Source organism: Azospirillum sp. A23 (genome assembly GCF_042938965.1).
In the GTDB taxonomy this organism is placed as follows: Bacteria; Pseudomonadota; Alphaproteobacteria; order Azospirillales; family Azospirillaceae; genus Azospirillum; species Azospirillum melinis.
Genome location: NZ_CP170667.1, coordinates 111468 through 167603, shown reverse-complemented (window position 1 = coordinate 167603; position 56136 = coordinate 111468). Strand labels below are relative to the sequence as shown.

The following is a 56136-nucleotide window of genomic DNA, read 5'->3' as shown; positions in this document are numbered from 1 at the left end:
GAAGCTGTAGACCCACTTGGATTCACCCTGGCTCGCCATTGCGGATTTCCTCTCGCCCCATGGTCGTCCGGCATGTGGGTGCTCCCCTTGTCTCCAACGACCGTTCCACCCTGCGGAAATCCGCCGGGCGAAACCCCGTGGTCAGTTTGCTTGACCGCACATGCCGCTGAGTGGACCTTCTATCGCCCCAAACGTTGGGACACAAGACAGTCGCGTGGTCTAGAACAGGATGACCTGCGCTTCACCGGCAAAGGAGCGTTGCGGCTATATCGTATTGCCCGCATCCCCATTACTCCGGCGGATCCGCATAATACCGATTCGAACGGTGAATTGCGCCCGAAGTACCCCGTAAATCCAAAGAAAAACGGGACCATTTCCCCTGCAAATGTTTCAGATGCTGAAGCAGGCGGCGGCCGGACATTCGACCCAGTGCTTACCCTCCCCCGCCAGCCAGTTCACGAGCGCCGCCGACGGCATCGGCCGGGCGAAAAGATAACCCTGGCCGATGGCGCAGCCTTCCGCCTCCAGCATGCGGTGCTGGGCCTCACGCTCCACCCCCTCCGCGACGACGGTCAGGCCCAGCGCCTCGCCGATCTGGATGATGGCGCGGACCAGGGGGCGGTTGGCGGCGTCGATGTCCAGCTCCTTGACGAAGCTGCGGTCGATCTTCAGTTCGCCGACCGGGAAGCGCTTCAGATAGCTCAAGGATGAATAGCCGGTGCCGAAATCGTCGATGGAGAGGGTGACGCCCAGCGCGTGCAAGGCATCCAGCGCGTCATGGACGCCGATCTCCTCCGTCATCATCAGCCGTTCGGTGATCTCCAACGTCAGATCGTTGGCCGGGATGCCGTTGGTGGCCAGCGCGGCGCGGACCTGATCCGGCAGGTCGCCGCGGGCGAAGCGGACGGCGGAGACGTTCACCGCCAGCCCGGGCACCGGCACCCCCGCCGCGCGCCAGCGGCCGAGCTGCGCCACCGACGTCTGCAACACCCAGCTGTCCAGCCGGTCGATCAGCCCGCACTCCTCGGCCAGCGGCACGAACTCCACCGGCGACACCGCTCCCCAGCGCGGGTGGGTCCAGCGGATCAGCGCCTCCACCCGGTGCAGGCAGTTCGGCTTCAACCGCAACTGGGGCTGGTAATACAGCTCGAACGGTGCCTCGTCCTCCGGACAGCCCGCCTCCTGCCGGTCCAGCGCCTCGCGCAGCGCCGCCTCCATCTCCAGCCGGCGCACCGCCTGTTCGTTCATGTCGCGGCGGAAAAAGTGGCAGCGGTTGCGGCCCGCCTGCTTGGCCCGGTACATCGCCGCGTCGGCCTGGCGCAGCAGCGTATCGAAATCCATGCCGTCGTCGGGATGCACGGCGATGCCGATGCTGGCGGTCGGGGTCAGCGTCAGATCGGCCACCGTCACCGGCACCGCCAGGGCGGTGAGCACCCGCTCGGCCAGCAGCGAGGCATGCGCCGCGTCACAGCCCGGCAGCAACGCCACGAACTCGTCGCCGCCCAGCCGAGCCAGCGTGTCGCCCTCGATGAACAGCTGCTTCAGCCGGGTCGCCACCTCCACCAGCAGCCGGTCGCCGACTGCATGCCCCAGCGAGTCGTTGATGGTCTTGAAGCGGTCGATGTCCAGGAACATCAGCGTCACCGGCTGCCGGGTGCGCCCGGCCAGCGCCAGCGCCGCGGTGGCGCGGTCGGCCAGAAGCTGACGGTTGGGCAGCCCGGTCAGCGTGTCGAAGTAGGCCAGCCGGTTGATCTCCGCCCGCGCCCGGTCATGTTCGATGGCGAGCGCGCATAGATGCACGCAGGCTTCCACCAGCCGGCGGTGAAAAGCGGCAACGGGGCGCGGATGGTGGTAATAGAGCGCGAAGCTGCCCAGCATGCGGGCGTCCCGCCCCTTGATCGGGTTGGACCAGCAGGCGGCCAACCCATGGGCCAGCGCGAGGTCGCGACGCTTGGCCCAGCGCGGATCACCGGCGATATCGATGGACATCACCGCCTCGCCCGCGCTCATCGCGCTGCCGCAGCAGCCGACGTCCGGCTCGATGGAAAGCCCGTCGATGTTGGCAGTGTAGCCGGCGGGCAGCGATGGGGCGGCGGCGACCCGCATGCGGTTCTCGTCGTCCCGCAGCATCACCGAACAGGCGACCTCCGGCGCACAGGCCTCAACCTGCCGACAGAGGAAATCCAGGACCTGCTTCAGCGACCGGCCGGTCGCCACCAGTTCCAAAACATTCTGCTGCAGGCGGGCCACCGCCTCGGCCCGCTCACGCTCGTCGAAGTTGCGCATCTCGCACAGAAGCAGCTCATCGCCCCCGTCGGTCAGATGCTGCCAAAACAGATCGACCGGGACCGGATCATGGCGCAGGATCCGCAAGGCGCCGGCACCGGGCGGCGGATGATCCCCCCGCGCACCGTCCCACACCGCTTGCCAGTCACGTCCGCCGAGATCGAGCAGGCTGGGCAACGAGCGCCCGACCAGCGTCTCCAAAGGGAGGCCGGCCAGCCGGGCAAAGCCGGGGTTGGCACCGACGATGGCGCCGTCGGCCGATGTCCAGACCAAGGCAGCGTTCCATTGCGCGGCGGTTGCCCGCAACAGGCGATCGGACGGCAGACGGTCGTCCAGCGCGGTCGCGGCCGAATCCATGACCCCTGATCCCTCCGGACATGCTTCGGGAACGCCGCGTCGGCGCCCCCGGGAGAGTCAGCTAACATGAACACACGCGGCACGGTCAAGGCTCGTCACACTTCGGCCAACCTGTTGCAGCCACACGAGAACGGTTCTAATCCACCATCGCTGAAACCGTTCGTGCAGAACAAAAAGGGAGGAAGTGGTTTCCCACTCCCTCCCTATCGTCATTGGCCTTCAGATGGCGCCCCCGGCGGGAGCGCCGTCCTCAGGATCAGCTGCAGCCGGTGGTCGACCCGCAGCTGTCGCACTTCAGGCAGGTGCCGTTGCGGACCAGGGTCATGTTGCCGCACTCGCCGCAGGGATCGCCCTCATAGCCGCGGGCGCGGGCCTCGCGGATGCGGTCGAAGCGCTGGTCGCTGGTGCTGCCGCCATAGGCCGTACCGGTGGCCGCGGTGGCGGCGACATGGCCCTGTGCAGTGGCGGCGGCGACCGCCGGGCTGGCCGACATGGCCGCCTGGGCGGAAACCTGCGTACCCGCCGACGCGGTGACGCTCACGGCCGCCGTGTCGGTGCCGGTGGCGGCGAAGGCCGCCGCGGCGCTGGCGCGCTGGGTCTGGCCGCCATGCAGGACGCGCAGGTTGTTGCGGACATAGCCGGTCGACGCGATGCGGCGGACGATGTCGGACGGCTGCACCTGGGTATCCGGCAGGTCACCCTGCTTGTCGCCGCTGCCGACCGTCGACGGCACCAGATCCTCCGGCGTGGCGTGCGCCAGATCGGTGCGGTTCAGGTAGGAGATGGCGATCTCGCGGAAGATGTAGTCGATGATCGACGTCGCCATCTTGATGGTGTCGTTGCCGGTCACCATGCCCGACGGCTCGAAGCGCGTGAAGGTGAATGCCTCCACGAACTCCTCGAGCGGCACGCCATACTGCAGGCCGATCGACACCGCGATGGCGAAGTTGTTCATCAGCGAGCGGAAGGCGGCACCTTCCTTGTGCATGTCGATGAAGATCTCGCCCAGGCGGCCGTCCTCATACTCGCCGGTGCGCAGATACACCTTGTGGCCGCCGACATTGGCCTTCTGGGTGTAACCCTTGCGGCGGTGCGGCAGACGCTCGCGCGAGCTGCTCTTCCGCTCGACCACCCGCTCGATCACCTTCTCGACGATGCGCTCGGTGATCATCTGGGCGCGAACGGCGGCCGGCGCCTCGATCACCGCCTCGACCGCCTCGCCATCCTCCTCGTCGTCGAGCAGGGCGGCCTGCAGCGGCTGGCTCAGCTTGGAGCCGTCGCGGTAGAGCGCGTTCGCCTTCAGGCCCAGGCGCCAGGACATCAGGTAGGCGTCCTTGCACTCGTCGACCGTCGCCGTGTTCGGCATGTTGATGGTCTTGGAGATGGCGCCGGAGATGAAGGGCTGCGCCGCCGCCATCATCGTGATGTGCGATTCCCAGGACAGGAAGCGCTTGCCGATGCGGCCGCAGGGGTTGGCGCAGTCGAACACCGACAGATGCTCGTCCTTCAGGAAGGGAGCACCCTCCAAGGTCATGGCGCCGCAGCAGAAGGTGTTGGCCAGCTCGATCTGCGACTTGCTGAAGCCGATGTGGCTCAGCAGGTCGAAGCCCGGGGCGTCCAGCGTCTCGGCCGGGATGCCCAGCGTCTGGATGCAGAAGTCGGCGCCGATGGTCCAGCGGTTGAAGACGAACTTGATGTCGAAGGCGGTGGCGAGGTTGCCTTCCAGCCGCTCCAGCAGCTCGTCGGTGAAGCCCTTGGCCTTCAACGCCTCGTGGTTCACGCCCGGGGCGTTCTTCAGCGTGCCGTGGCCGACGGCGTAGAGCGCGATCTGCTCGATCTGGTCCGGGGTGTAGCCGAGCGTTTTCAGCGCCTCCGGCACCAGACGGTTGACGATCTTGAAGTAGCCGCCACCGGCCAGCTTCTTGAACTTCACCAGGGCGAAGTCGGGCTCGATGCCGGTGGTATCGCAGTCCATCACCAGACCGATGGTGCCGGTCGGGGCGACCACGGTGGCTTGGGCATTGCGATAGCCGTGGGCCTCGCCCAGTTCCAGCGCCTCGTCCCACACGCGGACGGCGGCGAGCGCCAGTTCCTGGTCCGGGCAGAGGTCGGCGACGAAGGGCACCGGCTCGACCGCCAGCCCCTCATAGCCGTTCATCTCGCCGTTGGCGGCGCGGCGATGGTTGCGGATGACCCGCAGCATGTGGTCGCGGTTGGCCTCGAAGCCCGGGAAGGTGCCCAGTTCCTGCGCCATCTCGGCCGAGGTGGCATAGGCGACGCCGGTCATGACGGCGGAGATGCCGGCGCAGTAGGCGCGGCCCTCGTCCGAGTCGTAGGACAGGCCGGACGCCATCAGCAGGCCGCCGAGGTTGGCGAAGCCGAGGCCCAGCGTGCGGAACTCGTAGGAGAGCTGGGCGATTTCCTTCGACGGGAACTGCGCCATCAGCACGGAGATTTCCAGCACGATGGTCCACAGCCGACAGGCGTGCTCGAACGCCTCGACGTCGAAGGAACCGTCCTTCAGACGGAACGACATCAGGTTCAGCGACGCCAGATTGCAGGCGGTGTCGTCGAGGAACATGTATTCCGAGCACGGGTTCGAGGCGTTGATGCGCCCCGAAGCCGGGCAGGTGTGCCACTCGTTAATGGTGCTGTCGAACTGCACGCCCGGATCGGCACAGGCCCAGGCGGCGTAGCCGACCTTGTCCCACAGGTCGCGGGCACGGACGGTCTTCACCACCTTACCGTTGGTGCGGCCGATCAGGTTCCAGTCGGCATCGTCCAGCACCGCCTGCACGAACTCGTTGGAGATGCGCACGGAGTTGTTGGAGTTCTGGCCGGAAACCGTCAGGTAGGCTTCCGAATCCCAGTCGGTGTTGTAGGTCTTGAACTCGATCGAGGTGAAACCCTGGCCGGCGAACTGGATCACGCGCTGGATGTAGTTCTCCGACACCTGATCCTTGCGGGCGGCGAGGATCGCCTTCTTGAGCTCCTTGTTCTCCTTCGGATCGAGGCCCGACTGGGCGGCGGCCATCACCGAGGTCAGGTGCTTCTGGCAGATCTTGGAGCCGGTCACGAGCGCTGCGACCTTCTGCTCCTCGTTCACCTTCCAGTCGATGTAGCCTTCGATGTCCGGGTGGTCCATGTCCACCGTGACCATCTTGGCCGCACGGCGGGTGGTGCCGCCCGACTTGATGGCGCCGGCAGCGCGGTCACCGATCTTCAGGAAGCTCATCAGGCCCGACGACTTGCCGCCGCCGGCCAGCTTCTCGCCTTCGCCGCGGAGCTTGGAGAAGTTGGAGCCGGTGCCCGAGCCATACTTGAACAGGCGGGCCTCACGCACCCACAGGTCCATGATGCCGCCCTCATTCACCAGATCGTCGGCGACGGACTGGATGAAGCAGGCGTGCGGCTGCGGATGCTCGTAGGCCGAGGCGGACGAAGTCAGCAGGCCGGTCTTGAAATCGACGTAGAAATGGCCCTGGCTCGGGCCGTCGATGCCGTAGGCCCAGTGCAGGCCGGTGTTGAACCACTGCGGGCTGTTCGGGGCCGCCATCTGGGCGGCCAGCATGAAGCGCATCTCGTCGAAGAAGGTGTGCGCGTCGGCCTCGGTGTCGAAATAGCCGCCCTTCCAGCCCCAATAGGTCCAGGTGCCGGCCAGACGGTCGAAGACCTGCTTGGCCGAATGCTCCCCGACGAAACGCTTTTCCTTCGGCAGGGCGGCCAGCTTCTCCTGGTCCGCCTCCTTGCGCCACAGCCAGGACGGGACGGTGTTCTCCTCCACGGCGCGGAGCGCTGCGGGGACGCCGGCCTTGCGAAAATACTTCTGGGCCAGGATGTCGCTGGCGACCTGCGAGAAGTTGTCCGGCACCTCGATGCCGGTCTGCTGGAAGACGATCGTCCCATCCGGGTTGCGGATCTCGCTGGTCGCCTGGCGGAAACCGAGGCTGGCGTAGGCGTCCTGGCCTTCGTGCGTGAAACGACGCTCAATCCGCATGATGAGACTGTCCCTTGCTTGGAGCCCGCCGCGGCGCGCTCAAATGGAAATATGGTGCGACCCGTCCCGTCGAAGCGGCCGGCGGTCTTCATCCGCCGTCCGGCCCGGCAACGCAGATGGCGCCGTACAAACAGGGGGCTCGATGCCCGGCTGTCCGCCGTCGCCGCTGTGCTGCCGACCGGGGCCGCCGCTGGAGGCCGGCCGGGTCACGTGAGCGGCATCCTAGCCAGCGCGACCGGGGCAGGCAAGCCCCACTCTGCTAGATATTGTGGTTGACATCGACGAACCCCTCAAAACCTTGATCTTGTGGTGTTCAACCCGTCACTGGGGATCCTGTTCCCGCCTGCCAAGCAATTTTTTTGGGGGCGGTGGCGGACCGCATCGCGGTCGTGAGGCACAAACTGTAGGCACTCAAATCACCGCCGATGCCGGATCGGACGGCGCCACGCCCCGATTAGAGCGCAAAACGCCGCCGATCACCAGTGCTTCGTTACGGTGAAAATCAACATCTTGTTGCCTGTGCCCCATTGCACACACCACCGATTCGCTACGCCTCGACTCGCGGCAAATTGGCGGAATCCAAGGGGCGACTCGAAAAAGCGGGCCGGAGGAGCCCCCGAGTCGCCGCCGGTCGGCCTGTGGATCGACACGGAAGAGGGGTAAGGACGGCCTCCCCGCAACTATTTCAAGCGTCCCCGGTTAAGGCGGGTGGAGCCAAGATGGCTCCCGCGCGATCCCATGGATCCTTGGGGGAGGAGAAGCGCCCATGCTGAAAATCACCCACAAGATGTGGTTCGCATTGCCGGCACTGACACTGCTTGTCGGCATAGCGACTCCGCCGGGTGCGGCTGCCCAGAGCGTCATCATCAACGGTTCGACTCCGGCTGTTGGTGCGGCGGTGGAACGCAAGACCGGCCCCAGCGTCGACCAGCTGATGGACCGCAGCGTCCTCGGTGCCGACGGGTCGAAGATCGGCACCGTCACCGACGTGATCCTCAACGACAAGGGCGAGGCCCAATACATCGTCATCCATTCCGGCGGCATTCTGGGCTTCGGCGGCAAGAACATCGCGGCCGACCTGACCCTGGCCGACCTGCGGACCGGCACCGAGGCGATCCATCTGCGCGAGGTGACAGCCGCCAGCGTGCGCGACATGCCCGAATTCCGCTACGACGACAGCATCACGTCGCTGACCCGAAGCCCGGAGCCACGGCGGCATTAGCAAAATGGAGCAATGAAAAAGGCCGCGCCCCAACCGGGACGCGGCCTTTCTCCTACCCTTCCGGGAGATCGCTAAGCCCCCTCCCCTGCGGCGACGCAGGAGAGGACGGCGTCAGGCGATCACTCGTCGTTCTGCTGCTTGCGCTTCAGAGCGGCGCCCAGGATGTCGCCCAGCGAGGCGCCCGAGTCGGACGAACCGAACTCGGCCATCGCCTGCTTCTCTTCCTCCATCTCGCGGGCCTTGATGGACAGCGAGATGCGGCGGGAAGCGCGGTCGATCTGGGTGACCTTGGCATCGACCTTCTCGCCGACGGCGAAACGGTCCGGGCGCTGTTCCGAACGGTCGCGGGACAGGTCCGACTTGCGGATGAAGCCGGTGTAGCCCTCGCCGACGGTCACTTCGATGCCGCCGTCCGTCACCTGCGTCACGGTGCAGGTCACGACTTCGTTCTTCTTCAGGCCGGCAGTGGCCGACTCGAACGGGTCGCTGGCCAGCTGCTTGATGCCGAGGCTGATGCGCTCCTTCTCGACGTCGACGTCGAGAACCTTGACCTTGACGCGGTCGCCTTTCTTGTACTCGGCGATCGCCTCTTCACCCGACTTGTTCCAGTCGAGATCGGACATGTGGACCATGCCGTCGATGTCGCCCGGGAGGCCGACGAACAGACCGAACTCGGTGATGTTCTTGACTTCGCCTTCCAGCTCGGTGCCAGGACCGAACTTGTCGGTGAAGGTCTCCCACGGGTTGTCCAGGCACTGCTTCAGGCCGAGGCTGATGCGGCGCTTCTGCGGATCGACGTCCAGGACCATGACCTCGACTTCCTGCGAAGTCGACACGATCTTGCCCGGATGGACGTTCTTCTTGGTCCAGGACATTTCCGAAACGTGGACCAGGCCCTCGATCCCCGGCTCCAGCTCCACGAAGGCGCCGTAGTCGGTGATGTTGGTGACGCGGCCCTTGAACTTCGCGCCGACCGGATACTTGGCCTCGACGCCTTCCCACGGGTCGGCTTCGAGCTGCTTCATGCCCAGGCTGATGCGCTGGGTTTCCGGGTTGAAGCGGATGACCTGGACCGTGACGGTCTGGCCGATCTGCAAGGCTTCCGACGGATGGTTGATGCGGCGCCACGCGATGTCGGTGACGTGCAGCAGGCCATCGACGCCGCCCAGGTCGACGAACGCACCGTAGTCGGTGATGTTCTTGACGACGCCCTGGAGGATCTGGCCTTCCTTGAGGTTGGCCACCAGCTCCGAACGGGCCTCCGCACGGCTCTCTTCGAGCACGGCGCGGCGCGACACGACGATGTTGCCGCGCGAGCGGTCCATCTTCAGGATCTGGAACGGCTGCGGGGTGCCCAGCAGCGGGGAGATGTCGCGGACCGGACGGATGTCGACCTGCGAGCCCGGCAGGAAGGCGACGGCGCCCGACAGGTCGACCGTGAAGCCACCCTTGACGCGGCCGAAGATGACGCCGGTGACGCGGGTCTGGTCGTTGAACGACTTCTCCAGCAGGGCCCAGGCTTCTTCGCGCTTCGCCTTCTCACGGCTCAGCATCGCCTCGCCGTTCTTGTCTTCCATCCGCTCGAGGTAGACCTCGACGGTGTCGCCCGCCTTCAGCTCGGGCGGCTGGCCGGCAACGGCGAATTCCTTCAGCGCGACGCGGCCTTCCGACTTCAGACCGACGTCGATGGTGACCATGTCGTTCTCGACGGCGACGACGCGTCCCTTGACGACCGTACCTTCGAGCGACTCGGCCGCGCCCAGCGACTCTTCAAGCAGAGACGCGAAGCTTTCCTTTTCGACCGTGCGGGCCAGTGACTGTGCCATTGAAACTCCTAAAGGTGGCGCGAAAGCGGCCCCGTTCCGGTCCCTCCCGCGGCAAAACGGGTGGGACCTCGACCGAACCGCCGCGCCGGGCACCACGCCCGGCGACTTGGTTGATGGTTTTCCTTGGAGGGAGTCGGACCCGTTCGCGCCGCCACCGGCGGCCCGTCAACGGAAGTCGGAAGCGGCGGCGTTACGCCGTGGGCTTCAGACCGGTTTTCGAACCGATGTGGGCGACCGCCATCGAGAACACCTGATCGGCATCGAGAGCGGACGTATCAAGCACAAAAGCGTCGGCAGCCGGACGGAGCGGGGCCACCGCTCTCTGGCTGTCGCGCGCATCACGAGCCTTCATGTCCTCCAGGACATCGGAGGATATAGCCGGAATCCCCCGTCTCTGCAACTCCTTGAGTCGCCGTTCGGCCCGGACCTCCACCGAAGCGGTAATGAACAGTTTGGCCTGGGCATCGGGACAGACCACCGTGCCGATGTCGCGCCCGTCCAGAACCGCCCCCGGCGCGCCGCCCGGCGGGTGGGTCGCGAAGCGCCGCTGGAAGTCGAGCAGCGCCGCCCGCACCTCCGGCACCGCCGCCACCTTGCTGGCCGCCTGCGCCGCCTCGTCGGTGCGCAGGGCCACCTCCCGCAGGATCGGGTGTTCGGGGTGCAGGTCATAGGCCGCATGCGCCGCCGCCGCATTGTCGGCCGGATCGCCGCCGGCCCGCAGCACCGACACGCCGACCGCGCGGTACAGCACGCCGGTGTCGAGGTGGGCGAAGCCGAAGGCATCGGCGATGCGCTGCGACAGGGTACCCTTGCCGCTGGCGGCCGGGCCGTCGATGGCGACGACCACGGTCCCGGCCGGAGCGCCTTGGTTGGAAAGCGGCTGCGTCATGGCCTCACGCCTCCACGATCGCGGCGCCGAGCCCGTTCATCAGCCCGACGAAATCGGGGAAGCTGGTGTCGATGAAGGCGCCGTCGTCGACCGACACCGGCTGTTCGGTCGCCATGCCCAGAACCAGGAAGCTCATGGCGATGCGGTGGTCCATGGCGGTGAGGACGGTGGCGCCGCCCTTCGGCGGCTTGCCGGTGCCATGGACCGTCAGGCTGTCGTCGGCGCCGACCTCCACCGACACGCCGCAACGGGTCAGCCCCTCCGCCACCATGGCGAGGCGGTCGCTCTCCTTCACCCGCAGTTCCTTCAGCCCCAGCATCACCGTGGTGCCCTCGGCACAGGCGGCGGCGGCGGCCAGGACCGGGTATTCGTCGATCATGCTCGGCGCGCGGTCGGCCGGCACCACGACGCCCTTCAAGGCGCTGTGTTTCACCCGCAGGTCGGCCACCGGCTCACCCGCCTGGTCGCGGCGGTTCTCGAAGGCGATGTCGGCGCCCATTTCCACCAGCGTGTCGTAGAGGCCGGTGCGGCGCGGGTTCATGCCGACGTCGTTCAGCAGCAGTTCGGAGCCCGGCCGCAACAGGGCGGCGACCGCCGGGAAGGCGGCGCTGCTGGGATCGGCCGGCACATGGATGCTGCGGCCGGTCAGCTCCGGCTGGCCGATGACGGTGACGGCCAGCGCGCCGTCCTCCAGCCGCTCGGTGGTCACAGTGGCGCCGAAATGGCGCAGCATCAGCTCGGTGTGGTCGCGCGTCGGCTCCGCCTCGATCACCGTGGTGGCGCCGGCAGTGTTGAGGCCGGCCAGCAGGATCGCCGACTTGACCTGGGCGGAGGCCACCGGCAGGCGGTAGGTGATCGGAACCAGCTCGCCGCTGCCGACCACAGTCAACGGCAGGCGTCCGCCGGAGCGGCCGACGAAGCGGGCGCCCATCTCCTCCAGCGGCTTGGTGACGCGGGCCATCGGCCGCTTGTTCAGCGAGGCGTCGCCGGTGAAGACGCAGGTGATCGGATGGCCGGCGACCAGCCCCATCAGCAGGCGGGCGGCGGTGCCGCTGTTGCCCATGTCCAGCACCTGCGCCGGTTCCTGCAACGCACCCAGCCCGACGCCGCGCACGCGCCAGACGCCGCCCCCCTGGCCATCGTCGCTCCGCTCCGCCTCGGCCCCCAGCAGACGCATGGCGGCCGCGGTGTGCAGCACATCCTCGCCTTCCAGCAGGCCGTGGATCACCGTCTCGCCCACGGCGATGGCGCCCAGCATCAACGACCGGTGCGAGATCGACTTGTCGCCGGGCACGCGGATGCTGCCCCGGATCGCGCCGGTGGTGGTGGAGCGCAGCGGCCTTGCGTGCGTCATGGGACGGGTCCTTCGGATCGGAACGGGAAGCGGTTGTGGCCGCCGTTCCTATCACAGCCCCCGCCCCGATGCGAGAGGGGCCAAATCGCCGCCCGCATCAGTGTCCCGGCCGCCCCCCGGCAGCCTCCGCCTTGCGCAAATGAAAAGAGGCCGCCCGAAAGCGGCCCCGAGTTCAAGGAGGAAACCAAATGGAGGAGTTGCACGGTGTGCAGGTCCGTTCTAGCGAGTTATGGTTAACGTCGTGTAAAGGCAACCCCTGCCCGGGCGGGATACCACTTTCCCGCCGGTGCTGCGACGCCGCGGCGGCCGGCTCGTCTCATCTTTTTTTTGACAAGCGCCGCAGGGCGTGGCAAAGGGCGCCTCTTGAGAACCCCCCTGATTTTTGTGACGGAGGACGTGGCGTGGCCAAACCCGAATGGGGCGTCAAGCGCATCTGCCCGAGCTGTGGCGCTCGTTACTATGACATGCGCAAGGACCCGCCGGTCTGCCCGAGCTGTGGCGCGCAGTTCGATCCCGAGGCTCTGCTGAAGTCCCGCAAGGCCCGTCCGGCCCCGGTCGACGACACCAAGAAGGCGGCTGTCGTGGCCGAGGACGAGGAAGAGGTCGAGACCGAGGCCGAGACTCCGGAACTGGAGGATGCCGAGGACGAAATGTCGGTCGACGACATCGAGGAAGCCGACGACACCGCCGAGGACGAGGACGATGTCCTGATCGAGGACACGTCCGAACTCGGCGAGGACGACATGGACGAAGTCGTCGACGTCGAGGGCGAGGACGAGGAGGAGCGCTGACCGGCGCCCTTCCCGGTGGCGGCGGGACGGGCGGCGGGGTGGTGAAAAAAGCGCGAAAGGACGAATTTTCCGCTTGCATCACTCCGCTGCCTGACTATTATCCCGCTCCACCAAGGCCGGACGGAAACGACCGGCCCCCAGAGTTAAGGGGCCATAGCTCAGCTGGGAGAGCGCTACAATGGCATTGTAGAGGTCAGGAGTTCGATCCTCCTTGGCTCCACCAAATCGATCAAGGGCTCGGTGAGCAATCGCCGGGCCCTTGGTGCGTTTGCACCGGGCATCGGATAAAACGCCGGTTCGGTGCATGGTTGCGGAACTCCATCCGGTCGCATGGAAATGCCGCCGCGCTGCGGATGGTACGACGGCATCTACAGTTGCCGGGACCAGCTACTTCAGCCAGCGATCAAACACGGCCTGATACTGGCCGGTGGCGACGGTTTGGTGCAGCCACTGGTCGACCCACAGCTTCAGCACGATGTCGCGCGGCAGCAGGAAGGCCTTCTCCGAGAAGTCGAAGGGCTGGTCCGGATGGACGGCGCACAGTTCGGGATGCAGCTTCTGCTGTAGCCGCGTCTCCACCGCGTCGGTGATCATCAGGTCGGCCTTGCCGGCGACGATCTGGTCGAAGATGGTGACGTTGTCCGGATGGACCTCGATCTGCGCCGTGCGGATGTTGGCGCGGGCGAATTTCTCGTTGGTGCCGCCGGGGTTGACGATCAGGCGGACGCCGGGCTTGTCGATGTCGGCGACGGTCTGGAAGCGGTCCTTGTTCTCGCAGCGGGTGATCGGCGTCTTGCCGTCGCGCATCAGCGGATCGGAGAACAGCGCCTTCTTCTGCCGCTCCAGCGTGACGGAGACGCCGCCGACCGCGATGTCGTACTTGTCCGCCAGCAGATCGGGCAGCAGGTTGCTCCAGCTGGTCTTCACGAACTCCACCTTCGCGCCCAGCGCCTTGCCCATCGCTTCGGCGAGGTCGATGTCCATGCCCTCGAACTTCTGGGTCTGCGGGTTCAGGTAGGTGAAGGGCTTGTAGTCGCCGGTGGTGCCGACGCGCAGGATACCGGCCGACAGAACGGCATCCAGGCGCGAACTTTCGGCCGGCTGTGAAGCGGCCGATGCCGACGGAGCGGTCTGCGCCAACGCACCGGCGGACGACAGGGCAGTGACGGCACAGACCAGCACCGCGCCGACGGCTGCGGCAAGGCTCCGGCCGCTGCGGCGCAGGGTATGGACAGGCATGAAGATCCTCCCGATGCTTTGTTTGCCGACCGGATGGTACGGTGCAGGGAGGATTGTGGCGAGAGGCTGCGGTCCGGACGGAGGAAGTTCAGATATGCAGCCGCCGAAGAGGTGGGGCAGCCCCAAAAGCAACCTCAAAACGGCGAAGGCCGCGAACCCGTTCCGGTTCGCGGCCTTCAAAATGGTGGGCGGTACTGGGATTGAACCAGTGACCCCTACGATGTCAACGTAGTGCTCTCCCGCTGAGCTAACCGCCCACTGTAGCGACCGGCGGAGAAGCGCTTGGCGTCTTTCCGTCCGGCGTGGGCGGGTGTATACCGACCTCCTTGCCGACACGCAAGCCCTTTCGCACCGCCCATCCGCTTTTTTTTATCCGCTGGCGGCAGGGCGGTGGCCAACCCCATCACAGGTCCCATCGCAGATGGTCCCGTGACAGAGGTTCCGTGACACCGGGGCCAGCGTCCATTACATCATTCGATCATGGACGCCTCCTTCGACGCGCAACGCGGCGCTGGTGCCGGTGCCGACCCGGCCGCCAACGCTCCGCTGCCCAACGCCCCGGCCTTCGAAATTCTGGCCCCGCAGAGCCAGAGGCTGCCGCTCGTGCTGGCGTCGCCGCACAGCGGCAACGCGTATTCCGCAGAGTTCCTCGCCTCATCCCGCCTGGATGCCCGAGCGCTGCGCAAGTCGGAGGATTGTTTCGTCGACGAGATCTTCGCCTTCGCCCCCGGCTTCGGAGTCCCGCTGATCCGCGCCCTGTTCCCGCGCGCCTATCTGGACGTCAACCGCGAGGCTTACGAGCTGGACCCGGAGATGTTCGCCGATCCTCTGCCGGCCTATGTCAACACCCGCTCTCCCCGGGTGGCGGCCGGGCTAGGCACCATTGCCCGCGTGGTCGCCAACGGCGAGGACATCTACAAGGGTAAGCTGCGCTTCGCCGAGGCGCTGGACCGCGTCAGCCGCTGCTACACCCCCTATCACAACGCGCTGCGCCAGCTGGTGGATGGCACCCGCGACGCCTTCGGCCATGTCCTGCTGATCGACTGCCATTCCATGCCGTCGGGCAGCGTCACCACCGGTGGGCGGGGAAGCGGGCGCGGCGGCACCCACCCCGACATCGTGCTGGGCGACTGTTTCGGCAACGCCTGCGCCCCGGCGGTGATCGACGCGGCGGAGGATTACCTGCGCGGGCTGGGCTATGCGGTCAGCCGCAACAATCCCTATGCCGGCGGCTATACCACCCGCCATTACGGCCGGCCGCGCCAGGGCATCCACACGCTTCAGATCGAAATCGCCCGCGACCTCTACATGGACGAGGCGGCGCTGACCCGCCTGCCCTATCTGGGCACCCTGGCCCGCCACATGACCGAACTGGTCGACACGCTGGGCCTGCTGCCGCCCGACGGGCTTGGTCCACGCTGACCCTCCGGTCCCATCAAACCGACCGTCAGGCCAAAAAAAGGGCCGCGGGCGGACCCGCGGCCTTTAGTCTAGGGAGGAAACGCCCAAGAAGTGCGTTACGCCAACGTCCACGCCGAGGCACGACCGTTGCCGCACTGCACAATATGAGCGCGTGGCTTCCCAGCTTCAAGCCCAAAAAAGAATTTCTCATTCATTACATCACGTTAATCGCGACAGGAGATACCGCGAACCGGATAGGGCCCCACAGATTTTGCCGCACTGCAGCATAACCTTTCGTGAAACAGCCTGCCCTAAAGGACAAAGGGTGTCGTACCTTCGGACCGCTATCGTGAGCGTGACGGCGGGGGTTCGGAACCAAGGCCGCCCTTTGTCGTTTCGCAGTGGTCCAATACCGGGTGTCCGCCACGGCGGCCCTGAAGGTGCGGACTGCGGAACGCCCTGCCGGCGGCCAATAAGGAGAAGAAGATCGTGAGCAGGCTCGTCGTCGTATCCAACCGGGTCGCCCTTATGGAAGAGGGCAAGCAGGCCGCAGGCGGTCTCGCCGTCGCCATCCTGGCAGCCTTGAAGAAGACCGGGGGCATCTGGTTCGGATGGAGCGGAACGGTCGTCGACGGCGAGTCCCAGGCGGAGCCGACCAAGACGGAGGCCGGCAAGCTGACCTACGCCACGCTGGATCTGGGCCGCCGCGATCATGAGGAATATTACAACGGTTTCGCCAACCAGACCCTATGGCCGCTGTTCCACTACCGCCTTGGTCTGATCTCGGTAAACCGGCGCACACGCGAGGGCTATTCCAGGGTCAACGCCTATTTCGCCGACAAGCTGGAGCCGCTCCTTCGCCCGGACGACATGGTCTGGGTCCACGACTATCACCTGATCCCCTTCGGCGACGAGTTGCGCCGCCGCGGCTGCTCGCAGCGCATGGGCTTCTTCCTGCACACGCCCTTCCCGCCGCCGGAACTGCTGACCGCCCTGCCCAACCACCGCGACCTGATCCGCGAACTATGCGCCTACGATCTGGTCGGCTTCCACACCGCCACCGACCTGCGCGGCTTCTGCGACTACATCCGAACCGAGACCGACGGCACGGTGGAGCAGCGCGGCGCCTACGGCACGGCGATGATCCGCGCCTTCGGCCGCACCCTGATGGCGAAGGTGTTCCCCATCAGCATCGACACTCCGGCGCTGGAAAGCCTGGCCCGCACCGCCGGCCGCTCGCGCCAGGCCGAACGGCTGCGCGAAAGCCTGGTGGGGCGCCGGCTGATCATCGGCGTCGACCGGCTCGATTATTCCAAGGGCCTGCCGCAGCGCTTCGCCGCCTTCGAACAGCTCCTGGAGAGCTACCCGGAACATTGTAACCGGGTCTCCTTCCTTCAGGTCGCCCCGCCAAGCCGGGAGGATGTGCCGGAATACATCGCCATCCGCCGCGAGCTGTCGGAAATGGCCGGCCGCATCAATGGCCGCTTCGCCGAGTTCGACTGGCAACCGATCCGCTATCTGAACCGCAGCTTCGGCCAGCGCGTTCTGGCCGGTTTCTACCGGTTGGCCAATGTCGGGCTGGTGACGCCGCTGCGCGACGGCATGAATCTCGTCGCGAAGGAGTATGTCGCCTGCCAGGACGCCGACAATCCGGGCGTGCTGGTGCTGTCCCAGTTCGCCGGTGCCGCCCACGAGATGGGCGAGGCGCTGATCGTCAACCCGTTCGACATCGAGGGCGTCGGCGATGCGCTGCAACGGGCCCTGACCATGCCGTTGGGCGAGCGCAAGGAACGCCACGCCGCCCTGATGCAGACCCTGCGCCGACAGGACATCAACTGGTGGCGCGAAAGCTATGTAGACGCATTGACCCGGGCACCGTATGACTTTCCGGTCACCTGAGCATCCGCTCGGCCCACCAACACCGCAGATCCGGATCCATGGCCGCCGACCTCTCCCCCGCCATTCCCGGCACCGCCGGTAACTCTACTCCCACTCCGGCCCCCATTCTGGTCGCCGACATCGGCGGCACCAATGCCCGCTTCGGCCTGATCGACGGCCGTATCGTCCGCGACACCCGCGTGCTGCGCTGTGCCGATTACGCCTCGATCGAGGATGCGGCCACCGCTTACCTGACGGCAGTCGGGCTGGCGGCGGTCGGTACCCCCGGCCGGCCGCGGCGCGGCGCCTTCGCGGTGGCCGGACCGGTCACCGGCGACCGCATCGCCATGACCAACCTGGTCTGGCAGTTCTCCGTCAACCGGGTGCGGGACGCGCTGGGGCTGGACGGGCTGGTCGTCATCAATGACTTCACTGCCGTCGCCCTGTCGGTGCCGCGTCTGGCCGAAGAGGACCGTCGCCAGATCGGCGAGGGCGCGCCGCAGGCGGGTGCCGTCGTCGGCGTGCTGGGGCCGGGCAGCGGGCTAGGCGTATCCGGTCTGGTGCCGGGCGCCAACAACCGCTGGACCGCCCTGTCGGGCGAGGGCGGCCATGTGACCATGGCGCCGATCAGCGACCGCGAGAGCGCCGCGCTCGGCCAGCTGCGCAAGAGCTTCGAGCATGTCTCGGCCGAGCGGGTGCTGTCCGGTCCCGGCCTCGTCAACCTCTACGGCGCGCTGTCGATCCTGGACGGGCGGGAACCGGCCGCCCTCACGCCTGCGCAGGTGGCCGACAACGCCCTGAACGGCAGCGAGGCCCATTGCATAGAGGCGGTGGAGATGTTCTGCGCCATGCTGGGCACCGTCGCCGGCAACCTCGCTTTGACGCTCGGCGCGCGCGGCGGCATCTACATCGCCGGCGGCATCGTGCCGAAGCTGGGCACGCTGTTCACCCACTCCCGCTTCCGCAAGCGATTCATGGAGAAGGGCCGGATGCGCGACTTCCTGGCGCCGATCCCCACCTACGTCATCACCCACGAACTGCCCGCCTTCCTGGGCCTCGCCGAGGCCGCCGGGGCGGAGTAACTCTGAAACAGCGGGGAGCCGCCCTGGGACGCTATGCCGGGAAGCCACTGGAGGGGTGCGGCCGATTGCGCATCCCATCGGTGGTTCCCCCTATTGCCCGACTTGTCGCTTGAACCGGCGGGTTGGCCTCCACATGGTTGTTCCCCTCTCTTTCGGATTTGCATCGGAACACCATGCCTGCCGACCTTCGTGTCCGTTTTCTGCACCCGTCGGGCGCCATCGGCCCCGGCAAGATCGCCCTGCTGGAAGCCATCGACCGCACCGGCTCGATCTCCGCCGCCGCGCGGTCGCTGGACATGACCTTCCGCCGCGCCTGGTTCCTGGTGGAGACGATGAACACCGCCTTCCGCGAACCGGTGATCCGCACAAGCGTCGGCGGGCGTGAGGGCGGCGGTGCCGGCCTGACCCCGCTGGGCCAGGAGGTGGTGGCCCGCTACCGCCAGACCCAGGAAGAGGCGCGCAAGGCCGCCGAGCCGCATCTGCGCTGGCTGGACGAGGTGCTGAAGGAGACGGAGATTGAGAGCGGAGTACAGGCTATAGATTCGAATACCGACGGCACGACATAGGCCCCGCCCCGATTCAGGTGACCATCGCCGCAAAGGGCAGCAGCCTTATGAATGAAGGGATTTCTTGAGAAAAAGACTGCACGAACCATTATAGAAAATTGCGAACCCGAAGCATAATTTTGAAAAGCAGAATAATGGAAAAATCCGTCAACATTTCATATCTTCCACGGCTTGACCATCTCCGTGCATTTGCAGCTCTTATCGTTTTATACTACCACTCGTTTCAGATCCTCCCCCAATCGGCGGGTGGAAACCTGATCGAAGGTTGGGTCCACACGAGAAATCCGTTGCTGGCGATGGTGGTGGAAGGACACACCGGCGTGGCGCTGTTCATGGTTTTATCCGGGTTCATCTTCACATGGGGCGCAAACGGCCGTGAAGTCGCTTATTTCGGCTTCCTGCGGAACCGTCTGCTGCGAATCTATCCTCTTTATGCCTGGCTTCTCCTTGTCGGTATCGCCATGACGCCGGATGCCGTCGATCCGGCCAAAATTCTAGAGATGGCGGTTCCATTCCTGAATGCCGGGAACAAGGCGACCTACGGGGTGGCAACCAGCCTGTTCTGGACGGTCGCCGTCGAGTTCCAGTTTTATCTGATCTTCCCCTTCCTGCTGTCGATCCTGAACAGGCAGGGATGCCGACAACTGGCGTTGATGATCCTGTGCGCATTCGTCTATCGGCTCATCGCCGACCAGTTCGGCGCGAATTCCCGCGCAATCGCCTATTGGACGATCGTCGGACGCATCGATCAGTTCCTGATCGGCATGATCGCGGCCGTGGCGCTGCGCCGCTGCAACGATACTCCACAGGGCGCCTTGTGGCTCGGCCGGGCCTTCCTGCCCGCAATCCTTCTGATGCTGACCATGATCACGGTTTTCCATCGGGCCGGAGGTTATCCGGTGATCGCCACCTGGAAGACAATCTGGCCCACCGTCGAGGCGGCCGGCTGGGCACTCGTCATTGTGACCTATCTGTCCGTCCGCATTTCCGGTTCCCCCGCCCTGTCGCGGATGACGGCTTATATCGGCTCGATCTCCTATTCCATCTATCTGACCAACTTCATCGTCATCACGCAGATCGGGAAATACGGAGACATTCTTAAGCTGATGCCGAATCCGCACATCAATGCGCTGCTGGTCTGCACGGCCGTGGTTCTGCCGGCGTCGATCGCTCTTTCCACCCTGACCTATTTCGCCATCGAACAACCGTTCATGAAGATGCGCCGGAAATATATGGTCGAACCGCAACGGCCATTGCGCATGGCCGCCTGATCCCGCCGTCCGCCCGACATGCCGATTTCGCGGCGCAACGTCCGCTTTTTCTTCCATGCGCGCCGTGCAGCCCTGGGCAACCGGAAGTCCGATGGTGCGGCGGGATAAGGCACCGTACATATGGCTCTGTTGCAGCTCGGCGCCAGCGTGACCGTACGGCAACAACCCGTTTTTCCCGACCTCATCCGGCATCCGGACGGGCCGCAGCCGCGGCGCCGCACCGCCGTGCCTTTGCCCGAGCCGATCCCCCCGCCATGCTGTCCCTCCCCCTGCCCGTCACGGCCGCCGACGTCTTCGGTGCCGCCGCCTTCGCCGGTTCGTGCCTGTGGCCGCTGATGAAGAAGCGCCGTGCCCTGCTGGCCGGGCAGGCCGCCACCAACCTGATGTTCATCACCCACTATGTGCTGCTGGGGGCGCACACCGCCGCGGCGCTTTGCCTGCTGGTGGTGGCGCAGGCGCTGGCGGCGCTGCCGGAAGGGCGCAGCCGCTGGCAGACCGCGATCTTCGCGGCAACGGTGCCGGGCATCGCCGCCATCGCGCTGTTCACCTGGTCCGGCCTGCCCTCGGCGTTGTCCAGCCTGGGCATCACCTTCTCCACGCTGGCCCGCTGGCAGTCGGACGCGGTGCGCATGCGCATTCTCCTGCTGGTGGCCGGCGGTTTCTGGGTCAGCCACAACGCGCTGGTGATGTCGCCCTTCGCCATGGCGTCGGACGCCTTCTGTGCCGCCGCCAACCTGCTGCGCCTGCGCGGCGCGCTGCGCAAGGACGAGGCTCCGGCAGCGGTGCCCGCCGCAAATGCCAATGCGCTGCCCTCGGGCGCTGCCGCCGCCTGAACCGGCTTCACTGGAACGGGCTAACGCCTCCGGACGGGTTCTCCCTGTCCGGAGGCGGTCGAATTGGGCACTGGCGCACCGGCAGCGTCGCGCCTAAAAGAGGCCTCGTGCACCGCAACGGCAGCGACGAAGGACGGCCCAATTCATGCTGAAGCGTCTTTACGACTGGACCATGGCAAAGGCCGCGTCGAAGGATTCGACCGCCTGGCTGGCCGGGGTGTCCTTTGCCGAAAGCTCCTTCTTCCCGCTGCCGCCGGACCTGCTGCTGGTGCCGATGGTCATCGCCAACCGCAAGGCGGCGTGGAAGCTGGCGACGATCTGCACGCTGGCCTCGGTGGTCGGCGGCATCGCCGGCTATATGATCGGCTATTTCCTCTACGAGACGATCGGCCGCTGGGTGATCGAGTTCTATCACCTGACCGACAAGTTCGAGCAGCTGCGCCACACCTTCGTCGAGTACGGGGCAGAAATCCTGATCATCAAGGGTATGACGCCGATCCCCTACAAGCTGCTGACCATCACAGCCGGCGTGGCGCATCTGCCGCTGTGGGTGTTCATCGGCGCCTCGATCATCTCGCGGTCGATCCGCTTCTATCTGGTCGCGGCTCTGCTGTATTTCTTCGGTCCGCCGATCCGCGCCTTCATCGAAAAGCGGCTGACCCTCGTCACCAGCGTGTTCGCGGTGGCGCTGATCGGCGGCTTCCTGGTGGTGAAGCTGCTGTAAGCCGCCACCTTCTTCCAGACAGACAGGACCTCCATGCCTCCGCGCGGGCGCCCGCCCCATCCCAGCCGCGCCCGTTCCCGGACCGCCGCCCCCGCCATCCCGTCCGCACCGTCAGCCCCGGAACCGACCGAATCGCGCAAGCTGTTCCGCGTGGCCGGGCTGGCCGCCGTCTCCGCCCTGTTCACCCATGAGCCGGAGCGGGTGGAGCGCCTGTTCTTCGACGAGCGGCTGAAACCGGCGGTCGGCGCCTTCTGCAAGGCGATGGCGGCCGCCCGCAAGCCCTACCGCATGGTGGAGGCGGAGGAGCTGGCGAAAGTCGCCGGCACGGTTCTGCACGGCGGCGTGGTGGCGCTGATGGCGCCGCGGACTCTGCCGCTGTTCGACACCGAGGCCGCGCGCCGGGCGACGGAGCCGCTGCTGATCCTGGACGGGGTCGGCAACCCGCACAATCTGGGCGCCATCCTGCGCACCGCCGCCTTCTTCGGCCTGCCCCGCGTCCTGATCTCCGACCATCCCGGCCAGGCATTGCCGTCAGAGGCAGCCTATCGCGTGGCGGAGGGCGGGTTCGAGTGGGTGGCGCTGGAGCGCGCCCCCGCCCTGCCGGCCGTGCTGAAGCGGCTGCGCGCCAGCCACCGGGTGTTCGGAACAGCACTGGACCAGACCCGGCCGGCCGTCGATGCCGGCGCCCTGACGGGATGGCGCGGCAAGCAGGGGGCGAAGCCGCCGGCGGTCGTGCTGGGCAACGAGGAGGACGGCATCCCGCCGGCTACGCTGGCAGCCTGCGAGGCGGTGCTGACCATCCCCGGCAGCGGCCGCGTCCAGTCGCTGAACGTCGCCGCCACCGCCGCCATCCTCATCCACGCGCTGGCCGCCGGGTAAGGGCTGCCTTCAGCCGAGCGCCGCGATCAGCACCACCGCCACCAGGGCGACGGACGCCAGCGGCAGCAGCTCGACGCCGTTGCGCGCCCAACTGGGGACGGCATTGTGGTGGCCCACATGGCCGTTCGCGATGTCGTCGGCCCAGCCATGGCGCGAGGGCACCGCGCCGGGGGCCGACACTGCAGGAGCGGCCGGGTTCGCCATGTCGACGACGCCGTCGCCACGATGATAGTCGCCGGTCTGCCGGGCCAGCGCCGGATTGGGCCGACCCTGCATCAGGCGGGAATCGTCCAGCTCGACCTCGACCCCGGCCGCCTCGACCCGCTCGATCACCGCGGCGGTTTCCTCCGGCGTCATCGTGTCGACGGGCAGGATGCCACCCAGCGCCTCGGCGCTCAGCCGGTTGCCGTTGCGGCGGCCATGGTCGATCAGGGATTGGATCAGGCGCTCGTCGGTGGTGCTGGCCATGATGGCTCTCCTTCTTAAAGATCCTCGCGCGATACAGGGTCAAACGCGCGAACCCCTCGGAAGGTTCACCGACTTGCCGCGGCCCGGCCTCGACCCGACATAAGAGGTTCCTCCAACGGATCGTCATGATGGGAGACCCGACCATGCTGGGGCATTTTCTGCGCAAGCCGGCGACGCTGCCGACGCCGGAGGAGGCGCTGCCCGGCCGCAGCCAACCGATCCCGGTTCCCGAGCAGCACCATGTCAACGGCCATCGCCTGACCGGCCCCTATCCGCCGGGGCTGGAGGTCATCGACCTCGGGCTCGGCTGCTTCTGGGGGGCGGAGCGCAAATTCTGGCAGGTTCCCGGCATCTGGGTGACCGCCGTCGGCTATCAGGGCGGCCACACCCCCAACCCGACCTATGAGGAGGTCTGCTCCGGCCGTACCGGCCATACCGAGGCGGTGCGCGTCGTCTACGACCCGGCGATGGTGAAGGCGGAGGATCTGCTGCGCGTCTTCTGGGAGTCGCACGATCCGACCCAGGGCATGCGCCAGGGCAACGACGTCGGCACCCAGTACCGCTCGGCCGTCTACACCCACAGCCCCGCCCAGAAGGCGGCGGCGGAAGCGACGCTGGCAGCCTATCAGGAGCGGCTGGCCCAGGCCGGCTACGGCCCGATCACCACCGAGATCCGCGAGGCTCCGCCCTTCTACTTCGCGGAAGGCTACCACCAGCAGTATCTCGCCAAGAATCCCAACGGCTACTGCGGCTTGGGCGGCACCGGCGTCACCTGTGCCGCGTGACGAAGGGCCGGTGACATCCGGATTGCGGCGCCCCTGCCGGGCTTAGCCCTTGCGGTTGCGCCACACCGGCCCTTGCGGGTATGGTTCGGGCGGCTCTTGAAAGCTCCAGCGGTGTCAGACCGAGGGAGCGCCGCCCGTCCAGCTGCGATTGTCATGACCAAGGAAAGAACCGAGCTGGCGACGCCGTATCTCAGCGGCCTGCTCGAATTCTGGCTCACCAAATCCGTCGCCGGCCGGCCGCCGGTCCCCAGCAGCATCGCCCCGGCCGACCTGCGGCCGTGGAAGGACAACATCGCCGTCTTCGAGGTGATCGGGGAGGAAGCCGGCACCTTCGTCTATTCCTATTACGGAAAGGCGCTGGCCACCGCTTTCGGCCAGTCGCGCCTGGGTGCGACGCTGGACGACCTGCCGCCGGAACAGCGGGCATTGCTTCAGCCGGAATACGAGACGGTGCGCCGCGAACGGCTGCCTGTCGCCCGTGTCCACACCGCGGTCTTCGGCGGGCGCACCCGCAGCTTCGAACGGCTGGTGCTGCCGATGTCGAGCGACGGGGTCAGCATCGACAAGCTGCTGGTCGCCGCCTACGAGATGACTCCGCGCGAGCTGGCGGCACGTCCTCCCCTGCAGTCCCTGGGGCCGGGCGGCTCCTCCTCCGGTCCAGTCCCCCTCACCGTTCAGAAGCCCGGAGCCTCGGCATGAGCCCGCGTATGCCGCATCTCGCCGCCCCGCCGACCCAGGCGGGCGTGGTGACCGCCGACGAGTTCAATCTGTGGTGCGCACTGAACGGCCGCCCGTTCAATCTCGTCCCCAACCCGCGCCCCGACGGCCGCGTGATGTGGGATGTCGAGGTTCTGCCCGGCACGCCGCGCGCCGGGACCGTCTACTCCACCAACCTGTCGGACGAGGCGCTGGCGGTGGTCGCCGGCTTCGCCTTCCTGTCGGGCGTCGAATGGGCCTATGAGGCGCGCGACCCGGCCGAGGCCGAGGCCCCCACAGCCCCGTGCGAAGCCGCCCCGGCGGCGGAGGCGGCAACCACCATCCCCGGCCCCGCCGCAGCCCCGGTGCTGCCCTGCGCGCCTGCCGCTCCGGCCGCGCCGGCGGAGTATCCCGCCGTCTATTCGCTGCCCACCGTCTCGCTGCTGCAGACCCCGCCGCCGCGCCCGGTGCAGCAGCATGACGAGTCGGTGCTGGCCCGCAACGCGCGGATGCTGGAAACCGTCCTGAAGAACTTCCGCGTCCGCGGCGAGATCATGGATGTCCGTCCCGGCCCGGTCGTCACCCTCTACGAGTTCGAGCCGGCGCCCGGCACCAAGTCGGCCACCGTCATCAACCTGACCGACGACATCGCCCGCTCGATGAGCGTGGTCACCGCCCGCATCGCCATCGTCCCCGGCCGCAGCGTCATCGGCGTCGAGCTGCCGAATCCGGTGCGCGAGATGGTCTACCTGCGCGAAAGCTTCGACCACGACGCCTTCCGCAACACCACGGCCCAGCTCGCCATCGCGCTCGGCAAGGACATCAGCGGCGAACCGGTGGTGGCCGACCTCGCCCGTATGCCGCATCTGCTGGTCGCCGGCACCACCGGCTCGGGCAAGTCGGTGGCGATCAACACGATGATCCTGTCGTTGCTCTACCGGCTGCCGCCGGAGCGCTGCCGCTTCATCATGGTCGATCCCAAGATGCTGGAGCTGTCGGTCTATGACGGCATCCCGCACCTGCTGACGCCGGTCGTCACCGATCCCAAGAAGGCGGTGGTCGCCCTGCGCTGGGCCGTGCGCGAGATGGAAAGCCGCTACGAAGCGATGTCCAAGCTCGGCGTGCGCAACATCGAGGGCTACAACGCCCGCATGGCCGAGATGATCGCCAATGGCGAGAAGATGCCGCGCCGTGCCCCGGCGCCGGGCGAGCCGGAGAACGTCTTCGACCTGACGCCGCAGGAACCGACGCCGCTGCCCTATATCGTCGTCATCGTCGACGAGATGGCCGACCTGATGCTGGTGGCCGGCAAGGAGATCGAGGCGGCGATCCAGCGTCTGGCCCAGATGGCGCGCGCCGCCGGCATCCACCTGATCATGGCGACCCAGCGTCCGTCGGTCGACGTCATCACCGGCACCATCAAGGCCAACTTCCCAACCCGCATCAGCTTCCAGGTCACCAGCAAGATCGACAGCCGCACCATCCTCGGCGAAGCCGGGGCCGAGCAGCTGCTGGGCCAAGGCGACATGCTGTACATGCAGGGCGGCGGCCGCATCACCCGCGTCCACGGTCCCTTCGTCTCCGATTCGGAGGTCGAGGAGATCGTCCAGTATGTGAAGGCCCAGGGCGCCCCCAACTACGTCACCGCCATCACCGAGGAGGAGGAGGAAGCCGCCGCGGTGGAGGATGAGGACGGCGGTTCGGTTGCGACCGGCGACGACCTCTACATGCAGGCCGTCAACCTCGTGGTTCGCGAGGGCAAGGTGTCGGTCAGCTTCATCCAGCGCCAGCTCCAGATCGGCTACAACCGCGCCGCCCGTCTGGTGGAGCGGATGGAGACCGAGCGCGTCGTCGGTCCCGCCAACCACCAGGGCAAGCGCGAAGTCCTGCTGTCCCACGCCGGCCTGTCGGCAAAGCGCGCCGGCGTGTGACCGACCCTCCACGCAAGCTCCTCTCCCTCCGGGGAGGGGAGGCCGGCGCCCGATGCGGGAAAAGAGGAAGCAAGAGGTTCCCATGGACTCGAAGCCCCATTTCGAAAGCCTCGCCCGCTACAACCGCTGGGCCAACCGCCGCCTTTACGAGGTCGCGGCGCAGCTTTCCGACGCTCAGTTCCGCGAGAACCGCGGCGCCTTCTTCGGCTCTGTCCGCGGCACGCTGAACCATATCCTGGTCGCCGACCGGGTGTGGCTGGAGCGGATCGAGGGAGAGGGGCCGAAGCCGTCGTCGCTCGATGAAATCCTCCATGACGACTTCGCCGGCCTGCGCACCGCCCGCGAGGCGGAGGACGAGCGGCTCCTGCGCGTCCTGGCAGCCACCCCGGCGGAGCGGTTCGAGTCGGTCCTCTCCTACCGCAGCATGGCCGGCACGCCGCATGAGCTGCCCTTCGCCCAGATCGTCACCCACATTTTCAACCACCAAACCCACCATCGCGGGCAGGCCCACACGCTGCTGAGCCAGTTCGGGCTGGACGCCCCGTCGATCGACTTCGTCTATTTCCTGCTGGAGGCGAAATGAGCCGCCCCATCGCCGACCTCGCGGCTCTGGAAGCCCTCTATGGCGAGCCGGCCGGTCCCTCCATCGCCAAGGAGGTGCCGGCGCTGACCCCCGGCTACCGCGCGCTGATCGAGGCGTCGCCCTTCTTCGTTCTTGCCACCAGCGGACCGGGTGGGCTGGATGCCTCGCCGCGCGGCGACGAAGCCGGCTTCGTCCGGGTGGCGGACGACCGTACCCTGCTGATCCCCGACCGCCGCGGCAACAACCGCATCGACAGCCTGCGCAACATCCTGGCCGATCCGCGGGTCGGTCTGCTGTTCCTGGTGCCGGGACTGAACGAGACGCTGCGGGTCAACGGCCGCGCCGTGATCGACACCGACCCGGCCTTGTGCGAGAGCTTCGCCGTCGACGGCAAGGCGCCGAAGTCAGTGCTGGCCGTCACCATCGAGGCGGTGTTCTTCCAGTGCGCCCGCGCCCTTCTGCGGTCCCGCCTGTGGGACCCGGCGGTGCAGATCGAGCGGCGCACCCTGCCGTCGGCGGGGGCCTTGCTGGCGGAGGCCAGCGCCGGTCGCGAAGGCGGCGACGCCTACGACCGGTCGCTGGCCGAGCGCATCCCGAAAACCCTGTACTGACCCGACGTTCCTACTGCGCGGCGAGCCTGTCGACGGCCGGCAGCCTGATGGTGAAGACAGAGCCCTCATTGTGCTCGCTCTGCACCGACAGCGTTCCGCCATGGGCGGCGACGATCTTCTGCGTCATGTAGAGCCCCAGCCCCGACCCCTTGGTTCCGCGCGACGATGAGGCGCGGAAATAGATCGAGCCGATTCGCTCCACCTCATCCGGGGTCATGCCGAGGCCCCGGTCGGCGACGCGGATGACGATGCCGCCTCCGTCATCGAAGGCGCTCACCCGGACGGCCGTGTCCGCCGGCGAGTAGCGCAGCGCATTCTGCACCAGATTGCCGATGGCCACCCCCAGGAAGGGTGCATCGACCAGCATCGGGCGGTCGGGAGCGTCGATCGACAGCTCCAGCCGCTCCTCCGCTTCCGTCCCCGTCAGATCACCCAGCACCTCGTCCATCAACTGGCCCAGCGCCACCGGTTCCGGCTTCAGCGCCAGCGCCCCCTGGTCGAGCGCATCGGAGGACAGGAAAAGATCCACCAGCTCCGCCATCTTGTGGGTGGTGCTCCGGATGCGTTGCAGGCGGGTCAGCGCCGACGGCGACTCTACCGCGCCCGACAGTTCGATCATCTGCGCTGCGCTGTCGATGGCGGCCAGCGGGGTACGGAATTCGTGCGACAGCATCGCGACGAAGCTGCGCTGCTCCTCCGCCCGCTTGGTGGCGAAGGCCGATTCCTCTCGGGCGCGCAGCCGCTCCGCCTGAAGCCTGCCGATGCGCAGGGCCAGACCGGTGCCCAGCACCAGCACCGCCACCATCGAGGCGACCTGATAGGGATCGGCAATGAAGAAATCGGCAGGCAGCGCGCCCCGCAGGATCAGTTGGGCCATGATCAGCCCGGTCAGCGACACCAGGGTGCTGGCCAGATAGAAGCGCGGGCTGAGATCATTCGGGTTCAGCCAGGCCATGCGTGCGGTCAGCACCAGCGCGATCACCACCACGACCAGCGCCGACAGGGTCACCACCGGGTTGGTCAGGGCGTAGAGCGGTGAAACCGTCGTCGGCGATGCCAGCAGCGCCAGCAGGGCCAGCCCCTGATAGCAACGCGCCAGCTTCGGCGCCCGGGTCTGCAAATCGAGGATATAGACCCACATGATCAGTGCCGTGGCAAAGCCGAGGAACCCGCTGCTGCCCACCAACATGTTCATGAGCCAGCCCGGCAGGTCCGGCAGCAGGGCTGCGCCGATGCCGTTGGCGAACAGGTAATAGCAGAAGACCGTGGCGACATAGGCGGTGTAGGACAGCAGCGCCCCGTCACGCAGAAGCAGGCCCAGCGCGACATAACCCAGGACCAGAATGCCCAGCACTCCCAGGAAGAAGCCCTGGAACAACAGATCCTTGGTCTGGTGGCCGGCATAGGCGGCGGGAGACCACACCCGTGCCGACAGGCGGATGGCGCTGACCGAATCGACGCGCAGGTAAAGCGAGACCGGCTTTCCCTCCGGAAGGGTCAGCGGCAGGCTGTGCAGCCGGGTCTTCATCGGCCGCTGGCTGAAGGGAACGAAGTCTCCCAGCCGGACCAGCCGGTAGGCGGCAGGGTCCTGCGGCCGGCCCGCGGCTCCGCCCGCCTTCGGAATGAAGAGATCGAGATGGTCGATATAGGCTTCGCCCATCTCCAGAAGCCAGTCCGCCGGCGCACCGGGTCCGCGCATCAGGTCGAAGCGGTACCAATGGATGTCGCGGGTCTGGCCGACACCGCGGAAATCCTCACGCGGCTCCATCTGCCCATCGGCGTCGGCCTTCAGGATAGCGGCGAAGTCGAGCTTGCGGTCGGGATCGACCAGCCGGGCGAAATGGCCGGCCAGGGTGGCGCTGGCGGTGGCTGGCCCGAGCCGAAGCGGCTCCACGCCGGAGACCGTGGCGGCGGCTGTGCCGGCAAACCACAGAAGAAGCGCCGTCAGCAGGGCGATCGGCCCGGCCATCCGACGACAGGAAGCGGATGAGGTCGGGGAACCGGCGTTGCGCCCGTCACGGCCGTTCTGCCGGGCAGAATGGCGGCGATTCCAGCCACGCCATTCACTGCCGTTGTTCGCGTCCTTCATCATCGCGGGCTATCGATAAAGATAAAGTTTTAGGAAAAGATTAAGCTTGTATGCATTTCGTCCTTCCAACTCTTCTGGTTCCCGGCCGTCGTCAGATGCGTGAAGGGGACAGCTTGAACTCCACCACCGTGTCGGTGGAGGCAAGGGCGCTGACGAGCGCCATCGGATCGGGGTCGCCTCTCCCCTGAAGCACCAGCTGGCATTCGAACTGGCCGCTGCCGTTGGCGAGGTGGAAGGCCCAGTCGACCACTTCGAACCCATGTTTCTTGGCCTGCGCCCGCAATTCCTCCGGCGGCGGAGCCTTGTCGCGCGGGAAGACCAGCGTCAGGTGGACCACCGACTGGTGGGGCAACAGCCGTTCGACCGGCCGCAGCAGGCTCATCACCAGGATGGTCAACAGCGCCGCGGCGATGGCGACCGCATAGAAGCCGAGCCCGATGACGATGCCGATGGCCGAGGTCGCCCAGATCGATGCGGCGGTGGACAGGCCGCGGATCGACAGCCCCTCGCGCATGATGACCCCGGCGCCGAGAAAGCCGATGCCGGTGACGATGCCCTGGATCACCCGCGTCGGATCGCCGGTCAGGGCGGCCGCATGCGGCGCCCCCTGCGTCCCAATGCCGTCATACCACATGGAGGGGTAGGCGTTGACCACCGTCAGCGCGGCCGAGGCCAGGCAGACCAGCCCGTAGGTCCGCATCCCGGCCGCCCGCCCGTGATAGCTGCGCTCGTACCCCAGCAGAAGCCCGACCGACAAGGCTCCCAAAAGATGCAGCAGGATCAATCCGTTGGTCGCCAACTCGGCCGGCGACCAGTAGGAGCGCAGCAAATCCATGGCCCATTCCATTCCCGATCGAGGCTTCCGATGAAGACCTCCACCGCAGTCTAGCGCAGCCCGGCCCGTGGCGCCCGCGCGGCGGAAGGCGCCATTCCGTCACAGGCCGCAAATGGCCCCAGTTGACCTGAGTCAATTCCCATCCGCCAGAAAGTATCGATACTAAGGGCCGAAAACCAGTACCTAAGGACCATCCGTAAGGGTTGGCACCGGGACCGGTTCGACCTGTTCCCGCTCCGACCGAGAGTGCCGCCATGAGGCCCATCACCTCCCCCGTCCTGTCCCATCCGTCCGACCGGAAGGCGACCGACTCCGCACCGGCTCCGACCCGCCGGGCCGAAGGGCTGATGTTCCTGTCGCTGGCAGTGCTGGTCTGGCCGGTGATCGCCATCGGCACCGTCTCCGCCTACGGCTTCTCGATCTGGATGTACCAGCTCCTCACCCACTGAGCCCAGCGCTCCGCCAGGACCGACATGCCCCGCGCCCCCGAAGTCCACATCTCCAGTCTCGTCATCCAGCACAGCCCCGACCGCACCGACGCGGTGCGCGAGGCGGCGGCCTCCGTCGCCGGGCTGGAGTGGTGTGCCGCGGAGAACGGCAAGGCGGTGGTGACGCTGGTCACCGCCAGCGCGGCCGAGGTCGTCGACCGCATCGCCCTGCTGAACGCCCTTCCCGGCGTTCACACCACCACCATGGTCTACCACCACTACGAACCCGCGGACGCGATCGACGCAGCCTGACGCCCCTCCCCCGGACCGTCATCCAGGCGCGCCGCTTCCGCCTTTTCCCGACCGAATTTCCTCCGAACCTGGAGTCCTCCTCATGTTTCTGTCCCGCCGCGATTACCTGAAGGCGCAAGCCGCCGCTGCCGCCGCCGCGGCGGCCGGAATTTCGCTGCCCGCGTCCGCCGCCAACATCCTGACCGGCGAAGGCGCCAAGCTGACCTGGTCGAAGGCTCCCTGCCGGTTCTGCGGCACCGGCTGCGGCGTGATGGTCGGCGTCAAGGACGGCCGAGTCGTCGCCACCCATGGCGACGTGAAGGCCGAGGTGAACCGCGGCCTGAACTGCGTGAAGGGCTATTTCCTGTCCAAGATCATGTATGGCGAGGACCGGCTGAACCAGCCGCTGCTGCGCATGAAGGACGGGAAGTTCGACAAGGACGGCGAGTTCGAGCCGATCAGCTGGGACGCCGCCTTCGACATCATGGCCGCCAAGTGGAAGGAGACCTTGAAAAAGAAGGGTCCGACCGCCGTCGGCATGTTCGGCTCCGGCCAATGGACCATCTATGAGGGCTATGCCGCCTCCAAGCTGATGAAGGCCGGCCTGCGCTCCAACAACCTGGACCCGAACGCCCGCCACTGCATGGCGTCGGCGGTGGCCGGCTTCATGCGCACCTTCGGCATGGACGAGCCGATGGGCTGCTACGACGACATGGAGCAGGCCGACGCCTTCGTGCTGTGGGGCTCCAACATGGCGGAGATGCACCCCATCCTGTGGACGCGCGTCACCGACCGCCGCCTCAGCCATCCCGGCTGCAAGGTCGCCGTGCTGTCGACCTACGAGCACCGCAGCTTCGACCTCGCCGACATCGGCCTCGTCTTCACCCCCGGCTCCGACCTGGCGATCCTCAACTACATCGCCAACCACATCATCAAGACCGGCCGGGTGAACAAGGAGTTCGTCGAGAAGCACTGCAACTTCAAGCGCGGCCGCGACGACATCGGCTATGGCCTGCGTCCCGACAACCCCCTGGAAAAGAAGGCGAAGAACGCCGACAAGGCCAACGACTCCGACCCGATCAGCTTCGACGAGTTCGCCAAGTTCGTCGAACCCTACACGCTGGACAAGGCGCATGAGCTGTCGGGCGTGCCGAAGAACCGGCTGGAGGCGCTGGCCGAGCTGTATGCCGATCCGAAGGTGAAGGTTGTGTCCTTCTGGACCATGGGCTTCAACCAGCATGTCCGCGGCGTCTGGGCGAACAATCTCGTCTACAACATCCACCTGCTGACCGGCAAAATCTCCCAGCCCGGCTGCGGCCCCTTCTCGCTGACCGGCCAGCCGTCGGCCTGCGGCACCGCGCGTGAGGTCGGCACCTTCTCCCACCGGCTGCCGGCCGACATGGTGGTGACCAATCCCGAGCACCGCAAACACGCCGAGGAGATCTGGAAGCTGCCGGAGGGGACCATCCCCGACAAGGTCGGCTACCACGCCGTCCAGCAGGACCGCATGCTCAAGGACGGCAAGCTCAACGCCTACTGGGTCATGTGCAACAACAACATGCAGACGGCCCCGAACACGGCGAAGGAGACCTTCCCCGGCTACCGCAACCCGGAAAACTTCATCGTCGTCTCCGATCCCTACCCCACCGTGACGGCCCTGGCCGCCGACCTGATCCTGCCCACCGCCATGTGGGTGGAGAAGGAGGGCGGTTACGGCAACGCCGAGCGCCGCACCCAGCTGTGGCGCCAGTTGGTCGATGCGCCCGACGGCGCGCGGTCCGACCTGTGGCAGATCATGGAGTTCTCCAAGCGCTTCCGCATCGAGGAGGTGTGGCCGGAGGAATTGCTGAACAAGAAGCCGGAGCTGCGCGGCAAGACCCTGTACGAGGTGCTGTTCCGCAACGGCCAGGTCGACCGCTTCCCGCTGTCCGACCTCGACCAGAACTACAACAACCAGGAGGCCAAGGATGCCGGCTTCTACGTCCAGAAGGGGCTGTTCGAGGAATACGCTTCCTTCGGCCGCGGCCACGGCCACGATCTGGCGCCCTTCGAGCAGTACCACCAGGAGCGCGGCCTGCGCTGGCCGGTGGTGGACGGCAAGGAGACCAAGTGGCGCTACCGCGAGGGCTCCGACCCGTATGTGAAGGCCGGCGAGGGCATGCGCTTCTACGGCAACAAGGACGGCAAGGCCAACGTCTTCGCCCTGCCCTACGAGCCGCCGGCCGAAGCGCCCAACACCGACTATCCCTTCTGGCTCAGCACCGGCCGCGTGATCGAGCACTGGCACAGCGGATCGATGACGCTCCGCGTGCCGGAACTGCGCAAGGCCTTCCCGAACGCCGTGGTGTTCATGCATCCCGACGACGCCAAGGATCTCAACGTCCGGCGCGGGCAGGAGGTGCGCGTCACCTCCCGGCGCGGCGAGGTTCGGGTCCGGGTCGAGACGCGCGGGCGGAACAAGCCGCCGCGCGGCCTGGTCTTCGTCCCCTTCTTCGACCACACGGTCCTCATCAACAAGGTGACGCTCGACGCCACCGATCCCATCAGCAAGCAGACCGACTACAAGAAATGCGCGGTCAAGATCACGCCCGTCGTGAACGCCTGAGGAGTGCCGGCATCATGAAGACCCGTTTCCTGATCGCCGCGCTGGCCCTGCTGGCCGGCATCCCGGCCCTGACCATCGGTGTCACCTCCGGGGTTGTCGCCGCCGACAAGCCCGTTGTGATGGCGGACGCCACCGGCACCGTGGGGGGGATCAAGGTCCCCTCCACCAACCATCCGATCACCACGGACGTCCCGGCGGAGGCGACCCACCGCGACATCACCGACGACCAGAAGCGCGTGCGCAACTATGCCGACCAGCCGCCGCTGATCCCGCATGCCATCCGTGACTATCAGATCGACCTGAACATCAACAAGTGCCTGACCTGCCACGACCGCCGCAACACGGCCGGCTCGCAGGCGCCGATGCTGTCGGTCACCCATTTCCAGGACCGTGACGGCCAGACGCTGGGCACGGTGGCGGCGCGCCGCTACTTCTGCACCCAGTGCCATGTGCCGCAGACCGACGCCCAGCCGATCGTTCCCAACAGCTTCCAAGACTTCGACTCAGTCCTGGGCCATGCCCAAGGCGGCCAGAAATGAAAATCCGCGACGCCGTGCTGTGCCTGTGGCGGCTGTTCGCCCGCCCCAGCGTCCATTTCAGCCTGGGTTTCCTGACGCTGGGCGGCTTCATCGCCGGCGTCGTCTTCTGGGGCGGCTTCAACACCGCGTTGGAGGCCACCAACAAGGAAGCCTTCTGCATCAGCTGCCACGAGATGCGGGACAATCCCTATGAGGAGCTGAAGCAGACCATCCACTTCACCAACCGGTCCGGCGTGCGTGCCAGCTGCCCGGACTGCCACGTCCCGCACCAGTGGACCGACAAGATCGCCCGCAAGATGCAGGCGTCGAAGGAGGTCTGGGGCAAGATCTTCGGCACCATCGACACCCGCGAGAAGTTCCTGGACAAGCGCCGCGAACTGGCCGAGCACGAATGGGCGCGGCTGAAGTCGAACAACTCGCTGGAATGCCGGAACTGCCACAGCGCGGACTCGATGGACATCACCAAGCAGAATCCGCGCGCCGCGAAGATGCACGAGACCTATCTGTTCACCGGCCAGAACACCTGCATCGACTGCCACAAGGGCATCGCCCACCACCTGCCCGACATGCAGGGGATCGAGCCGGGCTGGAGCATGAAGACCAGCCAGAAGTAAGGATCAGGTTGCTGCAACGGCCCCGCTCCTTTCGGAAGCGGGGCCGTCGGTGTTTCAGGGGAAACCACCGACGATGCCTCACCCCAGCATCGCCACCACCGACAGCGCCAGCAGCGTCACCAGCACCGCCTCACCCAGCCCCACCAGCCCGCGCAGCCCCAAAGCCACCCACCAGCTCGCCCAATCGCGGCGGTGGCGGACCTCCTTCAGCAGGCGTTCCTGGATGCCGGCGACGGTGCGGCGGGCCGACAGGCTGGCGATGCCGCCGACCAGCGCCACCAGCCCGGTGCCCAGCACGAAATACAGGGCACCCTTCCAGCCGACGAAATGGTCGGGGTCGTTCAGGTAATGCCCGGCGCCGACGACGATCCACACCGCCGCCGGCCAGACGCCGACGATCTCCGGGCCGGGCCCTTCTCCCTTCGGTCCTTCTCCGCTTTGCGCGTCGCCCATCGCCGCCCCTCCTCAACCACCCGGCACATGGCGGTAGGCAAGCACGCGCGTCGCCGGCCCGCCCTCGACGTCGGCCAGCGGCAGCAGCAGCTCGACGAACTTCGCACCCGGCAGCATCGGGTCGTCGCGCACCAGCAAGCAGCGCGGCTCACCGCTTTCAAGACAGGCGCGCAGGTCGGACAGCCAACGCAGCGCCGCCTGCTCCGGGTGGCAGTCGGTCACCCGCCGCGTCGTCGGCCGCTCGGCCAGCCGGCGTTGCAGGGCACGGCCGCAGGACTTGTAGACGAAATCGCTGCCGTCGGCGGTCGGCTCCATCAGGGCGGTGCGCGGCACGCTTTCCCGCACCTGGGCGGTGTCGATCTCACTTGCCAGCGGCATGCGGCGCTTGCGCTTCAGCCTCACCCAGTGGGTGTAGAGGATGCGGACCTGCGGCGTCTGCTCCGCATCGATCACGTCGGCCCGGCAGGGCGGCGGCGGCAGGTCCAGCACCGGAGTCGCCACCGGCGCCGACGCGAAGGCCGCTGCCGCCGGTACCGGCTGGGAGACCGGCTGTGGAATGGGCCGCGAGGCCGCGGCGGTGACCAGCGTGTGCGCCTGCCCCGCCGGCGTATGGCCGATCCGGCCGCCATGCTTCTTCAGCATCGGCAGCGGCGCCCAGGCGGTGCAGGTGTGATAGCCCTTGGTGATGCGGCGGTAGTCCTGGCTGCTGGCGGTACGGCATTCCCCTTCCACCCCGTGGCGGGCGACATGCACCAGCGTGTTGTCCTCCGACAGCGCGCGCTCGCCGCCCCACGAGACGCAGGCGGCGCAGGCGCGGCTGTCCTTGGCGAATGCGTGGCTCATCGGGGCGTATCTCCAATGGGTATGCGAAATGGGAGAAGGGGAATTGATGCGTCCCTTTCCCCCGCGGTTCAAGACCCGCATGGGGCGGCGGTGCCGTGCCCGAGATTCAGTCATGCGAGGGTGACATCCATGCCACCCCTTCCCCCCCGGCCCGGAACCCCCTATAAGGGGGCCTTGCACGACATGCCCATCCCGCTCTCCGTCTCCGGTCCCCCGGTGCCGGGGGGTTTTCGGCTGACCACATTTCAGAGAAGCGGACCCATGCCCAAACGCACCGACATCAAATCCATCTGCATCATCGGCGCGGGTCCGATCGTCATCGGACAGGCTTGCGAGTTCGACTATTCCGGCGTTCAGGCGTGCAAGGCGCTGCGCGAGGAAGGCTACCGGGTCATCCTCGTCAACTCCAACCCGGCCACCATCATGACCGACCCCGGTCTGGCCGACGCCACCTACATCGAGCCGATCACCCCGGCGGTCGTCGCCAAGATCCTGGAGAAGGAGCGTCCCGACGCCCTGCTGCCGACCATGGGCGGCCAGACCGCGCTGAACACGGCGATGGCGCTGTCCGACGACGGCACGCTGGAGCGGCTCGGCGTGGAGATGATCGGCGCCAAGCGCGACGTCATCGCCAAGGCCGAGGACCGCATCCTGTTCCGCGACGCCATGGACAAGCTGGGCCTGGAGTCGCCGAAGTCGCGCATGGTCCGCACGCTGGACGAGGCGATGGACGCGCTGGAACTCGTCGGTCTGCCCGCCATCATCCGTCCCAGCTTCACGCTGGCCGGCACCGGCGGCGGCATCGCCTACAACCGGGCGGAGTTCGAGGACATCGTGCGCGGCGGCCTGCGCGCCAGCCCGGTCGGCGAGGTGCTGATCGAGGAGTCGGTCCTGGGCTGGAAGGAATACGAGATGGAGGTCGTGCGCGACGGCGCCGACAACTGCATCATCGTCTGCGCCATCGAGAACATCGACCCGATGGGCGTCCACACCGGCGACTCGATCACCGTGGCGCCGTCGCTGACGCTGACCGACAAAGAATACCAGATCATGCGCGACGCCTCGATCGCCGTGCTGCGCGAGATCGGCGTCGACACCGGTGGCTCGAACGTCCAGTTCGCGGTCAACCCGGCCAACGGCCGCCTGATCGTCATCGAGATGAACCCGCGCGTGTCGCGCTCCTCGGCGCTGGCGTCGAAGGCCACCGGCTTCCCCATCGCCAAGATCGCCGCCAAGCTGGCCGTCGGCTACCGGCTGGACGAGCTGACCAACGACATCACCGGCACCACTCCCGCGAGCTTCGAGCCGACGATCGACTATGTCGTCACCAAGATGCCGCGCTTCACCTTTGAGAAGTTCAAGGGCTCGGAGCCGCTGCTGACCACCTCGATGAAGTCGGTGGGCGAGGCGATGTCGATCGGCCGCACCTTCCAGGAGTCGGTGCAGAAGGCCCTGCGCTCGATGGAGACCGGCCTGACCGGCTTCAACGAGGTGAAGATCGGCGGGGACGAGAACCCGGACCGCACCGCCATCCGCGGCGCGCTCGCCACCCCGACCCCCGACCGCCTGCTGGTGATCGCCCAGGCCTTCCGCCACGGCTTCACCGTGGACGAGGTGCAGGCCGTCTCCAAGTACGACCCGTGGTTCCTCGAGCAGATCAAGGCGATCACCGACCGTGAGGCGGCGATCCGTGCCGACGGGCTGCCGACCGACAAGGCCGGCTGGCTCAAGCTGAAGCAGATGGGCTTCTCCGACGCCCGTCTGGCCGAGTTGGCCAAGACCACCGAGGCCGCGGTCGCAGCATCCCGCCGCATGGCCGGCGTCACCCCGGTCTACAAGCGCATCGACACCTGCGCCGCCGAATTCGCCTCCGCCACCCCCTACATGTACTCGACCTACGAGACCGACGGGACCGGCGAGGCGGAGTGCGAATCGGACCCGACCGACAAGCGCAAGGTCGTCATCCTCGGCGGCGGTCCGAACCGCATCGGCCAGGGCATCGAGTTCGACTATTGCTGCGTCCATGCCGTCTACGCCCTGCAGGAGGCCGGCATCGAGACCATCATGGTCAACTGCAACCCGGAGACCGTCTCCACCGACTACGACACCGCCGACCGCCTGTATTTCGAGCCGCTGACGGCCGAGGACGTGGTTGAGCTGGTGCGGGTCGAGCAGCGCAAGGGCACCGTCCTGGGCTGCATCGTGCAGTTCGGCGGCCAGACCCCGCTGAAGCTCGCCGCAGCATTGGAGGCCGCCGGCATCCCGATCCTGGGCACCTCGCCCGACGCCATCGATCTGGCCGAGGACCGCGAGCGCTTCCAGAAGCTGCTGCACGAGCTGAACCTGAAGCAGCCGGCCAACGGCCTCGCCCGCTCGCTGGAAGAGGCGGAGGCCGTCGCCAGCCGAATCGGCTTCCCGGTCGTCATCCGTCCGTCCTACGTGCTGGGCGGCCGGGCGATGGAGATCGTCCACGACATGGCCGGGCTCCAGCGCTACATGGGCACCGCCGTGCAGGTGTCGGGCAAGAACCCGGTGCTGATCGACAGCTATCTCCAGGACGCCATCGAGGTCGACGTCGACGTCGTCTGCGACGGCACCGACGTCTATGTCGCCGGCGTGATGGAGCATATCGAAGAGGCCGGCATCCATTCCGGCGACAGTGCCTGCGCCTTGCCGCCCTACACGCTGCCGGCCGACACCATCGCCGAGATCAACCGCCAGTCGGACGCGCTCGCCCATGCGCTGAAGGTGGTCGGCCTGATGAACGTACAGTTCGCGGTCAAGGCCGGCACCGTCTACATCCTGGAGGTCAACCCTCGCGCAAGCCGCACGGTGCCCTTCGTCGCCAAGGCCACCGGCACCGCCATCGCCAAGATCGCGGCCCGCATCATGGCCGGCGAGAAGCTGTCCGCCTTCACGCTGAACGGCCCGACCCCGCCGCACACCGCGGTCAAGGAAGCGGTCTTCCCCTTCGCCCGCTTCCCCGGCGTCGACATCGTGCTGGGTCCGGAGATGAAGTCGACGGGCGAGGTCATGGGCCTCGACCACAACTTCGCGCTGGCCTTCGCCAAGGCGCAGCTCGGCGCTGGCGTCACCCTGCCGGTCAAGGGCAGCGTCTTCGTCTCGGTCAAGGACCACGACAAGCCGGCGCTGGCGGTGATCTCCAAGAAGCTGCACGAGATGGGCTTCCGCATCCTCGCCACGTCCGGCACCGCCAAGGTGCTGAGCGATGCCGGCGTGCCGGCGGAAACCATCAACAAGGTGGTCGAAGGCCAGCCGCACATCGTCGACGCCATGATCAACGGCAACGTGCATCTGGTCATCAACACCACGGAAGGCGCCCAGGCCCTGTCCGACAGCTTCAGCCTGCGTCGCACCGCGCTGACCTACAACATTCCGTACTATACGACGGTGGCAGGAGCACGCGCGGCGGTGGAAGCGATTGCCGCACTCCGGAACGGCAGCCTTGAAGTCGCCCCGTTGCAGTCGTACCTTAGCGGATCGTATTAAGGACGGACGACGGCGCGGCGGACCTCCTCCGCGCCGTCTTCGTCCTTGATGTCGCTTTGGACAGGTCGAACGACTGCAAGCGGTGATGGACCGAACATGGAAAAAGTTCCGATGACAGCGGCGGGCTTCAACCGCCTCCAGGAGGAATTGAAGCACCTTAAGATCACCGAACGCCCGGCGGTCATCAAAGCCATCGCGGAAGCCCGCGAACATGGCGACCTTTCGGAAAACGCCGAGTATCACGCGGCGCGCGAACGTCAGAGCTTCATCGAAGGCCGCGTGCTGGAGTTGGAGGACAAGATCAGCCGTGCCGAGGTCATCGACCCGGCCAAGCTGACCGGCAACACCGTGAAGTTCGGCGCGACCGTGACCCTGGCCGACCAGGACACGGACGAGGAGACGACCTATCAGATCGTCGGCCAGGACGAGAGCGACATCAAGAACCGCCTTCTGTCGATCCAGGCGCCGCTGGCCCGCGCCCTGATCAACAAGTCCGTCGGCGACAGCGTCGAGGTGTCCACCCCCGGTGGTTCCAAGCTGTACGAGATCGTTTCGGTCGAGTTCCGTTGACGTTTCAGCCGCCCTCTCCCACCCCGGGAGAGGGCGGTTGCCCCCTTATCCCCCAAGCTTTTCCCTGAAGAAGTCGTTCACCCGCCGGATCGCGTCCGAGCGGGCGTCTTCGTCCGTGCCGACATGGGCGGTGCCGCCGGGAGCGGTGGCAAGGTCCTTTCGCTTGCGCACCGGCGCGTCCGGCGCGTCGAAGCCGTGATAGGCGTCGGGATAGACCACCAGATCCACCTTGCCCTTGACCCCGTCGCGCCCGGACAGCTCGACACAGCTCTCCGGCGGCGTCCAGTCGTCCTTGCCGCCGACCAGCAGCAGCAGCGGGCCGTCGGGCTGCCAGTCCTCCTTGCTCAACGCCGCCTTGCAGCCGGGGTAGAAGGCGACGGCGGCGCGGAAGCCGCCCTCCTCGGTCCCGGCCGGTCCATCCTCGCCGGCGCCATAAGCGACCATCACGGTGCTCGCTCCCTGCGACCAGCCGATCAGACCGATGCGGTCATGGTCGACCTCCGGCCGCTTGCGCAGGAAGGCCAGTGCCGCCCAGGCGTCGCGCTTGCGCTCCACCGTGGCGCGGACGGTGCGGTCCTTCAGCGCGGTGGTGCAGACCTCCTCCACATCGCGCGGACCGAAGCTGTCGACCATCAGCACCTCGTAGCCTTGCCGCTGCAGGTGGGTGGCCCACCAGACATGGCGCGGCGACACCCGGCCGTTGCGGGCATAGAGGCCGCCGCAGCCATGCAGCATCACCACCGCCGGATGCGGACCATTGCCCGCCGGGCGCAGCAGCCGGCCGCTCAGCATCGTCGGCGTGCCGCCAGTCAAATCGCCGTCGACGGACGGAAAGCGCACGATCTCCTCGGCATGGACACCGACCGCGGCCTGCGCGGGCGCCGCCGACAGGGTCAGCCCCCCAACCGCGATCACGCCCGCCGCGATCCCCCCGGCACCGGCATACAGCACCGCCCCCAACACAGCCGCTAGACCGCGGGTGGAAGCCTTCATTCTGCAGCGTCCCCGACCTCCGGCGCCTGCCCCGACGGCGGCGCTCGCGGTTGCAATATTAAACCTCCGCGATGCGGAAGGCCATGGGCGCCCGGCATTTGTCCCTGCGGACGCGTCGGCCCGCCCCTCGGCCATACGGCGAAAGCTGCCTTGCCGCCGCGTTTGAGCTAGGCTGCGGGACGATGAGCGATTCCCCCTCCCCCCTCCCGTCCTTCGGCGCCTTCTGCCTCTACTGGCTGCGGCTGGGCCTGACCAGCTTCGGCGGCCCGGCCGGACAGATCGCGATGATGCAGAGCGAGCTGGTCGACCGCCGCCGCTGGATCGACCAGACCCGGTTCCTGCATGCGCTGAACTTCTGCATGCTGCTGCCGGGGCCGGAGGCGCAGCAGCTCGCCACCTATATCGGCTGGCGGATGTATGGCGGGCGCGGCGGGCTGGTGGCGGGCGGGCTGTTCGTGCTGCCGGGTGCGCTGGTGCTGCTGGCCCTGTCCTGGATCGCCGCCGCCCATGGCGACACCGGGCTGGTCGGCGCGCTGTTCGACGGCATCAAGCCGGCGGTGGTGGCGATCATCGCCGCCGCGGTCTGGCGCCTGGGCCGCCACACGCTGAAGGGGCCGGCCGCCGTCGCCCTGGCCGGTGCCGCCTTCCTGGCGCTGGCGGCGTTGCACCTGCCCTTCCCGCTGGTGGTCGGCGTTGCGGCTGTGATCGGCGGGGTGGCGGCGCGCACGGGCCGCCACTGGTTCGCCCACCCGCATCCGGCGGGCGACGATGGCTCCGACGGCGGTTCCGCCATCGACCTGACGGCGGAGCCCGCTCCGAAGGCCGGCCGGCTGCTGACCCTGCTGGTGCTGGGCTTGGTTCTGTGGGCGGTGCCGGTGGGGGCGGTCCTGCTGGCCTTCGGCGCCGATCCCTGGCGCGGCATCGCGGCGCTGTTCACCAAGGCCGCCTTCATCACCTTCGGCGGCGCCTATGCCGTGCTCCCCTACATCGCCGGACAGGCGGTGGACAGCTATGGCTGGCTCAGCCCGCGGGAGATGATCGACGGGCTGGCGCTGGCCGAGACGACGCCGGGGCCGCTGATCCTGGTCACGCAATATGTCGGCTTCTTCGCCGGCTGGAACCGGCCGGGCGGGCTGTCGCCGGCGCTTGCGGGAACGCTGGGGGCGGCGCTGACGACCTACGTCACCTTCCTGCCCTGCTTCCTGTTCATCTTCGCCGGCGCCCCCTATCTGGAGCGGCTGATCCACAACCGCTTGGCCGCAGGGGCGCTGGCCGCCATCGCCGCGGCGGTGGTGGGGGTGATCCTGAACCTGGGCGTCTATCTGGGAATGGCGGTGCTGCTGCCGGACGGGCAGCATACGGCAGTCAGCCTGATCTGGGCCTGGACGATCATGCTGACAGCACTTTACGCGCTGACCCGCCGGGGGGTGGCCATCCACTGGGTGGTGGCGGGGGGAGCGGCGGCGGGCCTGATCCAGGCACTCGCCGCATCTTCCTTGTAGACCGGACAGGGTCGAGCGAGCTGGGCCCGCTCAGCGCCGGGTGGCGCGGGCGGGCGTCTGGGCCTCGTCCTCGACGTATTCCTCGTCCTCGTCGTCCTCGTTCCCTTCCGGGATGTCGGGCGAATCGACGTCGATGGGAACGCCGGGGGTATGCTTGCTGGTGCGGATCGACAGGGCCGACTTCACATGGGCGACGTTGGGCGCCGCCGTCAGCTTGGTTGTCAGGAAGCGCTGGTAGTCGTCCCAGTCCTCCGCCACGATCTTCAGGACGAAATCATATTCGCCGGCCAGCATGTTGCACTCACGCACGAGCGGCCAGCTGTTGACGAGCTCCTCGAATTTCTTTAGGTCCGCTTCGGCCTGGCTGCTGAGGCCGACCTGGGCGAACACCGTGACGCCGAACCCCAGTGCATCGGGGTTGACGTCGGCGTGGTAGCCACGGATGAATCCCGCCTCCTCCAGCGCGCGGACGCGGCGCAGGCAGGGCGGAGCGGAGATGCCGGCACGTCGGGCAAGCTCCACATTGGTCATCCGGCCGTCGTTCTGCAGATCGCGCAGAATCCGACGGTCAATTCGGTCGAGTTTGACCCGCCGCATGGTTTACTCGGTCGCTCCGGGGATGATTTGGAGAAAGGATATTACACGGGCATGGTGTCTACGCCAAGACGGAAACCCCCGCAAGGGCGAGCAACCCCGATAACGGTCTTTTCGCCGCAGCCCTCCCACCCGGGGGCTTCCCTCCCTTCGAAGCTTCAACGATCCGGGTTCTCATGCAACCTCTGACCAGTGCGCCTCTGACCTGCTGGGTTGTGTCGGACGGCAAGGCCGGCATGGAAAACCAGTGCATCGGTCTGGCGGAGTCGCTGGGCCTGACGCCGGTCGTCAAGCGCGTGCATCTGCGCACGCCCTGGCGCCAGCTGACTCCCTACTGGCGAATCGGCAACCGATTCGCCGCCAGCCCCAACGGCGATCCGGTGCAGCCGCCCTGGCCCGACCTGCTGATCGGCACCGGGCGGCAGTCCATCGCCGTCTCGCTGGCGGTGCGCCAGCAGTCGGGCGGCAGGACCTTCACCGTCCAGATCCAGGATCCGGTGATGAACCCGCGTCACTTCGACCTGATCGTCGTGCCGCGCCACGACAAGCTGCGCGCTGACAACGTGATGGTGACCCGCGGCGCCCTGCACCGGGTAACGCCCGCCATCCTGGCCGACGCAGCCGAACGCTTCGCCCCGCGTCTGGCGCATCTGCCGCACCCGCGCATCGCCGTGCTGATCGGCGGCGACAACGGCGTCTACCGCCTGACGCCCACCATCATGGGCGATGTGGCCGAACGGCTGGCCAACCTGACTCGCACGCATGATGCCGGGCTGATGGTCACCCCGTCGCGCCGCACCGGCGCCGACAACGAGGCGATCCTGCGCGCCCGCCTGTCCGGGCTGCCGGCGGAGGTGTGGGACGGCACCGGCGAGAATCCTTACTTCGCCTATCTCGGCCTCGCCGACGCCGTGGTGGTGACCTGCGACAGCGTGTCGATGATTTCGGAGGCCTGCTCGACCGGCAAGCCGGTCTATGTGATCGAGCTGGAGGGCGGATCGCCCAAGTTCCGCGCCTTCCATGACGGTCTGTACCAGGACGGCATTGCACGGCCCTTCGACGGCTCCCTGGACCATTGGGACTATGCGCCGCTGAACGAGACGGAGGTGGTGGCCGAGGAGGTGCGCCGCCGCCTGTCCGCCCACCGCAGGCGCCTCGGCCTGTCGTGACGGGAGGGCGGGGTGCGGCGCGACCAATGCGCGCACCCCGCTGGTACGACCGGTTTGCTGCGGAGTTCGGCCGCCGGCCATGCCATAAGCGCTGGCAAACCGGCCGTTCCGACAAACACGGTCCGGGGCCGTCCTTCCATCCGGAACTTCCGCCGCTATGACCACTCCCGACGCCGTTTCCGCCTCTTTTCTGCGTTGCCTGGAAAACAGCCGGCTGTTCGACCAGCCCTACAATCACTGGCTGCTGTCCGAGGCGCTGCCGGAGGAGTCCGCCGACGCCATCGCCGATCTGCCCTGGGGACCGCCCCCAGTGTCCGACACCTATGGCAAGCGCGAGACCAACAACGCGTCGCGCACCTATTTCGGTGAGGAGAACCGCGGCAGGTACGCGGTGTGCGAGACGATGGCCCAGGCCTTCCAGAGCCGCCCGGTGGTGGATGCGATCCAGAAGACCTGCAACGTCGACCTGACCGGCACCAGCCTGCGCATCGAATATTGCCAGGACACCGACGGCTTCTGGCTGGAGCCGCACACCGACATCGGCGTCAAGAAATACACGATGCTGATCTATCTCTCGAAGGGGCAGAACTGCTCGCACTGGGGCACCGACGTGCTGGACGAGAGCCGGACGGTCGTCGCCCGCGCGCCCTACGCCTTCAACGAGGGGCTGATCTTCATCCCCGGAAGCAACACTTGGCATGGCTTCGAGAAACGTTCGATCGACGGGGTGCGCAAATCGATCATCGTGAACTATGTCGGCCCCGAATGGCGGGCGCGGCAAGAGTTGTGCTTCCCCGACAAACCTGTTGCATAAAACTTCCGTCGTGTTTAAGTGACGCCGGTTTTGGGGGGCAAAGCCACCGTCGGCACGCTCTTTGGGAGTCTCGTACCCATGTCCATGCTTGATCTGGACAAGTTCCGCGCTACCCCCCTGCAGCACGATCCCTATGATTTCCTGTGCGTTCCGGGTTTCGTGAAGCGGGAGTATCTGGAAGAGCTGCACCGCGATTATCCCAAGGTGGACAAGCCCGGCTCGATCCCGCTGGGCGTCTTCCCCCAGGGGCCGAGCTTCGACCGCATGATCGCCGAACTGAAGGGGCCGGAGGTCTGCAAGGCCTTCTCCGAGAAGTTCGATGTGGATCTGTCGAAATACCCGACCATGTTCACGGCGCGCGGCATGTGCCGGCCGACCGACGGCAAGATCCACCCGGATTCGGCCAGCAAGGTCATCACCGTGCTGATCTACATGAACCCGCCCTGGGAGGCGACCGGCGGCCGCCTGCGCATCCTGCGCTCCCAGAACCTGGAGGATTACGCCGCCGAGGTCCCGCCGGAGGAAGGCACGCTGATGTGCTTCCGCCGCAGCGACACCTCCTGGCACGGCCATTATCCCTTCGAAGGCCAGCGCCGCGCGATCCAGATGAACTGGGTCAAGGGCGGCGTCTATATCTGGCACGAACAGTGGCGCCACCGCATCGGCGCCTGGGCGAAGGGCGTCTTCGGCGGTCAGCCAGCAGGCTATTGAGGACCGGCTGTTGCAGGGACAGGCTGAGGGGCCTTAGAGACCGTTTGAAAAGGGTTGGCTGTGCCGGCGTGATATGATTCAAACTTCGGATGTGGAGCGAAGCGACGCGCAGCCGAATGGCCAGGATCGAGAAGAAGACGAAGCGGTATTCGACGGACCTGACCGATGAGGAATGGTGTCTGATAGAGCCGCTGATGCCGCCGAAGGCCAACACCGGCCGTCCGCGGTCGGTGGACCTTCGGGAAATCTTGAATGCCTTGCGCTACTTGGCTCGGACGGGCTGTGGCTGGCGGCTTTTACCGAAGGACTTCCCACCGTGGCAGACGGTGTATTGGTGGTTTCGGCATCTCCTGCGGCGCTTGCTGTTTCAGACGATCCACGACGTGGCGTTGATGATCGACCGTGAACGGGCTGGACGCGAGGCCAGTCCGAGCGCCGGGGTTGTGGACAGCCAATCGGTGAAAGCTCCCGCCGCCACCGCGGAGCGTGGCTATGACGCGGGCAAGAAAATCAATGGGCGCAAGCGGCACATCGCGGTCGACACCGATGGCCGCCTGTTGATGGTGAACCTGACCAAGGCTGACATCTCCGACTCTGCCGGAGCCCAGAAAATTCTGGAGGCGATGCGCAAGCGTTGGCCGTGGATGAAGCATCTCTTCGCCGACAGCGCCTATGATCGCAAGAAGCTGATGGACAAGGCTGCCTTCCTCGACTTCACCATCGAGGTGGTCCGGCGAACCGACACAGAGCCAGGCTTCAAAGTCGTACCGCGGCGCTGGGTGGTCGAGCGGACCTTCGGATGGATGACCCGCTGGAGACGTCTGGTTCGAGACTATGAAGCCCGGATCGACGTCTCTGGCGGCATGATACAGCTCGCCATGGCGAGCCTGCTACTTCGGCGAGTTTGCCGGTGAAGCGGTTGTCAAACGGACTCTTATCCATCCCCTCAGTCGATCAGATCCTCGACCTCGCGGATGCGGCCATTGTCGATCATGAACTGAACCAGTTCCGGGCGCTGCTTGCCGAGCGTGCGGTGGCGTTGACGCACGGCGGCGATCAGCTCGCCGTTGCGGCCGAGACTGTCGTCGGCGAACTCGATCATGCGCAGGTTGGGCCAGGTCTGGGCCCGGATGGCGACCACCGCCCCCACCGCGTCGGCCGCCGGCAGTTCGGGGCGCGCCTGGGCCAGGATCATGGTCAGCGCCGCGGTGGACCGCGATACGCCGGCATGACAGTGGACCAGCAAATGGCGGCAGTCCACCGGTTCGGCCAGCAGGTCGCGGCCGAAGGCCAGGATGCGTTCCACATCCGACCGTTCCGGCGCGATCTGCCCCTGGGTCGGCTCGATGACGTCGTGGAAACGCAGTTCCAGCCGTTTATGCTCGCCATAGTCGCCGAACTCGCTCGGCTCCGTCATGTCGGGGTCGAGGATCGACAGCACATGGCTGACCTTGCCGCCGCCGAAATTGCAAAGCTCGCTGAGACCGCAGACCGTCAGGCCGAAAGGCACGAAATCGCTGGCCATCATTCTCTCGTTCGATTGCGGGGGAAGAAAATCGAAGGGATTTGCGGCCAGCATTTGGCACCGGGCGCCGCGGCCCCGTCAACCCGGCCGAAGCGGGGCCGGTCAAAGAATGTTGAACAGGTAGAGCAGGAGGATGGCGGGGATCGGAATGCCGACCAGCCACAGCAGGATGCCTCGCACGTACCCTCTCCTTCTTCCGTTGATGACGGGCGATGCGGCCGGACGCCGCCGGCCCTCTCACCCATCATCAACGGCGCAGCCGCCGGTTGGTTGCAGCCGCGCGAACGAGCGTCAGGCCTCCTCATCCCCCTCGTCGTCGGAAACAGCCGCCGGAGCATCGGCGTCGGTCGGCAGTGCCGGACGCGGACGGCGGGTCCGCAGCTTCTTCAGCAGCAGCGAGAAGGGCTTCAGCGCAGTGTCCATGATGGTCTGGTCACCCTCCAGCCGCGACAGCAGGAAGGCGCCGGCTTCGAGGGTAGAGACGCTGTCGCGCCGCGGCTCCTTGCGCGCCTGCCCATAGAGCGAGCGGAACTGCGGGTTCAGCACGATGCGGTGGCATTTCAGCAGCCAGGCATTGCGCCACCACAGGGTCTTGGCCTGGCTCCAGGTGCCGTCCAGGACGATGACGCCTTCCAGTTCCTCCAGGATCTCCGCACTGTCGCGCAGCGGCTGGCCGTTCCTGTCGACCACCCCCACCTCCGGCCGCGGAGCGCCGCCATCCTTCACCGGACCGAGATACAGCACGCCCCAGCGCTTGGGATCGACCTCCCGCCCCAGGATGCGCTTCAGGCCCGGCCAGCTCAACCCGACCTTCACCATCGAATTGGTGAATTGCAGATGGGCGATCTGGGCGGTGCCCAGATTTTCCCGCTTCTCCTGCGGATGCTGCAGGATCAGCAGGAAGACGCCGTTGTCGATCGGCTGCACTGCCTCACAAATGCACAGGTGATTAGGCTTTAGGCAGGTCGGGCAGGATTCGGGGGCGGTGGCGCTGTGCATGGGAGGTACGCATTCCTTGAAGGGGATTGGCCGCGAATATGGGTTGGAACGACGCGGAAGGGAACACATCTCACACCGAGGACGGCGCTGCTCACCGAAGAGCGATGGCCGCCACGGCGCGTACGACAGATCCCCTATCAAGACTCCCTCGTGTCATACCTGTTCATGTGGGTTCAAGTGGCTTCGTATAAACCGTTTGTAGAGACTTAGTCGTGTGTCATGGAACTCGTGTGACGCGCTTAACAGCTGGCCTGGAACTTGCGTAGTTATTATCCAGGCAAACAGGACGACGGGTGGGCCAGGACCGGCCTTAGTCAGGCTGATCCACGGTGCCATCCGGCGCTCAGAAGGAGACCTGCCATGCTGCCCGCCCACCTTGCCGACCGCCTGCTGAAGCAGCGCCGCGATGCCGACAGCGCGGAATTCGCCCGCCAGCTGCCGCTCTACGCCCCGATGGACGCGGATGACCCGCGCTGGATGACCGAGCCGGACGGGTCGGAGCAGCCCGGCCGCCGCGAGCCAGACTGGGCGACCGACTACTGACCGGCAGTCAGCCTGACGACGGCCGGTTTGCGGTGATCCGACAAACGACCCTGTCGGTTGTCGGACATCGGCCGCCCGGCCGGCCATAGCCCCGACTCGCGTCCTGCGGTCTGCCGAAGGCCGCTTCGATCCTCTTTCCCCACGTCGTGCCAGCCCTGCCCGTCCCAGGCGAGGGTCCAGCTGCCTGGACGCCCGCCCCGGCAGCGCTCCAGCATGACCGACCAGCGCGGCATTCCCAGCCCCGGCGGGCCTCCAGCCGGGCGTGGTGCCGCATCCCCCTCCTCATCCAGACTGGGAACGGCATCCAACCGCCAGCGGGTCACCGCGGCGCTGAGCCCTTCCGCCCACTCGCCTGCCATCCGCCCACCCGCCATCCGCCGGTTACGCCCGTCCGATGCGCCGGCGCTCGCGTCCAGCAGGAAGCCGGTCACCCCAGACGACTCGGCGGCAAGCTGCAGCCGCCGGCTGGCGGCCAATTCCAGCCCTCCCAACTCGCCCAGCACCGCCGACAGGGTGGAGCAGCGCAGCGCCTCCTCCATCGCCCACAGCGCATCGACTGGCCGCACCGCCCGCACCGCGACCAGCCGGTCGGGCGTCAGCCCATAGGCCGCCAGTCCCGGGGCGTACAGGTCGCGCCCGCGCAGGATCCACAGCACCGGCCTTTTCGGGGTCGCCAGCCGGGCCAACAGCGCCACGGCGAATCCGGTGCCCGCCCCCGGGTCGTCCGCCGCCACCGCATGCAGGCAGCCCAGCGGCAGCCCACCGTCGGGCAGATGGCCGTCGACCGAGTCGATGCCGAACGCCAGGGTCCGCCCCCCTTCCCCGCCCGCTCCCTCGATCCGCCGGATGCGTGCGCGCAGGTCGGCCAGCAATCCGGCACGGTCGCGCGGCGCCGCATCCGCAGATGGGGGGGAGGACAACGGCACATGCATGACTCGGCTCCGCTCGACAGGTATATGTTCCTTATATGTTCTATCATGAACGCGCGTCGAGGGGGAGTCTGCGACTCCTGTCTTGTTTTCGGGCCGCCTGTCCTGAAGTCAGCCGTCGCTGGGATCAGTTGGCGATTGGCGCCGCGCCGATCTTGCCGCGCGGGGCGGCCTTGATGGTCGGGCCGGCATTGTCGACGGGCTTCGCCAGGGTGGTGGAGGTGCCGCGGGTGCCGCGCGGCGTGTTGCCCTTCAGGCTCAGCAGATGCAGCCGGACATAGGCAGTGGAGCCGCCGACCTTCACCGCAACCCAGTCGCTGTTGCGCACCCGGCCCAGCGTGGTGACCGCCTGACCCGACCCAAGCGTGGCGATGACGCCCGAGCCGCCCGCCGGCTGGGCATAGGCCGGCGTCGGCTTGTCCACCTGCCACTCCCCATAGATCGGCTCAAGCCCGGTTCCGGTATCGGGCGCGGTCCGCACGGTCGGCGGATTGGGGGTCCGCTGGTACGGCATGCAGCCGGGAACCATCAGCGTGGCCAGGGCCACTATCAAGGGAAGGGTACGCAGACGCCGGATCATCGCTCACCTTGAGATGGAACGGTGCTTTGCAGGAACGGGACGAACGGAGAGGGTAAACGGGTGGGTTGTGGACCTTCGGCGCGACCATACAGGAGGCAGCCCCCTCTTCGCCACCGCAGCGCAGCCGGATTCGCTATGCGCTTTTTGAGGCGCACCTCCCGGTCTTGAAAAATTATCTCAAATCCGATCTTTTCCGGCGCCGTACCGCGCAGGAGTCCCAGGCCGCCCCGCGTATCTTGACCATCACGACGGCACCTTACGGGGGCATCCGGCCATGATCTCCTCCCTCGGCAGTTCCAACAGCACGGCGACGCTTCAGAAATTCTTCTCCAAGGCGGACGCCAACAGCGACTCGTCGCTGTCCAAGGACGAGTTGCTGGGTGCGCTCGGCGGCACCTCGGCTGCCTCCGACAGTGGAAAGCTGTCGTCCGCCGTCGACGGCCTGATCGGCAGCCTGGACAGCGACAGCAACGGCTCGCTCAGCACGACCGAGTTCAGTTCCTTCGCCAGCCAGTTCGACTATGGCAGCAGCAGCGCCCTGCTGGCGGCGCAGGAGCAGGCGAGCGCGATGCAGCAGCAGTTCGCCCAGAACCTTTATTCCAGCCTGGACAGCGACAGCAGCGGCGGCATCAGCGCCGACGAGCTGACGTCCGTTTTGACCTCCGCCGGCCAGTCGAGCACCGATGCCGCGTCGCTGTTCAGCAGCCTCGACAGCGACGAGGACGGGTCGATTTCCCAGGACGAGTTGAGCAGCGCGCTGAAACAGGCCGACGCCAACCGCCCGCCGCCCCCGCCGCCCGCCAATGACACAGGCACTTCCGGCGCTTCGGACAGCGGCAGCACGTCCTCGACCGCGTCCTCCAGTTCGGCATACTCCAGTTCCGCGGCTTCAAGCTCGGCGTCTTCAAGCTCGGCAGCCGGCGGCACGACCGGCTACGACCCGCTGGACACCAACAAGGACGGCTATGTGTCGGAACAGGAACGGATGGCCGCCTATGGCGGCACGCAGCAGCAGACGGGTGGCGTCACGTCCAACCGCCTCAGCGGCGACATGCTGCGGACATTGATGCAGGGCATCAACGAGGTTGCCGCGTAGCCTTGTGGGTTCGGATGCGCGGCACGGGGAAAGGCGGTCGGCGGGTGGCGCCGGCCGCCTTTTCTTTTGCCCGACTTTCTCCGCCCGACTTTCTCCGAATGCCGTCAAACCGCCCGGCTGTGCCGTCCGGCGCCCTTTGACAGGTGGGTGTCGAAGCGGGCGGCGACGATGCGCATCAACGGACGGGCGCTCTCCGGCACATGGATGCGCCGGCCGTCCACCACCGCGACGCCGTCGGCGACCAGATCGGCCATGCCCTCCAACTCCGCGTCGAAGGCGGACTCGGGCAAGCCGTGGGCACGGGCGATGGCGGCGGTGTCGACCGACAGGTCGCACATCAGCCGCATGATCAGGTCGCGCCGCACCTTGTCGTCCTGGGTCAGCGCGATGCCCTTGCCGGTGGGCAGGCGGCCCTCCTCGATGGCGGTGGCGTAATGGTCGAAGGGCACGGCGTTCTGAACGTAGCCCTGCGGCAGCGCGCCGATGGAGGAGGAGCCGAAGCCCAGCAGAGTCTCGGCATCGTCGGTGGTGTAGCCCTGGAAGTTGCGGCCCAGCCGCCCTTCCTCCTGCTGCACCGCCAGCTCGTCGCCGGGACGGGCGAAATGGTCGAGACCGATGGCGCTGTAGCCGGCGGCCGACAGCGTGTCGGCGATGGCGGCGAACTGCTCCCAGCGGCCGAGCGAACCGGCCAGAACCGACTCGTCTATCTTCTTCTGGTGGGTCTTCATCCACGGCACATGGGCGTAGCCGAAAACCGACAGCCGGTCGGGCGCCATCTCCAGCGCGATCTCGGCGGAGCGGGCGACGCTCTCCACCGACTGGTGCGGCAGGCCGTACATCAGGTCCAGGTTGACGCTGGCGATGCCGGCATCCTTCAGCCAGGCCAGCGCCTGCTCGGTGACGGCGCGCGGCTGGACGCGGTTGATCGCCTGCTGCACCGTCTCGTCGAAATCCTGCACGCCCAGCGAGGCGCGGTTGACCCCGGCACGGCCCATCGCAGACGCCATCTCCGCCGTCAGGGTGCGGGGATCGATCTCCACCGCCAGTTCGGCATCGTCGGCGACGTCGAAGCGTTTGAGCAGCAGCGCGATCATCGCCTCGAAATCGTCGGGCGCCATCATGGTCGGGGTGCCGCCGCCGAAATGGATGTGGCGCACCGCCAGACGGCCGGGAATGCGGTCGGCCACCATGACGATCTCGCGCCGCATATGGTCGAGATACTCCGCGATCGGCTCGTAGCGGGCGACGATCTTGGTGTGGCAGCCGCAGTACCAGCACATCTTCTGGCAGAAGGGGACATGCAGGTAGAGCGATCCCGAGCGGGACGGCTCGATCGCCTCCAGCCAGCCACCGTAGACGTCGCCGTTCACCTCTGGCGTGAAGTGCGGCGCGGTCGGGTAGCTGGTGTAACGCGGCACCCGCAGCCCGTCATACTTGGCGAGCAGCGCGGCGTCGACACCGTGGGCGACACCATGGGAATGGGACGGGTTGGCGGGGGCCGGCGAAACGGCCAGGGCGGTGATGGCGTTCATGAGCGACAGAGTGCCGCAGCCACCCCACCCCTGCCTTGATCCACGTCAAGATCGGAAAGAGCCGCCTTTTTGGCGGCTGCCGCTTCAGCGCTTCGCGGCGGCGGCGGCCAGACGCCGTTCCAGATGCTCGTGCAGCAGGTTCAGGTTCATCCGGTTGGCCTTGAAGGCGATGTCGAACACGGTGCCCAGCACCGGGACCGACCCGCCCGCCCAATCCAGCAGCACGTTGAAGACCATGCGGGCCACCAGCGTCTTCGGCAGGTCGAAGCGGGCGGCCTCCATGATGATGTAGGCGGAAACGAAAGCCGTCACCGTGTCGCCGGCCACCGGAACCACGCTGGCGATGCCGTCCAGCCCGATGGGGATGCGGGTGAAGGGAATGCGCCAACGGGTGTCCATCAGCCGGGTCAGGCGGCGAAGCCGCTCCAGCCGCTGGAAATCGATGGGGACCGAACCGCCTGTAATGCCCGGCGGCGGCGCTTCGGCAACGGCGTGCCGGCGTGTGCGGATGGCGTCGATCATCGCATGTCCCCCCGATCAGGCGGTCCCGCGCCCGCAGCGCGACTCCCCGCAAGGGAAGAACCCACCGATCCCCCCGGCGGTTCCACCCTCCGGGCACAAAGTTCGCGCACCCAGCGGACACCATGCCGGCCTGCCGCCTGCGGCGCTCCCATGGGCCATACCGGTGCGGCGGATCTCAGCTTGCCCGCGCAACTTCCTGCGCCCGCGCACTGCCGGCGGCATGGAGCAGCGCATAGCCGGCCAGCGCCGAGGCGAGCGAGCCGGTCAGCACGCCCAGCCGCACCGCCACCGCATGATGCGGATCGGAGAAGGCCAGCGTCCCGATGAACAGGCTCATGGTGAAGCCGATGCCGGTCAGCACGGCGACGCCGTAGATCTGGCCCCAGCTGGCGCGCGCCGGCCGCTCGACCACGCCGGTCCGCACGGCGATCCACACCGCCAGGAAGACGCCCGCCTGCTTGCCCAGGAACAGGCCGAGCGCGATGCCCAGCGGCACCGGCTCCAGCAGGCTGGCAGGGGTGATGCCGTCGAGCGGCACGCCGGCATTGGCGAGCGCGAAGACCGGCATGATCAGGAAGGCCACCCACGGGTGCAGCGCATGTTCCAGGCGATGGAGCGGCGCATCCGGCGCCCGCTTGCCGGCGCGGTCGTTGACCCGCAGGGGAATGGCGAAGGCCAGCACCACGCCGGCCAGCGTCGCGTGGATGCCCGATTTCAGCACGCACACCCACAGGATCAGTCCCAGCACCAGATAGGGAGTCAGCGACCGCACTCCCGCCCGGTTCAGCAGCCACAGACCGACCGCCGAGGCCGCCGCCAGACCCAGCGCCAGCGGCACCAGACCGTGGCTGTAGAAGATGGCGATGATCACGATGGCACCCAGATCGTCCATGATCGCCAGCGCCAGCAGGAAGACGCGCAGGCTGCTGGGGACCCGGTTGCCCAGCAGGGCCAGCACGCCGAGCGCGAAGGCGATGTCGGTGGCGGCCGGGATCGCCCAACCCTGCAGAGCACCCGGTTCGGCCTGGGCGAACAGGCAATAGACCAGTGCCGGCACCGCCATGCCGCCCAAAGCCGCGATGCCGGGCAGCATCGCCTTGGCCGGGCTGGACAGCTCGCCCTCCAGCACCTCGCGCTTGATTTCCAGTCCGACCAGCAGGAAGAAGATCGCCATCAGCCCGTCGTTGATCCACAGGATCAGCGGCTTGTCCAACCCGACGCCGCCGGCCGTCACCGCCACCTTCATCTCAAGGATCGCATCGTAGAGCGGGGCTGCCGGCGAGTTCGCCCAGATCAGGGCAAGCACCGCCGCAATCATCAGGACCACGCCGCTGGCGCTTTCGGTTTTCAGGAAGGTGGCGAGGCGTCTCAGCGTCATCGCGTCTCGTCTTTCTGTATAACTGACCGAAAGCAATAGATGGCACTGTGAGGCTCCCGTTGGAAGACGCGACTGTCGAAAAATCCCCGCCTGGGCGAGCGGCAGAGCATCGCGGCGAATTGACGCGCCTGTGCATCTAAGCTGCTGTCACAGCTCCCAATTCCGGCCCCGAATACTTGAGATTATCCGGGCTTATGTCTTTTGATCGCTGGCGATGCCTGGGGCCAGCCGACACAATTCATTCAACAGCATCAGCAGAGCCGAAGGCCGGTCATCCGTTGGACGATCAGCCGCAAGGCTCTGGGCAAGGCCGGCAAACGGCCGCCCGTTCCGGAGGAAACGACCATGACCACACTTTACTGCGCCTGCTGCGGCAGGCCCTTCGTCCGCACGTCCGCCCGCGGCCCAGCCCCCTTCTACTGCTCCCAGGATTGCCGGCTTCAGATGGCGGTCCGCCGGCGCGCCTGGAGCGAGCGGACCGACAGCATCACGGCCACCCGACGGACCGTCGAGCGGCACGAGGTGGAGCACGCCGACCCGGCCCCTTTCGGCCGCATCCCCGGCACGGCGGCAGGACAGCGGACCGCAGCCTTCTGGAGATGAAACGCACGGTCGCGGGATCGGCGGCAAAAGGGCGGTAAGACGCCCGCAAAGCACCGGCAAGCCAGGGGAGCAGACAGGCGGGAAAATGGAACTGGCCCCTTGCAGCGGGCCGAAGCCGACCTCATGTGGTCGCGGTCACGCTGGCGCCCCGCGGTGCCGGCGTGAAACCCGTCGGTTGCACCCATCTGGCCACCGCCACC

Annotated in this window: 51 protein-coding genes and 2 tRNA genes (1 of these 53 cut by a window edge); 31 read left to right on the top strand and 22 right to left on the bottom strand. The window is 67.1% G+C overall.

What is annotated here, in order from left to right:
- The 3 genes from ppdK to ABNQ40_RS18135 form a co-directional block, all read right to left on the bottom strand.
- Nucleotides 1-39, bottom strand: partial view of a pyruvate, phosphate dikinase gene (ppdK, locus tag ABNQ40_RS18145; protein WP_109051904.1) — the start only. The gene continues 2655 nt to the left of window position 1, outside the view; the window shows 39 of its 2694 coding nt (coding positions 1-39); its start codon is at nt 37-39; its stop codon lies beyond the left edge, outside the window.
- A 351-nt stretch (nt 40-390) separates the two neighbouring features.
- Nucleotides 391-2643, bottom strand: a complete 2253-nt coding sequence (locus tag ABNQ40_RS18140) for a bifunctional diguanylate cyclase/phosphodiesterase (protein WP_109051903.1) — start codon at nt 2641-2643, stop codon at nt 391-393.
- A 256-nt stretch (nt 2644-2899) separates the two neighbouring features.
- Nucleotides 2900-6640: a vitamin B12-dependent ribonucleotide reductase gene (locus ABNQ40_RS18135; RefSeq protein WP_109051902.1), complete on the bottom strand. Its 3741-nt coding sequence runs from the start codon at nt 6638-6640 to the stop codon at nt 2900-2902.
- 766 nt (nt 6641-7406) lie between these two features.
- Between ABNQ40_RS18135 and ABNQ40_RS18130 the strand changes: the two genes are divergently transcribed.
- Entirely contained in the window at nt 7407-7862 is a 456-nt protein-coding gene (locus ABNQ40_RS18130) for a PRC-barrel domain-containing protein (protein ID WP_109051901.1), read from the top strand.
- A gap of 119 nt (nt 7863-7981) precedes the next feature.
- On the opposite strand, the gene rpsA is transcribed toward ABNQ40_RS18130, so the two are convergent.
- The 3 genes from rpsA to aroA all read right to left on the bottom strand — a co-directional run bounded on the left by rpsA (nt 7982) and on the right by aroA (nt 11931).
- Nucleotides 7982-9688, bottom strand: coding sequence for a 30S ribosomal protein S1 (rpsA, locus tag ABNQ40_RS18125; protein WP_042694362.1), 1707 nt, complete (start codon nt 9686-9688; stop codon nt 7982-7984).
- Between the two features lie 190 nt (nt 9689-9878).
- On the bottom strand, nt 9879-10535 hold the full coding sequence (gene cmk / locus ABNQ40_RS18120; RefSeq protein ID WP_174474149.1) for a (d)CMP kinase: 657 nt from the start codon (nt 10533-10535) through the stop codon (nt 9879-9881).
- 46 nt (nt 10536-10581) lie between these two features.
- On the bottom strand, nt 10582-11931 hold the full coding sequence (gene aroA / locus ABNQ40_RS18115; protein WP_109051899.1) for a 3-phosphoshikimate 1-carboxyvinyltransferase: 1350 nt from the start codon (nt 11929-11931) through the stop codon (nt 10582-10584).
- A 401-nt stretch (nt 11932-12332) separates the two neighbouring features.
- Between aroA and ABNQ40_RS18110 the strand changes: the two genes are divergently transcribed.
- On the top strand, nt 12333-12722 hold the full coding sequence (locus tag ABNQ40_RS18110) for a TIGR02300 family protein (protein WP_109051898.1): 390 nt from the start codon (nt 12333-12335) through the stop codon (nt 12720-12722).
- Nucleotides 12723-12869: 147 nt separating this feature from the next.
- Nucleotides 12870-12945: transfer RNA gene (locus ABNQ40_RS18105), tRNA-Ala, on the top strand.
- 164 nt (nt 12946-13109) lie between these two features.
- Here the strand turns inward: ABNQ40_RS18105 and ABNQ40_RS18100 are convergent.
- Both ABNQ40_RS18100 and ABNQ40_RS18095 read right to left on the bottom strand, forming a co-directional pair.
- Nucleotides 13110-13961 carry a transporter substrate-binding domain-containing protein gene (locus tag ABNQ40_RS18100; protein WP_109051897.1) on the bottom strand — a complete coding sequence of 284 codons (852 nt, stop codon included), beginning with the start codon at nt 13959-13961 and terminating at the stop codon, nt 13110-13112.
- Nucleotides 13962-14143: 182 nt separating this feature from the next.
- Nucleotides 14144-14218, bottom strand: a tRNA-Val gene (locus ABNQ40_RS18095).
- 223 nt (nt 14219-14441) lie between these two features.
- Between ABNQ40_RS18095 and ABNQ40_RS18090 the strand changes: the two genes are divergently transcribed.
- From ABNQ40_RS18090 to ABNQ40_RS18055, 8 genes are all read left to right on the top strand, one after another.
- The gene (locus tag ABNQ40_RS18090) at nt 14442-15383 is read left to right on the top strand and encodes an N-formylglutamate amidohydrolase (protein ID WP_109050405.1); all 942 of its coding nucleotides are present in this window, start codon (nt 14442-14444) and stop codon (nt 15381-15383) included.
- A gap of 468 nt (nt 15384-15851) precedes the next feature.
- A complete protein-coding gene (otsA, locus tag ABNQ40_RS18085) occupies nt 15852-17261 on the top strand; it encodes an alpha,alpha-trehalose-phosphate synthase (UDP-forming) (protein WP_098738939.1) in 1410 nt (469 codons plus the stop codon).
- Nucleotides 17262-17299: 38 nt separating this feature from the next.
- Nucleotides 17300-18322 carry a glucokinase gene (locus tag ABNQ40_RS18080; protein WP_109050406.1) on the top strand — a complete coding sequence of 341 codons (1023 nt, stop codon included), beginning with the start codon at nt 17300-17302 and terminating at the stop codon, nt 18320-18322.
- A 173-nt stretch (nt 18323-18495) separates the two neighbouring features.
- Nucleotides 18496-18888, top strand: coding sequence for a winged helix-turn-helix domain-containing protein (locus tag ABNQ40_RS18075; RefSeq protein WP_109050407.1), 393 nt, complete (start codon nt 18496-18498; stop codon nt 18886-18888).
- A 134-nt stretch (nt 18889-19022) separates the two neighbouring features.
- A complete protein-coding gene (locus ABNQ40_RS18070) occupies nt 19023-20159 on the top strand; it encodes an acyltransferase (RefSeq protein ID WP_109050408.1) in 1137 nt (378 codons plus the stop codon).
- A 254-nt stretch (nt 20160-20413) separates the two neighbouring features.
- A complete protein-coding gene (locus ABNQ40_RS18065; RefSeq protein ID WP_109050409.1) occupies nt 20414-20992 on the top strand; it encodes a YgjV family protein in 579 nt (192 codons plus the stop codon).
- 145 nt (nt 20993-21137) lie between these two features.
- Nucleotides 21138-21716, top strand: coding sequence for a YqaA family protein (locus ABNQ40_RS18060; protein ID WP_085090362.1), 579 nt, complete (start codon nt 21138-21140; stop codon nt 21714-21716).
- A gap of 33 nt (nt 21717-21749) precedes the next feature.
- A complete protein-coding gene (locus tag ABNQ40_RS18055; protein ID WP_109050410.1) occupies nt 21750-22595 on the top strand; it encodes an RNA methyltransferase in 846 nt (281 codons plus the stop codon).
- A gap of 9 nt (nt 22596-22604) precedes the next feature.
- Here ABNQ40_RS18055 and ABNQ40_RS18050 read toward each other — a convergent pair whose 3' ends face one another.
- The gene (locus ABNQ40_RS18050; RefSeq protein ID WP_109050411.1) at nt 22605-23063 is read right to left on the bottom strand and encodes a hypothetical protein; all 459 of its coding nucleotides are present in this window, start codon (nt 23061-23063) and stop codon (nt 22605-22607) included.
- Nucleotides 23064-23206: 143 nt separating this feature from the next.
- Here ABNQ40_RS18050 and msrA point away from each other — a divergent pair, with 143 nt between their 5' ends.
- From msrA to ABNQ40_RS18025, 5 genes are all read left to right on the top strand, one after another.
- Nucleotides 23207-23848, top strand: coding sequence for a peptide-methionine (S)-S-oxide reductase MsrA (msrA, locus tag ABNQ40_RS18045; RefSeq protein ID WP_109050412.1), 642 nt, complete (start codon nt 23207-23209; stop codon nt 23846-23848).
- A gap of 153 nt (nt 23849-24001) precedes the next feature.
- Nucleotides 24002-24547 carry a PAS domain-containing protein gene (locus ABNQ40_RS18040; protein ID WP_109050413.1) on the top strand — a complete coding sequence of 182 codons (546 nt, stop codon included), beginning with the start codon at nt 24002-24004 and terminating at the stop codon, nt 24545-24547.
- Complete coding sequence (locus tag ABNQ40_RS18035; RefSeq protein ID WP_109050414.1) at nt 24544-26475, top strand: DNA translocase FtsK; 1932 nt, start codon at nt 24544-24546, stop codon at nt 26473-26475. Before ABNQ40_RS18040 ends, ABNQ40_RS18035 begins: the two co-directional genes overlap by 4 nt.
- 82 nt (nt 26476-26557) lie before the next feature.
- A complete protein-coding gene (locus ABNQ40_RS18030) occupies nt 26558-27058 on the top strand; it encodes a DinB family protein (protein ID WP_109050415.1) in 501 nt (166 codons plus the stop codon).
- Nucleotides 27055-27669: a pyridoxamine 5'-phosphate oxidase family protein gene (locus ABNQ40_RS18025; protein WP_109050416.1), complete on the top strand. Its 615-nt coding sequence runs from the start codon at nt 27055-27057 to the stop codon at nt 27667-27669. Before ABNQ40_RS18030 ends, ABNQ40_RS18025 begins: the two co-directional genes overlap by 4 nt.
- A gap of 10 nt (nt 27670-27679) precedes the next feature.
- Here ABNQ40_RS18025 and ABNQ40_RS18020 read toward each other — a convergent pair whose 3' ends face one another.
- Both ABNQ40_RS18020 and ABNQ40_RS18015 read right to left on the bottom strand, forming a co-directional pair.
- Nucleotides 27680-29638, bottom strand: coding sequence for a sensor histidine kinase (locus ABNQ40_RS18020; protein ID WP_282187209.1), 1959 nt, complete (start codon nt 29636-29638; stop codon nt 27680-27682).
- Between the two features lie 211 nt (nt 29639-29849).
- The gene (locus ABNQ40_RS18015) at nt 29850-30593 is read right to left on the bottom strand and encodes an MgtC/SapB family protein (protein WP_109491004.1); all 744 of its coding nucleotides are present in this window, start codon (nt 30591-30593) and stop codon (nt 29850-29852) included.
- 254 nt (nt 30594-30847) lie between these two features.
- On the opposite strand from ABNQ40_RS18015, the gene ABNQ40_RS18010 reads away from it, so the two are divergent.
- The 5 genes from ABNQ40_RS18010 to ABNQ40_RS17990 all read left to right on the top strand — a co-directional run bounded on the left by ABNQ40_RS18010 (nt 30848) and on the right by ABNQ40_RS17990 (nt 35070).
- On the top strand, nt 30848-31042 hold the full coding sequence (locus tag ABNQ40_RS18010) for a periplasmic nitrate reductase, NapE protein (protein ID WP_109050418.1): 195 nt from the start codon (nt 30848-30850) through the stop codon (nt 31040-31042).
- A gap of 24 nt (nt 31043-31066) precedes the next feature.
- Complete coding sequence (locus ABNQ40_RS18005) at nt 31067-31333, top strand: chaperone NapD (RefSeq protein ID WP_109050419.1); 267 nt, start codon at nt 31067-31069, stop codon at nt 31331-31333.
- An 82-nt stretch (nt 31334-31415) separates the two neighbouring features.
- On the top strand, nt 31416-33917 hold the full coding sequence (napA, locus tag ABNQ40_RS18000; protein ID WP_391348464.1) for a nitrate reductase catalytic subunit NapA: 2502 nt from the start codon (nt 31416-31418) through the stop codon (nt 33915-33917).
- A gap of 14 nt (nt 33918-33931) precedes the next feature.
- Nucleotides 33932-34456 (top strand): nitrate reductase cytochrome c-type subunit, encoded by a 525-nt coding sequence (locus tag ABNQ40_RS17995; RefSeq protein WP_199235386.1) that lies wholly within the window; start codon nt 33932-33934, stop codon nt 34454-34456.
- Nucleotides 34453-35070, top strand: a complete 618-nt coding sequence (locus ABNQ40_RS17990) for a cytochrome c3 family protein (RefSeq protein ID WP_098738922.1) — start codon at nt 34453-34455, stop codon at nt 35068-35070. The genes ABNQ40_RS17995 and ABNQ40_RS17990 overlap by 4 nt, the downstream gene beginning before the upstream one ends.
- A 78-nt stretch (nt 35071-35148) precedes the next feature.
- Here the strand turns inward: ABNQ40_RS17990 and ABNQ40_RS17985 are convergent, their stop codons facing one another.
- Nucleotides 35149-35523: a hypothetical protein gene (locus tag ABNQ40_RS17985; protein WP_109051123.1), complete on the bottom strand. Its 375-nt coding sequence runs from the start codon at nt 35521-35523 to the stop codon at nt 35149-35151.
- A 12-nt stretch (nt 35524-35535) separates the two neighbouring features.
- Nucleotides 35536-36366, bottom strand: coding sequence for a hypothetical protein (locus tag ABNQ40_RS17980; protein ID WP_109051122.1), 831 nt, complete (start codon nt 36364-36366; stop codon nt 35536-35538).
- Between the two features lie 261 nt (nt 36367-36627).
- On the opposite strand from ABNQ40_RS17980, the gene carB reads away from it, so the two are divergent.
- Nucleotides 36628-39876, top strand: a complete 3249-nt coding sequence (gene carB, locus ABNQ40_RS17975) for a carbamoyl-phosphate synthase large subunit (protein ID WP_391348460.1) — start codon at nt 36628-36630, stop codon at nt 39874-39876.
- A 96-nt stretch (nt 39877-39972) separates the two neighbouring features.
- Nucleotides 39973-40446: a transcription elongation factor GreA gene (gene greA / locus ABNQ40_RS17970; RefSeq protein ID WP_063633617.1), complete on the top strand. Its 474-nt coding sequence runs from the start codon at nt 39973-39975 to the stop codon at nt 40444-40446.
- Nucleotides 40447-40491: 45 nt separating this feature from the next.
- Here greA and ABNQ40_RS17965 read toward each other — a convergent pair whose 3' ends face one another.
- Complete coding sequence (locus tag ABNQ40_RS17965) at nt 40492-41439, bottom strand: dienelactone hydrolase family protein (protein ID WP_109051120.1); 948 nt, start codon at nt 41437-41439, stop codon at nt 40492-40494.
- A gap of 182 nt (nt 41440-41621) precedes the next feature.
- On the opposite strand from ABNQ40_RS17965, the gene chrA reads away from it, so the two are divergent.
- Nucleotides 41622-42941, top strand: a complete 1320-nt coding sequence (gene chrA, locus ABNQ40_RS17960) for a chromate efflux transporter (protein WP_109051119.1) — start codon at nt 41622-41624, stop codon at nt 42939-42941.
- 30 nt (nt 42942-42971) lie between these two features.
- Here chrA and ABNQ40_RS17955 read toward each other — a convergent pair whose 3' ends face one another.
- Complete coding sequence (locus ABNQ40_RS17955) at nt 42972-43538, bottom strand: Lrp/AsnC family transcriptional regulator (RefSeq protein ID WP_109051118.1); 567 nt, start codon at nt 43536-43538, stop codon at nt 42972-42974.
- A gap of 173 nt (nt 43539-43711) precedes the next feature.
- Between ABNQ40_RS17955 and ABNQ40_RS17950 the strand changes: the two genes are divergently transcribed.
- From ABNQ40_RS17950 to ABNQ40_RS17935, 4 genes are all read left to right on the top strand, one after another.
- Nucleotides 43712-44704 (top strand): mitochondrial fission ELM1 family protein, encoded by a 993-nt coding sequence (locus ABNQ40_RS17950; RefSeq protein ID WP_109051117.1) that lies wholly within the window; start codon nt 43712-43714, stop codon nt 44702-44704.
- 157 nt (nt 44705-44861) lie between these two features.
- Entirely contained in the window at nt 44862-45518 is a 657-nt protein-coding gene (locus ABNQ40_RS17945) for a 2OG-Fe(II) oxygenase (protein ID WP_109051116.1), read from the top strand.
- Between the two features lie 78 nt (nt 45519-45596).
- Nucleotides 45597-46229 carry a 2OG-Fe(II) oxygenase gene (locus tag ABNQ40_RS17940; protein ID WP_109051115.1) on the top strand — a complete coding sequence of 211 codons (633 nt, stop codon included), beginning with the start codon at nt 45597-45599 and terminating at the stop codon, nt 46227-46229.
- Nucleotides 46230-46318: 89 nt separating this feature from the next.
- Nucleotides 46319-47143, top strand: coding sequence for an IS5 family transposase (locus ABNQ40_RS17935; RefSeq protein ID WP_109047216.1), 825 nt, complete (start codon nt 46319-46321; stop codon nt 47141-47143).
- 32 nt (nt 47144-47175) lie between these two features.
- Here the strand turns inward: ABNQ40_RS17935 and ABNQ40_RS17930 are convergent, their stop codons facing one another.
- Nucleotides 47176-47757: a tyrosine phosphatase family protein gene (locus ABNQ40_RS17930; RefSeq protein WP_247879582.1), complete on the bottom strand. Its 582-nt coding sequence runs from the start codon at nt 47755-47757 to the stop codon at nt 47176-47178.
- Between the two features lie 288 nt (nt 47758-48045).
- Entirely contained in the window at nt 48046-48753 is a 708-nt protein-coding gene (locus tag ABNQ40_RS17925; protein WP_109048108.1) for a tRNA-uridine aminocarboxypropyltransferase, read from the bottom strand.
- 360 nt (nt 48754-49113) lie between these two features.
- Between ABNQ40_RS17925 and ABNQ40_RS17920 the strand changes: the two genes are divergently transcribed.
- Nucleotides 49114-49296 carry a hypothetical protein gene (locus ABNQ40_RS17920; RefSeq protein WP_109048109.1) on the top strand — a complete coding sequence of 61 codons (183 nt, stop codon included), beginning with the start codon at nt 49114-49116 and terminating at the stop codon, nt 49294-49296.
- Here ABNQ40_RS17920 and ABNQ40_RS17915 read toward each other — a convergent pair.
- Together ABNQ40_RS17915 and ABNQ40_RS17910 are read right to left on the bottom strand one after the other, a co-directional pair.
- Entirely contained in the window at nt 49290-50228 is a 939-nt protein-coding gene (locus ABNQ40_RS17915) for an ImuA family protein (protein ID WP_391348450.1), read from the bottom strand. The genes ABNQ40_RS17920 and ABNQ40_RS17915 overlap by 7 nt on opposite strands.
- A 124-nt stretch (nt 50229-50352) precedes the next feature.
- Complete coding sequence (locus tag ABNQ40_RS17910) at nt 50353-50739, bottom strand: SH3 domain-containing protein (RefSeq protein WP_391348448.1); 387 nt, start codon at nt 50737-50739, stop codon at nt 50353-50355.
- A gap of 340 nt (nt 50740-51079) precedes the next feature.
- Between ABNQ40_RS17910 and ABNQ40_RS17905 the strand changes: the two genes are divergently transcribed.
- Nucleotides 51080-51901, top strand: a complete 822-nt coding sequence (locus ABNQ40_RS17905; RefSeq protein WP_109048112.1) for an EF-hand domain-containing protein — start codon at nt 51080-51082, stop codon at nt 51899-51901.
- A gap of 104 nt (nt 51902-52005) precedes the next feature.
- On the opposite strand, the gene hemN is transcribed toward ABNQ40_RS17905, so the two are convergent.
- The 3 genes from hemN to nhaA all read right to left on the bottom strand — a co-directional run bounded on the left by hemN (nt 52006) and on the right by nhaA (nt 55333).
- Complete coding sequence (hemN, locus tag ABNQ40_RS17900; RefSeq protein ID WP_109048113.1) at nt 52006-53433, bottom strand: oxygen-independent coproporphyrinogen III oxidase; 1428 nt, start codon at nt 53431-53433, stop codon at nt 52006-52008.
- An 84-nt stretch (nt 53434-53517) separates the two neighbouring features.
- Complete coding sequence (locus tag ABNQ40_RS17895) at nt 53518-53955, bottom strand: DUF4112 domain-containing protein (RefSeq protein ID WP_109048114.1); 438 nt, start codon at nt 53953-53955, stop codon at nt 53518-53520.
- A gap of 175 nt (nt 53956-54130) precedes the next feature.
- Nucleotides 54131-55333, bottom strand: coding sequence for a Na+/H+ antiporter NhaA (gene nhaA / locus ABNQ40_RS17890; protein ID WP_109048115.1), 1203 nt, complete (start codon nt 55331-55333; stop codon nt 54131-54133).
- A 345-nt stretch (nt 55334-55678) separates the two neighbouring features.
- Here nhaA and ABNQ40_RS17885 point away from each other — a divergent pair, with 345 nt between their 5' ends.
- Complete coding sequence (locus ABNQ40_RS17885; protein ID WP_109048116.1) at nt 55679-55936, top strand: hypothetical protein; 258 nt, start codon at nt 55679-55681, stop codon at nt 55934-55936.
- Nucleotides 55937-56136: the final 200 nt, after the last annotated feature.

Bases quoted from the DNA above. Each gene is read 5' to 3' on its own strand.
- ABNQ40_RS18140 (WP_109051903.1), bottom strand. From the start codon at position 2,643: ATGGATTCGGCCGCGACCGCGCTGGACGACCGTCTGCCGTCCGATCGC.
- ABNQ40_RS18135 (WP_109051902.1), bottom strand. From the start codon at position 6,640: ATGCGGATTGAGCGTCGTTTCACGCACGAAGGCCAGGACGCCTACGCC.
- ABNQ40_RS18130 (WP_109051901.1), top strand. From the start codon at position 7,407: ATGCTGAAAATCACCCACAAGATGTGGTTCGCATTGCCGGCACTGACA.
- rpsA (WP_042694362.1), bottom strand. From the start codon at position 9,688: ATGGCACAGTCACTGGCCCGCACGGTCGAAAAGGAAAGCTTCGCGTCT.
- aroA (WP_109051899.1), bottom strand. From the start codon at position 11,931: ATGACGCACGCAAGGCCGCTGCGCTCCACCACCACCGGCGCGATCCGG.
- ABNQ40_RS18100 (WP_109051897.1), bottom strand. From the start codon at position 13,961: ATGCCTGTCCATACCCTGCGCCGCAGCGGCCGGAGCCTTGCCGCAGCC.
- ABNQ40_RS18090 (WP_109050405.1), top strand. From the start codon at position 14,442: ATGGACGCCTCCTTCGACGCGCAACGCGGCGCTGGTGCCGGTGCCGAC.
- ABNQ40_RS18080 (WP_109050406.1), top strand. From the start codon at position 17,300: ATGGCCGCCGACCTCTCCCCCGCCATTCCCGGCACCGCCGGTAACTCT.
- ABNQ40_RS18075 (WP_109050407.1), top strand. From the start codon at position 18,496: ATGCCTGCCGACCTTCGTGTCCGTTTTCTGCACCCGTCGGGCGCCATC.
- ABNQ40_RS18070 (WP_109050408.1), top strand. From the start codon at position 19,023: ATGGAAAAATCCGTCAACATTTCATATCTTCCACGGCTTGACCATCTC.
- ABNQ40_RS18065 (WP_109050409.1), top strand. From the start codon at position 20,414: ATGCTGTCCCTCCCCCTGCCCGTCACGGCCGCCGACGTCTTCGGTGCC.
- ABNQ40_RS18060 (WP_085090362.1), top strand. From the start codon at position 21,138: ATGCTGAAGCGTCTTTACGACTGGACCATGGCAAAGGCCGCGTCGAAG.
- ABNQ40_RS18055 (WP_109050410.1), top strand. From the start codon at position 21,750: ATGCCTCCGCGCGGGCGCCCGCCCCATCCCAGCCGCGCCCGTTCCCGG.
- ABNQ40_RS18050 (WP_109050411.1), bottom strand. From the start codon at position 23,063: ATGGCCAGCACCACCGACGAGCGCCTGATCCAATCCCTGATCGACCAT.
- msrA (WP_109050412.1), top strand. From the start codon at position 23,207: ATGCTGGGGCATTTTCTGCGCAAGCCGGCGACGCTGCCGACGCCGGAG.
- ABNQ40_RS18040 (WP_109050413.1), top strand. From the start codon at position 24,002: ATGACCAAGGAAAGAACCGAGCTGGCGACGCCGTATCTCAGCGGCCTG.
- ABNQ40_RS18035 (WP_109050414.1), top strand. From the start codon at position 24,544: ATGAGCCCGCGTATGCCGCATCTCGCCGCCCCGCCGACCCAGGCGGGC.
- ABNQ40_RS18030 (WP_109050415.1), top strand. From the start codon at position 26,558: ATGGACTCGAAGCCCCATTTCGAAAGCCTCGCCCGCTACAACCGCTGG.
- ABNQ40_RS18025 (WP_109050416.1), top strand. From the start codon at position 27,055: ATGAGCCGCCCCATCGCCGACCTCGCGGCTCTGGAAGCCCTCTATGGC.
- ABNQ40_RS18020 (WP_282187209.1), bottom strand. From the start codon at position 29,638: ATGGCCGGGCCGATCGCCCTGCTGACGGCGCTTCTTCTGTGGTTTGCC.
- ABNQ40_RS18015 (WP_109491004.1), bottom strand. From the start codon at position 30,593: ATGGATTTGCTGCGCTCCTACTGGTCGCCGGCCGAGTTGGCGACCAAC.
- ABNQ40_RS18010 (WP_109050418.1), top strand. From the start codon at position 30,848: ATGAGGCCCATCACCTCCCCCGTCCTGTCCCATCCGTCCGACCGGAAG.
- ABNQ40_RS18005 (WP_109050419.1), top strand. From the start codon at position 31,067: ATGCCCCGCGCCCCCGAAGTCCACATCTCCAGTCTCGTCATCCAGCAC.
- napA (WP_391348464.1), top strand. From the start codon at position 31,416: ATGTTTCTGTCCCGCCGCGATTACCTGAAGGCGCAAGCCGCCGCTGCC.
- ABNQ40_RS17995 (WP_199235386.1), top strand. From the start codon at position 33,932: ATGAAGACCCGTTTCCTGATCGCCGCGCTGGCCCTGCTGGCCGGCATC.
- ABNQ40_RS17990 (WP_098738922.1), top strand. From the start codon at position 34,453: ATGAAAATCCGCGACGCCGTGCTGTGCCTGTGGCGGCTGTTCGCCCGC.
- ABNQ40_RS17985 (WP_109051123.1), bottom strand. From the start codon at position 35,523: ATGGGCGACGCGCAAAGCGGAGAAGGACCGAAGGGAGAAGGGCCCGGC.
- ABNQ40_RS17980 (WP_109051122.1), bottom strand. From the start codon at position 36,366: ATGAGCCACGCATTCGCCAAGGACAGCCGCGCCTGCGCCGCCTGCGTC.
- carB (WP_391348460.1), top strand. From the start codon at position 36,628: ATGCCCAAACGCACCGACATCAAATCCATCTGCATCATCGGCGCGGGT.
- greA (WP_063633617.1), top strand. From the start codon at position 39,973: ATGGAAAAAGTTCCGATGACAGCGGCGGGCTTCAACCGCCTCCAGGAG.
- ABNQ40_RS17965 (WP_109051120.1), bottom strand. From the start codon at position 41,439: ATGAAGGCTTCCACCCGCGGTCTAGCGGCTGTGTTGGGGGCGGTGCTG.
- chrA (WP_109051119.1), top strand. From the start codon at position 41,622: ATGAGCGATTCCCCCTCCCCCCTCCCGTCCTTCGGCGCCTTCTGCCTC.
- ABNQ40_RS17955 (WP_109051118.1), bottom strand. From the start codon at position 43,538: ATGCGGCGGGTCAAACTCGACCGAATTGACCGTCGGATTCTGCGCGAT.
- ABNQ40_RS17950 (WP_109051117.1), top strand. From the start codon at position 43,712: ATGCAACCTCTGACCAGTGCGCCTCTGACCTGCTGGGTTGTGTCGGAC.
- ABNQ40_RS17945 (WP_109051116.1), top strand. From the start codon at position 44,862: ATGACCACTCCCGACGCCGTTTCCGCCTCTTTTCTGCGTTGCCTGGAA.
- ABNQ40_RS17940 (WP_109051115.1), top strand. From the start codon at position 45,597: ATGTCCATGCTTGATCTGGACAAGTTCCGCGCTACCCCCCTGCAGCAC.
- ABNQ40_RS17935 (WP_109047216.1), top strand. From the start codon at position 46,319: ATGTGGAGCGAAGCGACGCGCAGCCGAATGGCCAGGATCGAGAAGAAG.
- ABNQ40_RS17930 (WP_247879582.1), bottom strand. From the start codon at position 47,757: ATGATGGCCAGCGATTTCGTGCCTTTCGGCCTGACGGTCTGCGGTCTC.
- ABNQ40_RS17925 (WP_109048108.1), bottom strand. From the start codon at position 48,753: ATGCACAGCGCCACCGCCCCCGAATCCTGCCCGACCTGCCTAAAGCCT.
- ABNQ40_RS17920 (WP_109048109.1), top strand. From the start codon at position 49,114: ATGCTGCCCGCCCACCTTGCCGACCGCCTGCTGAAGCAGCGCCGCGAT.
- ABNQ40_RS17915 (WP_391348450.1), bottom strand. From the start codon at position 50,228: ATGCATGTGCCGTTGTCCTCCCCCCCATCTGCGGATGCGGCGCCGCGC.
- ABNQ40_RS17910 (WP_391348448.1), bottom strand. From the start codon at position 50,739: ATGCCGTACCAGCGGACCCCCAATCCGCCGACCGTGCGGACCGCGCCC.
- ABNQ40_RS17905 (WP_109048112.1), top strand. From the start codon at position 51,080: ATGATCTCCTCCCTCGGCAGTTCCAACAGCACGGCGACGCTTCAGAAA.
- hemN (WP_109048113.1), bottom strand. From the start codon at position 53,433: ATGAACGCCATCACCGCCCTGGCCGTTTCGCCGGCCCCCGCCAACCCG.
- ABNQ40_RS17895 (WP_109048114.1), bottom strand. From the start codon at position 53,955: ATGATCGACGCCATCCGCACACGCCGGCACGCCGTTGCCGAAGCGCCG.
- nhaA (WP_109048115.1), bottom strand. From the start codon at position 55,333: ATGACGCTGAGACGCCTCGCCACCTTCCTGAAAACCGAAAGCGCCAGC.
- ABNQ40_RS17885 (WP_109048116.1), top strand. From the start codon at position 55,679: ATGACCACACTTTACTGCGCCTGCTGCGGCAGGCCCTTCGTCCGCACG.